The organism is Colwellia sp. NW0002-52-1 (genome assembly GCF_057550865.1).
On the sequence record NZ_BAAJLU010000009.1, the window covers coordinates 57,672 to 115,342 of the forward strand.

Consider the following 57,671-nt stretch of genomic DNA (forward strand, 5'->3'; position numbering starts at 1 on the left):
TGCTTCATCAGTAAAGAGTAATGATGTTTTAATTTCGTCTATGTAGTCGTCTGCAAGCGTTTCTTTTGTCATTCTTAGCTGTAATTCACTGATCAGTTTTGCCTCGTAAACGTAACACGCAATAGGGAGCTTTTGATGTAATGCGGGTAATAATGCTGCGCGCTTTACTTTGGTTTGTAACGCTAGAACTTCCAGTATAGAAGGTGGGAAATTCCAATGCTTGGCGATAAAATAGGTGAGTTTTTTTGAGTTTTTTGCCATAACACTTTTAAATAATGTTGAATTTGGTTGGCAATCAGGATGAACAACCGCAAACGCATCAATCATTAATTGGTAAATTATAACGTCGCCTAAATTAGAAATAAGCCCTATAAAGTAGGCTTGAGCAGCATCGTTTTTAATATTCGACTTTGCTACTAGCGTTTTAGCATTAACTCCCGTAGACAAGCTATGCTGCCATATTTTTTGGCCATACTGGCGAAAGTAAATGCTTGATTGTGGTACCAGTTTATTCACAAAACCGTTGATAACACCTTCTGAAAGCCCCTTTGTCCCAAGTACCATAAACGCTGATTTTAGATCGATAACCTCTTTACCGTTACGGTTATAGTAAGCTGAATTGGCGAGCTCTAGTACTTTTGCGGCAATGGCTGGCTCTTGCTGAATTAACGAAATAAGTATGTCTGCGTCAAAATCGACATTATTTAATTGTTCAATTATTTTCGATAACGACATTGGTAGTATTGGCAACGCATCGAGGATTAGTTTTGGATTTTTTAATAAGCTTTCAACCTTCTCAGAAATAAATTCAGATAATTCGTCGTTATGTGACGATGTGAAGCTGTTAGGCATGCCAAACAAATAATCATAAAATGCTTGGTGGTATTCTTCTTCAAACGATAAGTAGCTAAACGGTTTGCATTCTGTGTTGTTGCTGTTGCTGTAAAGAGTTTTGGGGGCTATTTCTTCTTTTGGTGCTTCGCTTTTTCTAAGGTCTTCAAAATAATATAAATTAGCGTTGTTAGAGGCTTTCTTTTTAAATATTTTACTAATAAGTTTTTTAAACATAAATGTGTAAGATCACTGTATGCAATAAATAAGAGGTAAAATTAATTGAGCAACACTTACTAAGCTAGCAGTAAAATGGCAATTAATTTATTGACTTGAATACTTATTATAATATTTGTTTTCTATCTTGTATTGAGTTTTTTGTTGATTAACGATGAATTATTAAAAATATTTTGAGGTAAGGGGTACCACAATTTATTCGTTGTAGAATAAATTGTAGTTTATTTTTGCTTAGCCGCTTTTATGGTTAAACTCGTAAGTTAATGAAACGAAAACTGAACGTGGCTCGCCAACAAAATAACGATAACTGCCAAAGCCGAAGTCGGCGCGTTCTGCGTAATCTTCATTAGCTATATTTAAAACACGTGCGCTTATCGTTAAACGATTATTAATTTTAGTGCTAGCACGTAAATTTAACAGGTTATGCCCCTTATATTGAGCTGTGTTTTCGGGGTTAAGGTAGTAGTTTCCTAAGTGCGCCCATTCAAGTTCAACTTTGCGTTCTTGTGCACCTTGCCAACCCAATTGTAAACTCCCCATATGTTGTGGCGCGGTATCAATTTCATTGCCTTTGATGTTTTCGCGACTCAGCGTTAATGAGTTTTCGTAGCTATGATTAGCTAAGGTACCGTTCGCTTTAAGATAAAAGCCTTTTGGTAATTGATAACCTAAGGCGAATTCAATACCGTTATGGCTAGTTTTACCATTGCTGATGTTTTGTCGGTTGGTGTCTTGAAAGATAAAGTGTTTTTTATTCATTACAAAGGCACTAATATCGTAGAAAAAACGCTGTGTTTGGCCGCGAACGCCTAGTTCTATAGAGTCAACTTGTTCTGGTTTTAAGTTTGTAACATTTTGCCCGGCTTGCAGCCGAAATAGCTCGGTTGCTTGTGGAGCACGGTAGCCGGTTGAGTACTGGGCATAAGTTGTATGTTGTTCACTTAGAAAATAGTGGCCGCCAAATTGATATGACACTTCGTCAAAATTTGTATTTTGATCACCAGGGCGGGTAAATCGACAATTACTTATACCAGCCTCGCATGCACTACCGTTACTGAGTTTATTATCGTAATCGTATTTAGTGTGCTCGTAGCGTAAACCGGCACTTAAAAATAGTTGGTCTGAAACCGTCCAATTTACTTTAGCAAATGGTGAATAAACTTGTGCATTAACATCGTAATTATAATGCTCGCCTTGTGGTATTGTGGGTGAAAAGTCTTCGGCTTGTGATTCAATTAATTCGCCTTGCGTTAGGTCAACGTCAAGCCCAATTAACCAAGTTAAGCTTTGGTATTCTTTTTCATATTGCGATTTAATGCCTAGCCCTTTTTGGCTGTTCTCTTCTAGTGATTGCCACGGTAAAAAGTGTTGAAGAAACGCCATATCGGTATAGCGCAGGTAAGGGGTAATACTGACGTTACTTGTATCGTCGATGTTATAAGAAATTTCACTGTAGGCTTTAACACTTTTATTATCTCTAAATGCTTCAGGATTCGGGTTGTTGCGTTTAACACTTTTGTTTTGATAAGCGTTTTCACCATTAATAAACCCCGCGGTTTCTTGGTTTAAATTAGTAACGCTGAACACATTTTTAATATTGAGTTGAGCATCTTGAAATTGGTGGATAACATTTAATTTTTGTTGTTTAAAACCGCTGTCGTCTTTATAACCGCCATCGTGACTTAAATTGCCATAAACCATAAAAGCATGCTGTTGGCCTGTTTTTCCTGCTGAAAATTGACCACTAAGGTAGTCGTTTGGCCCTAAGGTTGCGCCGACATAAGCGTTTGATTGTTCAAATGGGTTTGGAGTAATAACATTGATAACTCCATGGACGGCATTTGAGCCATAAAGCGTGCTTGAAGGGCCTCGTAATACTTCAATACGAGCCGCTTGTTCAGTGTTAGCGTCAAATAGTTGGTTCGCATTACAAAAACCTGGCGCTCGTAACGAAATACCATCTTGTGCGATGTAAAACGCGCCACAACCACCTGCACCGGTTAATACAGGTGAGCGAATAGCCGTTAAATGTTCTTGCCCGTTGCCTCTGCTTATCCAACCGCCAGGTACGCGTACAATAACTTGGTTTATATGTTGCTGGTTGATAAAAGCTATATCGTCAGCTGTTACCACCGACAGGTTGCTATCAAGTGTATTCAGGGTGTTTTTACTGCGAGTTGCGGTTACAGTAATTTGTTCTATTGGCTGTAGCGCTTTATTATTTTCAACCCTTGGCGTGTTTCCATCGACCGATGTTACTGGGGGTTGCGCAAGTGTTGGCACACTGATAAGTAGTAGAGAGAAGGTAATGGCATTTATTTTCAAAGTAACATCCTAACGCCTAAGGCGTATATCTTTTTATTATTGGTCCGATAAGAGAGAAGGTTCGGACCTAGTATTTGGTTTTAGTACTATTTATTTTGCTCATTTATTTTCAAGTAAAAATTCACGTATATATTTCAAGTGTTGTTATACAAGATCAAAATATAATGTATGGCTGCGCCTACCTTATAAGTTCACTTTCTCTGCTGAATACAACAATTATTACATGTTGTAACTGGTTAAACTAACTGAAATTAATCTTTAATGTGAGTTAGTTTACCCTTATGTTTTTTAGCACGCTGTTTTTATATTTTAATATTTTCAAGAAATTTGCAGGTATAAGATGATGGGCAATAGGCAGAGCTATAATTACCCATAACATTTAGTCTGCTTGGCAGAGGGATAAATGTTTATTTGAAAAAGGATATAGCTTAGTGACTGTGAAGGGGGAGGATATTCTGCAACTTTTATCACTAACATCTATGTTTTATGATAAATGAATTTACTAATCAAAAGCTTAATAAAATCTCAGGAGCATAAAAATAAACAGCAGGACAATTATTGAAATAACGCGATCTGTAGTAAATTAAACCCGTTTGTAAGCAGTAATAAACAGGTTTGATTTTATGCATTTTTTTATTTTACTTTGTTATCACTTACACCCCAAAGTGCTTGGAATTGTTCTGGCTGTTAATTAGTTATGACTATTCTCTAACTGGTAGAAGGTAGCTTGAACATAGTCGGTTGGTTCACCGGTATTATTTTGATTATAAACTCCAGCTTTAAAGTACATATATTGGTCGCTTTTATCATAACCGCTATTACTCATATCTACTTCTTGTACTATGTTGGCTTTTCCTTGGCGAATAATGGTAACGGTTAATTTGTCACCCTCAACATTAATGCGATAGCTAAACACTTCGTTTAGGGCAATGCCATCTTCAGGATTTCCTGCATTGCTAGCGCGAGAACCAATAAGGTTGTACCACTGCTCTTTGCCTTGGCCCTTTAATGGTTCGTGTGCCATGTAAATTACGCCTTTGTCGTTATGAGGTAATTTGCGATAATATAAACGAACGGGTTCGTCTTTTGTGGCATGAATTTGGCCTATTATTACTCTACCCACTTGTTTGTCGTCGCCGGTCGTGGTGACATGATTAACCGCTAAAGTGGCGTCTAAAGTGCCATCTACTCCGCCTGATTTTTTTCTTACATTGCGCTTTGCGGTGCTAAATACCCAATTATTTTCGGTGATGCCTTTGGTTTTTATTCTCATATCACCTTTGCGCAGCATTTCTCTTAATTCGCTACGAGTATATTTGGTGTTTTTAGAGGTTTTAGGCCCTTGAATTGGCGCGGTGAACACCATGCCACCGTCTTCTGCGGTATAAAATAAGGGTTTTATTGATAAGCCTTTAACTAGGTAAGTTTCGGGCACGTTGTCAGCTATACCATCTTTATTGGTATCAACAGGTAAGCTGATACTCCAGTCAGATAAGTCGAAGTTATCAGCGGGTCTTGCTGTTGAATCAAGTGTAATAACTTCGTTTCGGCTATTTTTTAGCTCTGCGGCTTGCAGGTAACTTTGTCCGCTTAACGCTAGAAATAAAGTAATGCTTAATAAACTTTTAATAGGGGATAGCATTGTGTATACCTTTTATATTGAGTGATAATACCCGATTAACAATATCAAAACCGATAAATTGTTCATTTTATTGACTAAAACTTTTACAAAAAAATAGCGCTAACATGAGCGCCATTTTATTAGTTTTGAATATTGCTATTTCAACTTGTTAATTGCTTATAATCTATCAGCTACAATAGCTTCATTTGTTGAGCTGTTGTAAGGCGAAGCAGGGTTGTCGGTATCAAGAGAGCCACCTACCGCATAACTTGTACTTTCAAAATCATCTGAAAATATTTCTGTTGTGCCTTCTAAATCAGAATATAGTTTAATATCGTCTATGTAGAATGCAGTTGCTACGGTGGCATCATTGTCGCCAATTCTGAATACTAAGTACTGAACACCGTCCATAATTGTTTCAAAATGAGTACCTAAAGTTCCATCTGATTTACCGCTATCATAAGTCGGGAAAGCCTCAGTTGAAACAGGCGTACCATTTATGGATAAAGTTATTAGTGGCGCTTGGGTGGCACTTGCACTACTTGCATCCCAGGTAATATCAATATCAACCCATTCTGTACCGGTAAATGTTGCATCAGTATCTACTGTGCCTTCTTGGCCACGAATAACATAGTTACCTTCTTTCACTCTTAATTCAACAAGCTCATAGCCGGTACTGACTTTGCTACCAAATACGCCAATATAGGCATCTTTAAAGTCAGTATCGGTGTCGTTAGGGTTATTATTTACAGCGTTGGCTTCTTTTCTAAATGATACGCTTAGTTTACCAACGTCTAAAGATGCAATACTTTCATCGCTAAGTTTAAATCTTAGCTCACCCGTATCGGTAGAACCATCGCCAATACCTACGCCCATGGTATCGGTAATTTTAGCGACTTGTAAGTTACCTTCAGATGGATCCGCTGGTGGATTGGCAGGAGGATCACTCGGGTCGCTGCCAATTTCACCTTCTCTGGTGACTTCAGCAACAACAGCTTCGTTGGTTGAGCTGTTATAAGGCGATGCACTGTTGTCAGTATCAAGAGAGTCATCAACTGCAAAGTCTTCAAAGTTATCGGCAAACACTTCAACTGTACCGGCTACATCAGAAAACAGCTTAATGTCGTCTAGGTAAAATGCGGTAGCAACCGTGGCGTCGTTATCACCAATTCTGAAGGTCATGTGTTGCACACCATTCATAATAGTTTCAAAGTGCGTACCTAAACTGCCATCTGTTTTGCCACTATCGTAAGTTGGAAAGGCTTCGGCTGAAACAGGTGTGCCGTTAATTGCTAAAGTAATTAATGGCGCTTGTGAAGCACTGGCATTTGTTGCATCCCAGGTGATATCTATATCAACCCATTCTTCGCCAGTAAAAGTAGCGTCTGTATCAACCGTGCCTTCTTGGCCACGTATTACATAGTTGCCTTCTTTTACTCTTAACTCTACAAGTTCATAGCCAGTACTTACTTTACTGCCGAATATACCAATATAGGCATCTTTAAAGTCGGTATCAGTATCGTTTGGATTGTTGTTTACCGCATTCGCTTCTTTTCTAAATGCTAGACTTAATTTACCGGTTAATAGCGGGTCAATACTTTCATCGCTCAGTTTAAATCTAAGTTCACCCGTATCGGTAGAGCCATCGCCAATGCCAACACCCATAGTGTCAGTAATTTTAGCTACTTGGCTGGTTACAACATCTGCGGGTTTTACAATAACTGGGTCAGTTGGATCAGAAAGTGTATCTTCTGGGAAATCATCATTATCAATATAGGTAGCTGAAACCGTTATCGTTTTAGTTAGCTCAGCTTCAGTTAATATGTATGTTGCACTGGTAGCATCAGCAATTGCTACGCCATCTGCCATCCATACATAGGTAATTGGTGTGTCACCAGAGCCATTTTCGTCGGTAATAACGGCTGTTAGTTCAAAGTCTACATAAGCATCACCTGTAATAGCAACGCTACCGGCACTTGGTACTGCTGGAACTTCAATAACGTCAGTTTCGGCTGATATGGCTTTTTCAACATTACCATCGTTGTCTGTGAAGTTAACTACGAGTGAAATCATAGAGCCTACATCGGCATCGGTAAGAAGGTATGTACTAGAGGTAGAGCCAGAGAGCACTTTGTTATCAGCAACCCAAGTGTAAGTTACATTGGCTGGGTCAAAACCATTACCATCGCTTATTGTCGATGTTAATGTTTCTCCTGTTGTAGGATCTCCTGATATTTCGACATAGCTGATAGCATTTCCTTCTGAGCCTGTTACGCTGCCATCATCACAAGCCATTAACGCTAATGCGCTTGTTATTGCTATTACCAATTTCGTTTTCATTTAGTCTCTCCCCGACAAATTTTATTATATTTTTAATCGCTGCTTTGAGAAATAACATTGTTTCGGTCATTTTATCTACAAGAACTGCTGATACCGATACTTACAATAACTTACCAATCTGTCAACCAATTATTGTATTTAAAGTGATAAAACTTCCTGTTGTTGGTGGCTATATTCAAGTGTTTTTAGGCGAGTAATATGTTTTTTAAACAGTTAAGTAATTGTATTTATGTTAATAAATTTAATGTTATTACCAATTTGTATTGTTACGATTACTGAGATTTTAAATTCATGATTACAGTAACTAAAACAGCCAAATAAATAAGGCTGTTCGTCATTAAGTTATAATTTCTGTAGTGCGTTTAGTAACGCTAATAACGTTATTGTTCTTGATATCCGGTATGGCTATTGGAGATTTTGTAAAAGGTTGTTTGCACATAATCTTTGGCATTTCCGGTATTATTTTGATTATAAGCGCCGGCTTTAAAGTACATGTATTGCCCACCTTGATCGTAGCCACTTTCAGTCATATCAACGATTTGAGTAACATCGGCTTTGCCGGCTCTTGTGATTGTTAAGGTTAACAAGTTAGCCACTACTTTTATTTGATAGCCAAAACGTTCATTGAGGGCTATGCCGTTTTCAGGGGTAGTCGCACTTTGTGAGCGATTGCCAATTAACTCGTAATAAATATCATCTCCGCCTTCAACTTCATGGGCTAAGTAAATTGAGCCTTTATTGTTGCCAGGCAGTTTTCGGTAATACACACGAATAGGTTCGTCATTATTTGCATGTATTTGACCGATAATGACACGGCCAACCTGCGATTTGTCGCCTGTTTCAGTAACATGGTTCACGGCCAGTTCCGCGATTAATTCACCATCTACTCCACCTGCGGCACCTAGGTCGTTTTCAGGTGCACTTGAAAATACCCAATTGTTTTTATTTACCCCTTTAACGTTAATATTGGTATCGCCACGTCTTAACATTTCTCGAAGCTCTGTACGGGTATACTTGGTGTTGGTCGAGGTTTTAGCTCCTTCAATCGGGCTTCTAAAAACTAAGCCGCCTTCGTTATTCATAAAGAAAAACTCAGCGTTAAAATAGTCATTATTTAAGCGAGACTCATAAATGCTTTCTGCTTTACTGCTAAAAGCTTCATCAACAGGAATACTTAAGTACCAGTCGGTTAATTCAATGTTAGAGCTTACATCTGCTAAGCAGCCAAAAGCTTCAACTTCAATAATATTATTGGTGCTATCAATATTGCTGCCTTTAGGGATTATTTTGATATATTGTGCAGAATGCTCTGCTATTTCAATAAACTGGCTACGGGTAGTTAATGCATCGGTTATTTGATCAGCCACCACACTGGTCCATGTTTGCTTATCTTTTGATACTTCAACATCGTAGCTATAGCTTCGCTGATCGGTGTTAAGCCACGTTATTGACAAGCCTTTGACTAATGACAAATTTTCTAAGGTTAAAGTTAGCTGGGCAGAGTTTTCAATTGATGACCAACGAGATTCAGGCAAAAACTTAGCATCGATAACTTGGTTAGCAGTATAGCTATTTAAGCTATTAGTGGCGTTAGCTTCAACAATATTGAGCTTTGCTAAACCTGTGCAGGTAATATCTGAATTTATCGGGGCAACTGGTGGTTCTGTAGGCGCTTCAACAGGTGGGACTGAAGGTGGTACAGCAATAACTTCTTCGGGTGCTTTATCAGCGGAACCAGAAGAAGACTTGCAACCAATAAATAGTATAAAAATGCATAGGTAGAGTGGAGTTTTGTAGATAGACAATTTTTTCACCTCAATAATAAAACCGAAACTCGTCGTTAATTTGACTTACCAATTTAACTTACCAAAGTTTGTTTTGATAAGTGAGGTAGCTATAAAATGTAATACCAAAGCGGGGCTCTGTAAAGTGTTGGTTTTTCGAACGGCGTAATAATTTGACTTTATAAATGATGCTGAAAGTATCTAGCTTTATTTTTAAATTATATAAATAGATTTAATATCAGCTACTTAATGGCTTAAGTCGCCTTTAAGCTATTTGAATAGAATGTTGAAAGTGTTTTATGCATTAGCTTTGACGTTTATTTAGAATCTAAAGGCTAGTAATGCGCATACAAGAGCAGGCTAACAAGATAAATGTTAGCCCTTTATTTCTTGGTAATTCAATGCAAGTTGTTGTTAAGTAATAATATTAACTTTGTGGTAACCTAGTTCTTATGAGATTTTTTATGTCTAAACCAGTTGTAGGCTTTATAAACCACAATCGCGAAGATGGTCCAAAATACGCTATGGTAAAAAGCATGAAAAGAGCCTTCGCCTAATGCGTGATCTGTATGGGCAAAAGCTTGGCTAGTAAAGAGTATTAGGTAGCTAATAAGTAATGTTAAAAACTTCATATTTGATCCTTTTTCTTGTTAATTTGTTTATTGTTCTTTTAAAAATATGTTCAATTTTTTAGTGAGGTAGCGGTTAAAATATTAAATTTTCAACATACCTTCTGTTTCGATAAATGAGATTATTTCTGCCAAGCCTTGCTGTGTTTTCATGTTAGAAAAAATGAATTTTTTATCGCCTCGCATTTTTCTGGTGTCTCTGTCCATAACATCAAGTGAGGCACCGACTAAATCAGCAATATCTATTTTATTAATGATTAATAAGTCTGATTTGGTAATACCTGGGCCACCTTTGCGTGGGATTTTATCGCCGGCTGAAACGTCAATCACGTAAATAGTGAGATCAGACAGTTCGGGGCTAAAGGTGGCGCTTAAGTTGTCTCCGCCACTTTCTACTAATACAAAATCTAAATCAGGGTGTAGTGCTTGTAATTCGTCAATGGCGGCTAAGTTCATTGAGGCATCTTCACGGATAGCAGTATGCGGACAGCCACCTGTTTCCACGCCCATAATTCTGTCGGCAGCGAGCGCGTCATTTTTTGTTAAAAATTCGGCGTCTTCTCGGGTGTATATATCGTTAGTGACCACCGCCATATTATATTTGTCACGTAGTGCTAAACATAACTCGCGTAGTAAGGCTGTTTTTCCTGAGCCAACTGGGCCGCCAACACCTATGCGTAATACTTGTTTCTTCATTTTATTTATCTCTTAAATGTTTAAATTTGTTTTATTACGAACGAAAAAGTCGTGAATACTGCGTTTCATGCCAAGCGCTTGCCATGGCTAAATGCGGTAAACTGGTACCGATATCTTCATCGTTAATCTGGTTAGATTTCTCGATAATTAACTGTGTATTCTCAGTTAATTCAAAGAGTAAATTTTGTGCTTGTGTTTGCCCAAGCGGTACTAATTTTGTTGCCGCGGCTACTTGGTTGTCGATATAAGTCCAGCAATAACCGCTTTGGGCAGACTCTAGATCTAATTGAAATAAATAAGCCGTTAATGCAAAGGCGCTAACAAAGCTGATTTCAGTTAGCGCTATAATGCTTTGATATGCGCTAACATCTATATTATTAAGTTGCTTTAATAGTCTAATTAAGGCTTTACCCATCGCTAAATCAGCGAGTAATAACTCATGGCTTTCACGACATGCAATTAAGTGTGTATTCCAGTAGTTGAACTGGTCTAAGTCATTATTATGTAAAGCAATGAATAGCCTTTTTAGAATGGCTAAGTCGGTTTTTGCTATAGACTCTTCTAGATTAATTTCGATCCAACTTGCGGTTGTTTCAGGTGATATTAACCAACCCATTTCAACTGCATATTCCAACCCCTGTGAAAATGAAAAGCCGCCAACAGGTAAATTAGCACTGCACAGTTGAAGTAACCGGTTTAATTGAATCGGTTGGCTTTGATGAGTTGACTTGCTAATCACTTGTTTAATATTTACCGTATTAGTGGGCATGTTCATGACTATGTTTATCATGACTATGCTTTTCATGATTAATGCTGTCTGTATTTGCATGCGAATGCGAATGACCACTTTTACTACCGTAGGCACCGCTTTCTGGTTCAAAGACCGCTGGTGTTTTATCTATGGTTAAGCCATATTTTTCAGCTAAGGCTTCTAAAACATGGTCGGGTTTAAAGCGCAGCCAAAGCTCACCTATTTGCAATGACGTATGTCGATTACCTAAGTGATAGCAAACTTTAGAAAAAGTTAACCAGTCGGTCGCAATAGCAGTAGAAACAGGCTCTGCTGCACCTTTAATTTCTATTAATAAGCCACATTCTGTTTTTAATATTTCGCCAACCAATAACGGGTGGCCGCGTTCCATAAAAATACCAATGTCGGCGCCATTATCGGTTACTCCTTTAATACGGGCTTTTTTTCGGGTGTCTTGATCTAAAGTGATCGAGTCAACAATTTCACCGTGGGTATGATCTAAACGTTGATAAGCTTGTAACATGTAATTTCCTAAAATAAACAATAAAGTTGAGCTAACGGCAGGGTAGATGCTGGCTCACAGGTTAGTAGTTCGCCATTTGCTCGCACTTCATAGGTTTGGGCATCAACTTCAATTTTTGGCTGCCAGTTATTATGGATCATATCGTTTTTACTAATGTTTCTAGTGTTTTTACAAACGCCGACCATACGTGTCATGCCTATGCTTTGCGGTACATTGGCATCAATTGAGGCTTGCGACATAAAGGTCATTGATGTTTTTGCAGCAGCGCTACCAAAAGCGCCAAACATTGGTCGGTAATAAACCGGTTGTGGCGTTGGAATAGAGGCATTGGCATCGCCCATTGGCGCGGCGGCAATAAAGCCAGACTTTAAAATTAAGGCGGGTTTAATACCAAAAAATGCCGGTTTCCATAGTACTAAGTCAGCAAGTTTACCCACTTCAATAGAGCCTACTTCATGGCTAATACCATGACTTATTGCAGGGTTTATGGTGTATTTCGCGATATAGCGCTTTATGCGAAAGTTATCGTTTTGTTCGGTATCAGGTGCTAATGGCCCACGTTGTTGCTTCATTTTATGGGCGGTTTGCCAAGTGCGGGTGATCATTTCGCCTACTCGCCCCATGGCTTGAGAGTCTGATGCGATCATACTAATCGCGCCTAAATCGTGCATAATATCTTCAGCGGCGATACTTTCTTTACGAATACGTGAATCAGCAAAAGCAATATCTTCTGGGATAGAAGGGTCTAAGTGGTGACAAACCATCAGCATATCTAGATGTTCGTCAATCGTGTTAACCGTGTATGGTCGAGTAGGGTTCGTTGAAGAAGGTAGAACATTGGCTTCGCCACAAGCTTTAATAATATCAGGCGAATGTCCACCGCCAGCACCTTCAGTATGATAAGTGTGAATAGTTCGGCCTTTAAAAGCACCTAAAGTATCTTCAACAAAGCCCGACTCGTTTAAGGTGTCAGTATGAATAGCAATTTGTACGTCGTAACGCTCAGCAACCGATAAGCAGTTATCAATGGCTGCTGGGGTTGTTCCCCAATCTTCGTGAAGTTTTAAACCACAAACACCTGCTTCAATTTGCTCTTCTAATGCAATAGGTAAGCTGGCATTGCCTTTACCTAAAAAGCCAAAATTCATTGGAAAGTCATTAGTTGCTTGCAGCATTTTGTAGATATTCCATGGGCCCGGCGTGCAAGTGGTTGCTTTACTGCCTGTAGCTGGGCCCGTGCCGCCACCGATCATGGTGGTTACACCTGACATCAACGCTTCTTCTATTTGTTGCGGACAAATAAAATGAATGTGCGCGTCAATACCACCAGCCGTTAGAATTTGTCCTTCACCTGCAATAACTTCTGTGCCGGGTCCTACTTCAATATCAATATTGTCTTGAATATCAGGGTTACCGGCTTTACCAATAATGGCAATACGCCCGTTTTTAATACCAACATCGGCTTTAATAATGCCCCAGTGATCAACAATTAGCGCATTTGTGATCACTAAGTCTACGGTTTCAAAGCATGAGGCTTGGCTTTGACCCATACCATCTCGAATAACTTTACCGCCACCAAATTTAACTTCTTCACCGTATTCGGTAAAATCTTTCTCAACTTCTAACCATAAGTCGGTATCGGCTAAACGAACACGATCGCCCACCGTTGGGCCAAACATATGAGCGTAAGCGTTTTTGTCAATGCTAGCCATGGTTATAGGTCTCCTTGAATTTCAGCACGAAAGCCAAATACGCGACGTTTACCACGAAAGGCAACTAAAGTTACTTCGCGCTCTTGTCCGGGTTCAAAACGTACGGCAGTGCCAGATGTAATATCTAAACGAAAACCTTTTGCCAAAGCTCTATCGAAGTGCAGAGCAGGGTTTACTTCATAAAAATGATAGTGCGAGCCAACTTGTATGGGGCGATCGCCTGAATTTGCCACCGTAATTTTTACTTGCTTGCAACCTAGGTTTAGCTCACGGTTACCATGGTCAGTTTTTATTTCACCTGGGATCATATTTGCTTCTCTTATGTGCAAGTTATAATTAAATAATAGGGTTGTGAACGGTGACAAGTTTGGTGCCGTCTGGAAATGTCGCCTCAACTTGTACGTCTGGAATTAATTCTGAAACACCGTCCATAACCTGCTCACGAGTGAGAAGTGTTCGACCATAGTCCATCATTTGTGCAACGGTTTTACCGTCACGCGCACCTTCAATTATTTCCATGGAAATATAGGCTACCGCTTCAGGATAATTTAATTTTAAACCACGGTTTAATCGTCTCTCGGCAAGTAATGCAGCGGTGAATATCAGTAATTTGTCTTTTTCTCTTGGTAATAAATCCATAACGTTCTCTATTTAGTATTTATACTGTTTTATAGGCTTTAATATTTATCTATATCTTGGGTAATTACCGCTTAACTAGGTATGCCAAACTCGGGGCATATTGGCTGGTTTATTAAGATATATAGGCCTAATTATTTGCCATAATTTAATGAAAAGTGCTTTGCATTCTTCTGCGTGCTGGCCTAAATAACGGATCACTAATAATTGTCGAATTTGGCTAATACTGACTTTTTCATCGGCTTGCGAGTCACTCATACAATTGCGCAATTTAGCGATAAGTGCTTTATTTTCGGTATCGCTAAGTAGGCCTTTTTCTGCGTAAGCCATAAAAGTTGCAAAGACACTTTTATTATTTAATCCCGCGACATGCTGCTGTATTTGGTTGTCAGGTTTAATCGCAATTCTGTCGTGATAAAGTAGGGTATTGTCACAATAAACACGGTTTAATTGGCTGTAACGACCTTGTTCAAAAAGTTGCCCTGATCTTGGTAACCCTAAACAGGTGATATCCCAACCTAAATAAACACTGTTGCTTGTTAGGTGCACATCAACAGTATTAACGCCATCAGCGCCTTCATAAACAATGGTTTCTAATGGAAAGTTTTCACACTTTGCATGTTCGGCCAAAAATAGCTCGCAGTGCTGAACTTGTTTAGAGTCGCCAATAGAAAGATCTTCACGGGCACGATAAAAACGATTAGCACCCGGTGTGGTAACTAAACTGTGTGCCTGCTGATTTACCTTAATATTTATCCGTAGTTCATCACCCGAGACAATGCCTGCTGGCGGATGTAACAAATAAATATGCGCACAATCACGTCCTTCAGGATAAAACGCTTTTTGCACACTTAGCGGTCCATTTCGCTCGGTACGACTGAGCTGAGTACCTATTGAGGTAACACTAAACTCTAGCAATAAACTAGCTAGCCAAGCACTTTTACGCGTAGGTATAGTGGTTAAGTTTGTGGTTAGCGTTTCAGCTGTCATTATTTTCTATCATAAGTTTATAAAACTATAAGCTATATCAAGGTTATTAACGTAAGTTGCACAAATTGCGCCAACGAATATCAGTGGATATTTTATTCAGTAGTTTCAAGCTTAAATGAGCTGAAATTTATAGTGTTATATATTGCTGAAACTAACTTATTACGGCAGTTTCAGGCATTTTATTTACCAACTAGAACTCTTTATTTATTAGTCAGATAAGGGGGAGTTTTATGACTAAAAATGACATTTAATTGCACCAAAATGGTGCGGTCGCATCAATATTAAGCGTGAGGATGATTTTTAACCGCTATGTTTTTTATAAAATGATTTTAATTTATTGAATATAAAGTAATTTTTATGTTTTTTATTTGTTTAGCTTTACTGTTTTAGTGGTCTGTAATGTGCATGTAAATAAACAAGGTTATTTTTAATTACTGATGTCAATATCAGGCTGTTTTTAAGGAATAAAATGGACTCTATACTTGTTATTATTGCACTGTCATTAGCGCTTGCTAGCGTGATTAATATTGTATTAACTAAATTTTCAATTTCACACATTATCGGTTATATCATTACCGGCACAATTGTCAGTAATTTCTTCGACTTTAATGGCAGTACTACACCTCATTCACTCGAGTTAATTGGCGAGTTTGGTATAGTTTTTCTTATGTTTACTATAGGGTTAGAAATGTCGTTTTCTAAACTAGGTAAAATGAAAGAGCTGATTTTTTTTAATGGTTTTGTGCAAGTAGCTTTTAGCTCAGTAGTTATTTTTGCCATGGCCTTTTATCTGTTTAATGTCGAGCTTATTCCTTCAGTCGTTATTGCCCTTGCTTTTAGCTTATCTTCAACCGCAATTGTTTTACCTTACTTAAAAAAATCAAAAGATATCGTTACGCCTTACGGCAAAAAGGCGGTTGCTATATTAGTTTTTCAAGACTTAGCTGTGATCCCTATTTTATTGCTAATGGGTTTTTTATCTAATAATGAATTATCGATGTCAGATATATTATTGAAAACATTTTTATATGCCGGCGTTATTATTATTTTCATGTTTACTATTGGTAAAAAGCTGATTGCTTGGCTCTTACATTTTTCGGCCAATGCCCGCATGGAAGAGCTGTTTTTAAGTTCAGTATTTACCATTGTTTTAGGGGCGTCATTGCTCGCACATGAAATGGGCTTTACCTATTCTTTAGGGGCATTTATCGCGGGTATGATCATCGCAGAAACTAAGTTTCATATAAAAGTAGAGTCTGACATAGCCTCATATAAAGACTTGTTATTAGGCGCCTTTTTCTTTGCTATAGGCACCAAGATTGATGTTCTATATTTTCTGAGTAACTTACATTGGGTACTAGGTGTATTAGCCTTAGTTATGCTGATAAAAGCTGTGATTATATATTTACTGATCAGAATGAAATCTGATAAAAGTGAATCGATAAAATCAGCGGTAGCGCTATGCCAAGTCGGGGAGTTTTCTTTCGCTATTTTTGCAATGGCCATGAACCATAATTTACTAACAGAGAGCTTAGGAAGTTTTCTCATATTGATCACTGTGCTATCCATGATTTTAACGCCTTTTATGATCAGTAATATTTATAAAATAGCCGCTTTATTTGTAGTCGAGTTTTTTGAGTCAGACAAAATTACCCCACTGGAAGCTAAAAATCATACCATTGTTTGTGGTTTTGCGATTTTAGGACGAATTGTTGCTAAAGAGCTAAGCAAAGAAGGCGAGAGCTTTTTGATTATCTCTGATAATTTACAGCATGTATTGTTGGCGAGAAAACGTGGTTATGATGCGTATTTTGGGCACTTAGATAAAACCCCTGTACTAGAAGCATTAAGAGTTGAACAAACTAAAAGTATTATAATTACGGTAAACACTTTAATAACGAAACAAATTATTTGTGAAGCGGTACTTGAGCACTACCCAAATGCCAATTTAATTGTCAAAGTCAGTACATTGGAAGAAAAAGCTGCACTTGCTGATATTAAAATTAACTCGTTTGTGCATGCACAACAAGAAACTGCAATGTTACTAGTTAAACAAAGTATGACGTAAGGCACTCGCATTCAATGTATTGAACTTAAACGCCCATAAACGGGGTTATTACAATTTAAACCATAAACGTAACACTTTTATGCTGTGCTTTAGCTAATAATAAGTTGAAGCGACAATCTATAGAGTGTGCGGTGTAATGATCAAATGTTGCTGGGCTAATTAAGCTATTTTTTAGCGCAACGTTTAAGTAATAAAATGCTTATCTTATTAATTTTTCAAATTAATTGATCTAAAACATCCATTCTTTCGTTAGAAATAGTTGACGATATTAAGGCTACTATTAAACCTGTAGCCTGTTATTTTTAAGTGATTCAATGTTAGGGTAACTATAAAGATACTATTTCTAAAAAATTCTGTATTACTAATTAAGAGCTAATTAATAGCCAATCAATAGCTAGTAAAGGACAAATTATGAATGAGAATAACAAGATAAAAGCGTCTGATTTATTTGTACAAGCATTAGAAGCAGAAGGCGTAGATCACATTTTCGCCGTACCTGGTGAAGAAAACCTCGATATGGTTGAGTCTTTGCGAAATTCCTCAATAAAGTTAGTACTAACCCGCCATGAACAAGGTGCTGGCTTCATGGCAGCAACGTATGGACGACTTACGGGTAAAGCCGGTGTATGTATGGCAACCCTTGGGCCCGGAGCAACTAACTTAGCAACACCTGCTGCTTATTCGCACTTGGGCGGTATGCCTTTAATTATGATCACAGGCCAAAAACCGATTAAAAAATCAAAGCAAGGTCAGTTTCAAATTATTGATGTAGTCGGCTTATTTGATCCTATTTGTAAAATGTCTAAACAAATTGTTCACGGTAATACTATACCTTCCTTAGTGCGTGAAGCTTTTCGACTTAGCGAAGAAGAGCGTCCTGGAGCCGTGCTTTTAGAATTACCTGAAGACATTGCAGAAGAAGACTGTAATGCAGCTATTATAATGCCTCATAAACGCTATTATGCTAGTCCTAATAATGTCGCTATTGATGAAGCGGTAGCACTGATAAAAACCGCTAAAATGCCGTTAATTTTAATTGGTGCAGGCGCAAATAGAAAAAATGTAAGAACGGCATTATCTAACTTAATAGATACCACTCGTATACCATTTTTTGTTACGCAAATGGGCAAAGGCGTTGTTGATGAACGCTCAGACTTATTTTTAGGTACTGCGGCATTATCATCGGGCGACTACTTACATTGTGCTATTGAACGTGCCGATGTCATTATTAATATTGGACATGATGTAATTGAAAAACCGCCATTTTTTATGGAAGCAGGGGGTAAGAAGGTTATTCATGTAAATTATAAGTCTGCCAAAGTTGATCAAGTATATTTTCCGCAATCAGAAGTTGTAGGCGACCTTGTAAGCTCGGTAAATGCATTAAATGAAAAATTAGCAGGTGAAGTTAAGTTCGATAGAAGCTACTTCGATAAAATAAAACTCGCGATTGATGAGCATATTGAAGAAGGTGCTGATGACACGCGTTTTCCTATCATTCCGCAACGTTTTGTAGCAGATATTCGCAAAGTTATGGGCGAGAAAGATATTATCGCGCTTGATAACGGCATGTATAAACTTTGGTTTGCCCGAAACTATAAAGCTTATCAACCTAATACCGTATTACTTGATAATGCGCTTGCCACCATGGGAGCAGGTTTGCCTTCGGCTATGATGGTTGCCATGCTAAACCCTGACCAACGTGTAATGGCACTATGTGGCGATGGTGGTTTTATGATGAACTCTCAAGAAATAGAAACGGCAATACGTTTAGGTTTGAACCTAGTGATAACGGTGCTAAACGATAATTCTTATGGGATGATTCGTTGGAAACAAGCCAGTACCGGGTTTGCTGATTGGGGCTTAGAGTTTAACAATCCTGATTTTGTTAAATACGCAGAAAGTTATGGCGCAATAGGGCATAGAGTTACCTCTGCTGAAAATATTATACCTACTTATGAAAAAGCATTCGCCGCAGGTGGTGTTCACCTTGTTGAATTACCCGTTGATTACTCTGAAAATCAAAAAGTTTTAATTGATGAGCTAGCTGAGAAGGTGTGCTTAATTTAAAAGAGTAATGTCAACATTCGTTATTTGCGAACGATTTTAACTTATTAAAGAGTAAATTATGACAAATTTAGATAGCAGTAAAACAGTTGAAAAACACGATGTTTTTAATCCGTATGATCAAACTTATTTAGGCTCTGTTCCGTTGATTGAGTGGGCCGAAATCGACAGTTACTTAACCAACGCTGAGCAATTATTTAAAGATCGTCAACAATGGTTACCTGCATATGAGCGAATGAATATCCTCAAAAAACTTGCTACTTTAATTTCCCAAAGAGCAGATGAATTAGCGCTTTTAATTGCAAGTGAAGGCGGTAAGCCATTGGTTGATGCTAAAGTAGAGGTTGCAAGAGCGATTGATGGTGTTGAGTTGTGCGCTAAAGAAATAGCCAACTTAAAGGGTAGCCAAATTCCAATGGACTTAACCCAAGCGGGGGCGGGAAGAGTTGCCTATACCACTAAAGAGCCTATTGGTGTGGTGGTTGCTGTTTCAGCATTTAATCATCCATTAAATTTAATTGTACATCAAGTGGCTCCAGCTATTGCTACAGGTTGTCCGGTACTTGTTAAACCGGCCTCAGATACGCCACTATCTTGCAAGGCATTTGTTGATATGGTGCATGAAGCAGGATTACCTGAACAGTGGTGCCGTTTTGCTATGTGTGAAACGTCAACCGCACAGCAAATGATCACTGATCCTCGTGTTGCATTTTTGAGTTTTATTGGTTCAGCTAAAATAGGTTGGATGCTAAGGTCTAAGCTTGCTCCTGGAACTCGTTGCGCATTAGAGCACGGCGGAGTTGCCCCTGTTATTATTGAAGAAAGTGCAGATATAGAAGCCATGATCCCAAGTTTGCTCAAAGGTGGTTTTTATCATTCAGGCCAAGTTTGTGTATCTGTACAGCGAATTTTTGCACCTAAGAGTAAAGCCAAAGCTATCGCTCAAAAGTTAGCAGATGGTGCCGCAAAACTTGTTGTAGGCAATGCTATTGATGAGTCGACAGAATGCGGACCGCTAATTCGACCAGCAGAAGTTGATCGTGTTGAAGAATGGGTTGATGAAGCTGTGTCTGCAGGCGCAACACTGTTAACCGGAGGCAAACGACTCGGCAAAACTACCTATGCACCAACGGTGCTGCTTGATCCGCCACTAGGCACTAAAGTTTCTAGCATGGAAATTTTTGGCCCTGTTGTTTGCGTTTATGCTTACGAAGATATTGATCAAGCCATTGCTCAAGCTAACGCATTAGATTTTGCTTTTCAAGCCTCGGTATTTACTAAGAATATAGATGTAGCAATGAAGGCAATTAATACGCTAGATGCTACTGCCGTTATGGTTAATGACCATACCGCCTTCCGTGTTGATTGGATGCCTTTTGCTGGACGTAAACATTCGGGTTATAACACTGGAGGTATTGCTTATACTATGCATGATATGTCGCAGGATAAAATGGCGGTGATTAAGCTTTAAGCTTTATTTAAGATAAGCTAAGTTGAGCTATTTATTATATAAACAGTCGTAAAAGTAAGAAAAGTCTCTATTAACTAGAGATTTTTATTTTTACACCCCATCTGCTTATTATACCAATTGATTTAATGAATCGATCAATTTTAACCGAGGATAAATTTTCAGTAGCAAGGCGCTTGATTAAGCAATAGCAGGCTATTGGGATTGAAAGCAACGTAGATACTGGATATTTAAACCGCTTTATAATGATCGATTATTTATATCAATTGGTATTAGCTAAGCTTTTGTATCTGGGAGCTATTGTTTTTTATGCCAGCCCATACCTACCGCATAACGGTGATCAAAACCTTTCCAAGGCTTAGGTGTTTTGCCATCAATGGCTATTTGGTTAGAATCAGGCGATAAATCTAGGTAAGCGCATTGAGTTAATTTTTGCTTTAAATAACAATCCATCATTGCAAGCGTGAAGTGTTTATTGTTGTTATTTAATACCGTGCTGTCCCAAGCGGGTTCATAATAATGACCTATATCTAACTCACTTGTTTTAGCAACGCTAGGTGCCGGGTGCGGTGCAACATTATGTCGCGCGTTTTGATAGGTAAGCAGGTATTTATTGTCGCTACCGGTTTGTTCATAAAGTGATTTGATAGCGTTGTAATCAGAAACATCATCTAAATCGCCTGCGATATAAAGTATTGGCGTATTAATTTTTGACAGTGCTTCTTGCTGAAATAACTGGTGTTGTGCACCCCAAGGTGCCATAGCAATAACGGCTTGCCATCTTGGGTCTACTTTAGGGTTTTCATACTGGCCTGCGGCGCAGCTATTGAGTAATGCTTTTACTTTTTCGACTTGCTCAGGATCTTTAATGCCTGTAAAAGTTGAAGCTGTTGTATTGGTAAAATTATAGCAACCGCCAATGGTATTTACCGCGCCATAACCCCCCATTGAATAACCTATTAAACCAGCCTTTTGGCTATCGATAACTTTTGAGAGAAAGTTGGGTGTTGTGGTTAAATAGTTAAGGGTAAATTGTTGGTCACGAGAGCGATTAAGCAATGTACTCACAAAACCAGCGAAAGGGCTATTTATCATGTCAACTTCGGCGTTGGTTGAGTCAGTATGATCAATAGCAGCAACAATATACCCATGAGAGGCTAAATGTTCTGCTAAATAATACATCAGTGTTCTATAGCCGGTATAACCATGAGAAAGCACCACTAATGGAAATTTTTCAGCCTCATTGTTTACTAATACAGCTGAGTCGCGAAAAGCATCGGCTTGAATGGAGAAGTTTTTACCGGTGCGTGTAACGTTTTCATAACTCGTTTTTTTAGTGTGTTGGTTATCTACAGTAGTGGGATACCAAACTTCTACGGTTAATTCTCTGTCTTTTGTTGCTTGTGTTGCGGGATCAAATTGCGCAGGGTTAATAATGTTTAATGTTTTTACACCAATCTTAAATTGGCCTTTTTCTGCGAGTTCAGCAACCACATCGTTGGGAAGCTGTTTTTGTAATTGCTCAGGCACCAAAGTTGTTTTACTGTTTGATAACTGCGCTGTTGAAGAAATCTCGACGGCATTTACGGTTGCGACAATTTGTACATAACAGCACATTAAACTGCTTAGTATAGTGAGGATGTTTTTTTTAACTTTTATCATAGGTGTTTTCACTTTTATTATTATTTTTTATTCGTTATAAGTAATTGAAACCTTAGTTATAGCACAAGCAGTGAACATTGAAGTATCTCAAGCGCAACAAACTTATTCTCCTGGATATTTTAGCCCCCACTGGTTTCTAATTGAATCCATAATGGCCATCATGGCGGTGGTAGTATCAAGTGGTAAAATATCACTTTGTTGTTTACTTTCTCGAATACACTGCATGGCATGTGCAACTTCAAAAGTGAAATTTTCATCGGCATCAAACGGGAAGCTACTGACTTTAATAGCTTGACCTTTAAGTTTGATATGCAGCTCTTGAGCACCAAGAAAATCAGGGATCCTGATATAGCCTTTAGTGCCACTAATAATGCCTTCGGTAGGGGCTTCTTCAATAAAAGATGCCGACAAAATAGCGCGCTGATGTTGTTGATATTCAAGTAAGTAACAAGAGCTTTCGTCTACACCGTCTTCACCCATAACCGCTGAGCTTTGAATGCGACTTGGTTGTTCGCCAAAGACAATTGAAGCTAAGGTTAAAGGATAAATACCTAAGTCGAGTAAAGCGCCGCCAGCAAGACTTTTGTTGCGTAATCTATGCGTCAAAGGAAAGTCTTCACAAATACTAAAGTTTGCTTTAACGGTATGTACTTCACCAATTATGTTTTCTGATAATAGCTGCTTTAAGTGTTCAATGGCGGGTAAAAATCGTGTCCAAACACACTCCATCATGAAGCAATTATTTTTTTTTGCTAATGCGATAAGTATTTTTGTTTGCTGGGCGTTTACGGTAAACGGTTTCTCGCAAATAACATGTTTACCATGCTGGAGACAAAGCTTGATATTTTCAAAATGAAAGTTATGCGTAGTTGCAATATAAATGACATCAATGTCTGGATCAGTTACCAAAGATTGGTAATTATCATATGTTCTCGGTATTTGATATTGTTCAGTAAAGTGTTTGGCGCGATCTTTAGTGTTAGAAGCACCGGCGAGTATCGTGCATTTTTCTAACTTTTTTATGGCAAGGGCAAATTGATGTGCAATACCACCACAGCCCATTACACCCCAATTGATACTTTGCATATTTATCCTTAAAGCCGATACCCCTTGTTTTAATGAGATATCAGCATTCAATATTTAATAAACTCTCGAAAGTGACATTTGTGATCCAATAGGAATAGTGGCGCGAAATTTTCTATTTTAAACTCACTATTTTTAAACCGACTATTGTTAAATTCTCTATTTTACATACACCACTTTATATTCTTTATTTAAAACTCAGTAACTTGTAAACCATTACCTGCTTTACCAACATAAATTGAGGCGTTGATATTAAAGCGAGCAAAGTATTGTGCCGTAACTGCGTCTTTAATTTTATCGATATCAGCCTGACGGCATAAGCAAACTATTGCACCGCCAAAACCACCACCTGTCATTCGTACAGCACCTTTAGTTCCTAAAGCCGTTTGACATATCTCTACCAAACCATCGGTTTCAGGAATGGTAACCTCAAAGTCATCTCTTAATGAGATATGAGAAGCGGTCATTAACGCTCTCAGTGCTTGCATATCATTATTTTTAAGGGCTTGGGTTGCGTCAAGTACACGCGTGTTTTCGGTAATAACATGATGTGCGCGTTTATATTCATTTTCGGTCATGGCTGAGCGAGCATTATTTAACATCGCAAGATCGGCATCACGCAAAGTCGCCACAGACATTTTCTCGGCTGCTTTTTCACAATCAATTCTGCGTTGGTTGTATTCGCTATCGACTAATTTTCTAGGGTAATTTGAGTTAACAATAACGATAGAAAGATCGTCAGGAATACTCACCGCTTCAGTAGCTAAACTCTGACAATCAATAAGTAATGCATGGGCTTTTTCACCATTGGCAGAAACAAGCTGATCCATAATACCGCATTGGCAATCCATAAAGTCGTTTTCAGCTTCTTGGCCTAACACAGCAATAGTTTCATTAGATAAGTTTAACTGGCAAGCTTGATTGAACACACCACCAACAGCAACTTCTAAGGCGGCAGAAGAAGATAAACCACTGCCTTGCGGGACATTACTGTCAATTAATAAATCAACACCGCTAAGTTGATGACCTTGGCGCTTTAAAACAAAAGCAACTGCACGAATGTAGTTACCCCATTGAGATTCGCCACGGGCTATTTCTTGGTCTAGAAAGAATTCGTCTGACTCGCCAGGGTAGTGCAAAGAGTGCACCAAAATCTTGTTATCATTACGTTTTCTATAAAGTATGCGAGTACAAAACTCTAACGCACAAGGTAAAACAAAACCATTGTTGTAGTCGGTAAATTCGCCAATTAAATTTACACGTCCTGGTGCAGAAGACATTGCTTGAGCAGGTTGTTTATATATTTCTTCAAAAATGGCATTAAAGTTATCAGTTACCACGTGCCTGCTCCTTTTTATAATGTGTTGTACTTGCTTTACGTAATATATTCGCCGCTGTTTCAGCGGTTAAATCACGTTGGCTTTCAGCTAACATTTCGTAGCCAACCATATGTTTTTTCACCGTAGCAGAGCGCAATAGTGGCGGATAAAAATGTGCATGTAGACGCCAATGACTGTTGTTTTGATCATTTGCAGGGGCATTGTGCCAACCCATTGAATAAGGAAAGCTGCAATTAAACACGTTATCATAACGTATGGTTAGCTCTTGTATTGCTTGCGCTAAACTCTGTTTTTGTTGTGCATTTAATTGGCCAAAGTGCTGAATATCGTCTTTGGCAATGAGTATTGTTTCAAACGGCCATGCTGCCCAAAAAGGTACAACAGCTAACCAATGTTCATTCTCTACCACAATACGCTCTTTTTTAGCTGATTCATGTTCAACGTAATCAGCCAATAATGATTTACCGTGTTTATCTAGATATGCCTGCTGTTGGATATCTTCTTTTTCTATTTCAGTTGAAAGGTGTTCATGCGCCCAAATTTGCCCATGAGGATGAGGCTGAGAGCAGCCCATAACCGCGCCTTTATTTTCAAAAATATTTACGCAAGCATAAGTCTTTGCCAATTCAACATAGTTTGATTGCCAAGTATTAACCACTGCTTCAATTTCAGGAATCGTTAGTTCAGGCAATGACTTGTTGTGATCAGGAGAAAAACACACAACTCTACATTCACCATTGGCTATATTGGCTTCAAATAAAGGGTGTGGCTCATCATCAATTTGTTGCGCCTCAACCGGCTCTTCGGTTAACGCGCCGAAGTCATTCACAAAAACATGGGTGTTTTTATAATCAGGATTGCCAGCATTTTTTGCTCGTTCGTTTCCTGGACATAATGGACAGTTTTCATCATATACAGGCAGCTCTGTTTCAGAGGCTGCTTCTGTAGCACCTAACCAAGGTCGGTTGTTTCTGTGTGGAGACACCAAAACCCAACTACCTGTGAGCGGGTTTTTTCTACGATGGGTAAATTCTAAGTTGTTCATTGTATTATTCCAAACCATTAGGGTATTTCGATTGCCAATGCCAAGTGTCGTCAGTCATTGCTTCAATATTAAGTTGTGCTGTCCAGCCAAGGTTCTTTTTAGCAAGTGATGCGTCTGCAAAATTACTGGCAATATCACCGGCACGTCGCGGGGCAAACTTGTATTTTATCTCTACGTTTGCAGATTCAGAGAAAGCATTAATTATTTCTAATACAGAATAACCTTTACCCGTTCCTAAGTTATAAACGAGGGAGCCCGAATCATTTTGGTGTGTTGAAAAGGCAGCAACATGGCCAGCGGCTAAATCTGTAATATGAATATAATCTCGTACGCCAGTACCATCTTTTGTGTTGTAGTCGTTCCCAAAAATACTGACAAATTCACGCTTACCTACAGCTGTTTGGGCGATAAAGGGCATCAGGTTATTCGGAATACCGTTAGGGCTTTCACCTAACAAGCCGCTTGGATGGGCACCAACAGGATTAAAATATCTCAAAGCAATTGCAAGATATTGATCATGGGTTTGGCACCAATCAACTAAAATCTGCTCCACCATTACCTTGGTCCAACCATAAGGATTGGTTGCCGTAATAGGGTGTTGCTCATCAATAGGTAAATACTGAGGATCGCCATATACCGTTGCAGAGGAACTAAAAATTATTTTATTGATACCACAGCTTTGCATAGTTTCAAGTAAAGTAACTGTACCAGCGACATTATTGCGGTAATAAGATAAAGGTTGTTCTGTAGATTCACCAACGGCTTTTAATGATGCAAAGTGGAATACTGCTTCGATATTGTATTGTTCAAAGGTCGCTTTGAGCTTTTTACTATCGGCTATATCGCCTTCAATAAAATCAAATGTATGATTACTGATTTTGCTTAACTGATCCAAAACTTTGATACTAGAATTAGACAAATTATCATATATAACTGGGGTATAACCAGCGTCAAGCAGTGCCAAACATGTATGACTGCCTATATAGCCTGTACCACCTGTAACTAATACGTTCATAGATAACCCTTTACTTAAGTCTTATTTATAAGATAAATAAAATTGGCGATAAATGCAACTTTTATTTATAGAGATTTAAGTGAGGGTTCAGTGGAAAAAATGATGATATTTAGGGCTTGTAGCGTAATGAATTTAAAGATATTGAACTTAAAAATATTAAAATTAACCATATTCATTAACATGCTATTACTACTAGTTCAGCAAAGGCTTGTTATAAGCAGTTGATAGCGGTATTAAAGCTAGTTGATTAATTTGCTGAATATGTATTATGGCTAAATAATAGTATTGATTAGTTGCGTTTACTTAACGTTAACTTGGTTGGGCTTAGCTTATAGGGAAATTACATTAGTTTTTTGTTGAGATTTACAACAGCAGTTAGCGAATTGCTTTCATAAACTTTTTTGAAATCATGAACATATCGGGGATGAATTTTAACTGCAAATCACTATATGTTTCATTGGGTTATGTAAAGCTATAGTAGGAGTTAAAATAATTGTGGAAAGCCTGATAATTAATTAAGTGTATCTGAGGTGTACCTGACCCCACTTAATATTTTAGCTTTCAATTACTTGGTCTTTATAGCGCCAAACGAATGCTTCGTGTAATTCTTCTTGCTCCCAATGATATTTTTCAATGATACCAGCAGAACTAAACTTACCCCAACCCCAGCCTTCTTCGACAAAGTTAAAGTAAAGGCAACTATTATTCAGTGTTGCAACAACCCACAACCTTTCATCTAATTCATACTGCTTATGGTTCCACTGAACAGGTTCGACTTTGGACTTTAACCAAGCCTTAAGAATTTCAAAGTCAGAATCACTTATCACTGAATCAGCTTCAGAAATTTCTTGGATTACTTCATCAAGAGTTAAATTTAATTGCATACTATCCTTGAAAGCTAACGAGGCTGTAGAATTTCTATTTTTAGAAAAAACACCCTTAAAATTTATTAAAAATTAAGTCTAAAATTGCGTTGCTACGTGAATTATGGGGCAATATTACACTAAAAATTGAACTTTAAAGGCTGTATGAACACAAAACCATCCTTCATTTTATACTTTGATGTAATTCTACAAAGTTATTATGGGTGGCTTAATAATAGCTTTTACTACTCTTTAGGGGGCTTTCTTGACCAATACCAGCAATATAACCAACTAGCAGGAAAGAAAAAAAGACACATGAGAAAAATATAAAAGCCTATCAAAGGTAAGTTATCTGTTTTGCCTTTCGCAAACCTGAAAGTTAGAGAGAGCATTATGATTAAATTGACGAGAATAAATTGGCCAACAGAAGTCATATTAATGTTTATTGGTGTATCCATACATACCAGCCTGTGATGAGTTATAATGAGCCTGTAGAATTTCTATCTTAGAAAAAACACCCTCAAAATTTATTAAAAATTAAACCTCAAATTGCGTTGCTACGTGAATTCTGAGGCAATATATTCCACTAGAAAGTGCATTTTAAGGCTGTATGAACACAAAAATCATCCTTCATTTTTCCTTTGGAGTAACTCTATAGCTTCAACGCCATGTAATTTGTCTTGTTTTAACAGTTTGTTATAAGTTTAACTCTTATATGAACAAGCTATTTTGCCATCTTTTATCCATTGTCGGTAACTTGAGCCGCCAATTGATTTATAACGATTACATGTAGCTTCGTTTCCATAAGACGTCTGCCTTCCTGATATTACAGAAGATACAACGCCGTCTAAAATTTCTTCTGACGACCAAGGTTGAATATCTAACGTTGTGCAACCAGAGAGTGCGAATAGAATAGATACTAATGAAATACGTTTCATATTAACTTTAAAGTCCATGTTTAATGCTCCAATGTGAAGAGGGAACTTACCACTCTTACAGAAAAAAGTTTCCACCTTATTTATTTTATATATTAATAACAAATCTTTGCAGCCAACACCACTATTTACCTAAAGATAAAAACAAGAAACTCGTTTATAAACGCAATGAGGCAGATTGCCTGATTTCTTGACTTGGGGGAAAACAAAGTACAACTGCATTTTAGTACTCAGTTATCAAACTAAATTAGGAACAGGAAGATTGGGCATCTACGTCAGCTTTAGGTTCATAATTACCCTAACGTAAATGAATGATTTGGTCTTTTTTTATAAATACATAACGTTTTTAGGGGAACAAACTTAAATGTGATTGGCTGGCAATGCTAGTTGCAATTGGGGGGTACTAATGGTCGTTATTTTTCAGCTTATTTTTAATTTACTCTTAACTTACATTTGGCTTAGCTGAATCATATTTTGTTTTAGATAAGCAACAGTTAAGTTTGACTTTGCTATTGAGTTTATACCAATAGCAATGTCAGAGTAGGTTCGATGTAACTGAGGTCTAATTAATCAATTTTTTATACTTTCATTTTCATTGAAAATATTGATAAAACTGCTTATGCAACCTTAGTTGAATGTAAAGAGCGGCGAGCCGTAAGCACAGGGTGTTCATCTAGATATTTTTGTAGATTAGCTATTTGCTCAGTTGATAAATATAGACCTCGTTTGGTTCTTCTCCATATAATATCTTCAATATTAACAGCCCACTCTTGCTCGATTAAAAAGTCAATTTCTACTTGATATAAATCAGTGCCGAAACACGTGCCCATTGCTTCAATGCTTTTAATGTTTTCGAGTAAGTTAAACGTTCTGGTACCGTAGCTGCGGATAAATCGGGTTCTTAAGCTTGATGGTAACCATGGGTAATCTACTTTTAACCCTTCGGTTAATAGCGCTATATTAGCGAAATTGCCACCTGGTAGCGCTTTATCTGCTGTCCATTGAGCGCCCATATTTGAGAAGTACGGGCTTAACTTATTAACAGCTGCTTCAGCTAATTTTCTATAAGTTGTTATTTTACCGCCAAAAATTGAGAGAATAGGTGCTTTTTTATCAATATCTTCTAATTCTAAAGTGTAATCGCGAGTAACGGCTTGAGCATTAACAGACTCGTCATCTAATAATGGTCTTACACCAGAGTAAGTGGTAACAATATCTGCACGTGATATTTTCTTCTTAAAATATTCATTGGTAATATTTAATAGGTAGTCAATTTCATCTTCCGATATTTTTACGTCAGATGGCTCACCATTATATTCAACATCAGTTGTGCCAATTAACGAAAAATTATCTTCAAAAGGAATAACAAACACGATTCGCTGATCAGCATTTTGCAACATATACGCTTCAGGCTGATCATGAATGCGCGGCACTACGATATGGCTGCCTTTAACTAATCTAATATTTTGAGGAGATTTAAGGGTTAAAGCATCTGAAAACAATTGAGCAACCCAAGGTCCTGAGGCATTAACAACACTGCGAGCTCGTATTACATTAACATCACCATTTAAGCGATCTTGTAGGGTAATAACCCAAACATTGTTTTCACGAACGGCCTTTATGCATTTAGTTTGTGTTTTTATTGTGGCACCATTTTCTTGTGCCGAAAGTGCATTTAAAACCACTAAACGCGCGTCGTCTACCCAACCGTCTGAATACTCAAAACCTTTGGTGATGCTACTCACTAATGGACTGTCATCGCCAAACTTAATCCCTCTTGACGCTTTTAATGTTACTCGTTTTGCTAAGTTGTCATAGAGGAATAAACCAATTCTGATCAGCCAAGAAGGTCTTAAATGACGTTGATGAGGTAATCTAAAAACTAGAGGCTTAATGATATGAGGCGCATTTTTCAACAAAATTTCACGTTCAGCTAACGCCTTTTTAACAAGACTAAATTCATAATGCTCTAAGTATCGTAAACCACCATGAATAAGCTTGCTGCTGTTAGATGAAGTAGCTGAAGCCAGATCGTTTTGTTCACACAATACAACATTTAGCCCTCGGCCTGCGGCGTCCGCGGCTATACCTGCGCCATTTATGCCACCACCAATAACAGCAACGTCAAATATTTTATTTTCTTCTTTCATAAATACGCCTTACCATTTTGTATGATAAATAGGATGTTCGATAATGAATTATAATGTTCGTTTTGTTTCGTTTCAAGTTGCTTTTGTTCATTTTAGTATAAGTTATGTATATTTTGGACGCAAAAAAAGCGCTAGTTAGTTGTTAACTAGCCATATTTTTGGATGAAATTTATTTTATAAAAAAATGTAAATTAGATGATATGCGTTGTAATAGCGTTGTTGCTGAGTATTTCTTGAATTGCTTCAGGTGGTGTTTGGTCAGTAAATAGATGATTAATTTGTGCAATGTTACCTTGTTTGATCATAGCGCTGCGGCCAAATTTAGAGTGGTCTGCAGCAAGTAATACATTGGTTGAATTATTAATAATGGCTTGTGCTACTTTTACTTCTCTAAGATCAAAGTCAAGTAAAGAGCCGTCGTTACTGATACCGCTAATGCCAATAATACCAAAGTCCATTTGAAACTGACTCATAAAGTCACAAGTGGCTTCACCTATAATACCGCCATCTCTGTGGCGTACTTCACCCGCAGCAATTATAACGGTAAAATCTTCTTTAGCAGATAAAATGGTGGCTACGTGTATGTTGTTGGTGACTATATTTAACGCACTATGATTAAGCAAAGCACGAGCAATTGTTTCTGTTGTCGTGCCGATATTGATAAACAAAGAAGAGCCGTTTGGTATCATTTTTACAAGCTCTTTTGCGATACTTTCTTTTGCTTCTAAGTTTAAAATTTTCCGTGATTGGTATGAGGTGTTCTCAGTTGTCGAGATACTTTCGGCGCCGCCATGATGGCGAATTATTACCCCTAACTGAGCAAGTGAATTGAGATCTCTTCGTATCGTTTGCGGGGTAACTTTAAAAATTTGTACTAATTCATCGATAGTAATAAAACCTTTCTCGTGAACGAGATCGATAAGTTCAGTTTGACGTTGGTTTAGCGCCATAAAGGCTTCCTCTATTCGACAGCTTACAAGAAATGAAAATTATCCCACAGATTATATATTTTCCAAAACTAATTGTTTAGCATTATTTAAGGCAAATGTTCGAATATGAAAATAATTGTTGCCAATTTCGAAAGGGATTGGCATTATCGAATATAATTTAATTATTAAGTAAGATAAATAGGAGCTATGTTGAAATACTTATTAGCCATTGATCAAGGCACTACAAGCTCAAGAGCCATTCTTTTTACGCCATTAGGCAAAGTATACGCTTCGGCCCAAGAAGAATTTGAACAGCATTTCCCACAAGATGGCTGGGTTGAACATCATCCTAGTGACATTTGGCAAACTGTTCTACGCACTTGTCGTAAAGTTCTTGCAGACAATAATGTTAAAGCAACTGACATAACGGCCATCGGTATTACAAACCAAAGAGAAACGACTTTAGTTTGGGACAGAAACACCGGCGAACCTATTTATAATGCGATTGTTTGGCAAGACAGACGTACATCAGATTATTGTGAGTCAATATCTAGCCCTCATATAGAAACGATAATAAATAATAAAACAGGATTATTATTAGATCCTTATTTCTCCGCAACTAAAATTCGATGGATTCTCGAAAATGTTGACGGTGCACAAGAGAAGGCCGAAAACGGTGAACTTGCTTTTGGTACTGTTGATAGCTTTTTGTTATGGCATCTAACGTGTGGAAAAGTTCATAAAACAGATGCCACCAATGCTTCTCGTACGATGATTTTCAATATTCACGAACAAGAATGGGATGAAGAGTTGCTTGAACTATTCAAAATTCCAAAGCTTATGCTACCTGAAGTTATGGATTCATCAGATGACTTTGGACATGTTGATAGCGAATTACTTGGTAGTGAGATTCCAATTTTAGGTGTGGCGGGTGATCAACAAGCGGCTTTATTCGGCCAAGCCTGTTTCGATGAAGGTATGGCAAAAAGTACTTATGGCACCGGTTGCTTTTTAATGTTGAATACCGGCAATAGGGCGCTTAAATCAAAAAATAAATTATTAACAACGGTGGCCTATCGATTAAATGGTAAACCAACTTACGCTATTGAAGGCAGTATTTTCATGGCCGGGGCTACTATTCAATGGATCAGGGACGGTTTGAAGTTAATTGGCTCTGCATGTGAAACCGAGTCAATTGCTGAAAAAATGCCGTTAGATCATGGTGTGTTTCTTGTGCCGGCATTTACTGGCTTAGGTGCACCTTATTGGGACCCTAATGCCCGAGGCGCTATTTTAGGGTTAACACGTGACTCTGGTATAAATGAAATTGTAACCGCAGGCCTGCAATCGGTTTGCTATCAAACAAAAGACTTACAAAAAGCAATGGAAAATGATGGTCTTAGGCCTACTTTAATTCGTGTAGATGGTGGTATGGTGGCTAATAATTGGCTGCTAAGCTTCTTGTCTAATATTTTAGGGGCAACAGTTGATAGACCAGAAATTATTGAAACAACAGCCCTAGGTGTTGCTTATTTAGCAGGTCTTAAAGCCGGTGTTTTTAATTCAACAGATGAATTAGCTAAAATGTGGCATTGTGGAAAGCGTTTTACGCCAAATATTGATGATACTCAACGTAATGAATTATATAACAAGTGGTTGGCTGCGGTTAAGCGCGTGAAAAGCTAATGTTTGAATAAGAAGTTATTAAGTCTTTTAACATGCCAGTTGTACTGGCATTTTTATTTCTGCCGTACTATTTTTACAACGTAATAGCCGATTGATCAATCAGTTGTATTGTTAATGGTTAAAGTGAAAAATGTCAAAACCCACTTAACAGCCATTAAATATTCAATTTTAGTGATGAAAACATACAACGGCTTATTGATTTAATTGGGATAACTGCTTTGGCAGGTAATTCTGAAATTCTATTATAAAATATAAAATAATTACTCACATAATGAGCTGATAAAGCAAAATACCACTGCTTCAGTTCTCGGTAATTTGAATGATTTGTATGTTAAAAGTTAACGTGAAAAATTATTTTTACTCATGGTATTTTTTATCGTTTTCTAACGAGAATACAATTCATATTAAGGGTAACTTTAATAGTACTATCTTTATTGGTTGATATTTAATGGGGGATTACAGTATTAAACTTAAAAACAATGGTTTACTGTGGTATTTGATTGTTTTTCATCGCTTGTCATAGCAACAAAATTAAGCCAGTAACATTGCTTACTTTTATAAGCAGGCTAATATTTAATATATTTTTGGTTGTTTTGTGATCGCATTGCAGTGAAAAATATAACCTTAAAAAGTGGAAAAAGGTTGAATTTTTTTTGTATTCGAGTTATTTATAAGATAAATAGGTTAAATAATAAAGTTAACGTTAAAATGTAAACGCAAAAACAGGGGAAGAAAAATGTCTACAAAAGTTATATCTACACTCGGTAAAAGAACTGCAATTGCTTTAGCTGTTGCTAGTACTTTTACTAATGCAAGTGCTTTTGCACAAGATGCACCAAAACCAACTGAAGTAATTACAGTTACTGGTATGCTAAGCAGTTTAAAATCTTCAATGCTTGATAAAAAAGAATCGAATGTTGTGTCAGATGGTATATCTGCAGAAGATTTAGGTAAATTTCCAGATTTAAACGTTGCTGAGTCATTACAACGCATTACCGGTGTATCAATAGATCGCAGCGGTGGTGAAGGCCAAGCCGTAACTGTACGTGGTTTCGGGCCTCAATTTAATACGGTATTAGTTAATGGTCGCCAATTAGCTACCGACAGCGCGGGTCGTGAATTTAACTTTGACGTTTTAGCGGCAGACCAAATTACCGGTGCTGATGTTTTTAAAACAACTTCGGCAAACTTACAAGAAGGCGGTATTGGCGGTACCATTAATGTTAGTACTGCACGTCCATTCGACTATGAAGGTTTCCAAGTTGTTGGCTCTTTAAAAGGCATGTATGAAAGCCTTTCTGAAGAAACGTCTCCAGCAGCATCTCTACTTGTCAGTAATACTTTTAACGAAGACCGTTTAGGTGTTTTACTTGCAGTAAGTCACTCAGAGCGTGATGTACAAATTAACCGTATTGAAACGGCCGGCTGGCGCCCAGGCCAAACTATCTCTAACGATGCTGATGGCGATGGTGAAGCTAATGTGCTTTTTACCAATGCATACATTCCACGTAACTGGGATCAAATTGTTGATCAGCAAGAACGTACACGTACCAACGCAAGTTTAGTACTTCAATACGCTCCAACTGACGAAATAGAAATTACTGTTGATGGTTACATGTCAAAATTTGAAGTTAAATCTGAAGTTACAGATTTGGCGTCTTGGTTCGAACCTGATCGCGTAGACTCTGCAACGATAGACGCAGCAACGGGTACTTTAACTTCGTTCAACCAAGGTATTGGCTTAAGTGGACCTAACGGTAGTGGTAACCCTGCAACTGACTTTGTTTCTCATACGCGTAACTCTCGTGATGTAACAAATGATGGTTTTGGTATTAACGTTCAGTGGGACATTACGGATCAACTTGTTTCTACATTCGATCTTTCAACATCTACAGCAGAAAACGATCGTGCTGGTCGTGACCGTTTTAATGTTGTTGGTATCATAAATAATTATGAATTTGATGGTACAGGTAGCTTACCAACCGTTATTCATGATGGTTTTGGCGGTGGTAACTTGCCTGATGCCAACTTATCTCGTTTACATTACAACGAAAAAGGTAACCAATTTACTGATAAAGACGACATTACTGAATTCAAAGCTGATTTTGTATACAGCGCTGATGGTGATGTGTTTGAACAAGCGCGTTTCGGTTTATACCGTCAAGAGCGTGAAAAAGAAAGTTTTCAAATTTTTGGTAATCAATGTCAATTTTGTGGCTACGGTGAAGCTGCGCCAAATGATATCTTAGATTTCAAACCATTTACGGCTAGTAACTATTTCTCTGGTCTAATTGATACTTTTTATGCATATGACGGCGACGCTTACGTTGACTTCTTAGCATCTCAAGGCTTTCCAATTGAGCCAACACTACAAAACAACCGTTATAAAGTAAGTGAAGATATTACTTCACTATATGCTGATTTTACTTTCGGTTACGACGTAGGTGACATGCCATTAACGGTTAACATTGGTGCTCGTTATTCAACAACTGATGTTAATGCCGCGGCAGTGCAAAGTGATATTGCTAACGTAGTACCAACAACCGATCAAACATTATTTAGTAATGTTTTTGGCCCAGCGAATGATATTAACGAATCAGGCTCTTACTCTAACCTTTTACCAAGTGTAAATGTTAAGTTAGGACTTCAAGATGACATGGTATTACGCTTTGCTGTATACGATTCATTAACACGTCCTACTTTGTCACAGCTTTCACCAGCGACAACATATAATGAACCACGTCGTCAAAACTTAACGGCGCAAGGTGGTAACCCTAACCTGAAACCATTTACTTCAGAAAACTGGGATATCTCTTACGAGTGGTATTACTCAGATGCAAGTTTATTTAGCTTTGCATTCTTCCACAAAGAAGTAGATGACTTTATTGTAACTTCTACTAGCGCTGAAACATTTACCCTAGCCGACAGAACAGGGCCAGACTTTGCTTGTGAAGGTGCAAACTGTAGTGATGCAGATGAACTAAATGGTGAGCAAGAAGTATATACCGTTACTCGTCCACAAAACACTGAAAGTATTACCGTAACGGGTTATGAAATTGCCCTTACGCATATTTTTGAAAATGGTTTCGGTTTTACAGCCAATGCGACTATTGTTGATAGTGACCAAGAGCTTGGTGATGACCCTACAAAAGCATTCGCACTTGAAGGTTTAGGTGATTCTCAAAACCTTATCATGTTTTACGAAGCTGACACATGGCAAGCGCGTGTAGCTTACAACAACCGTGAAGGTTTCCTTCGCTTAGTTGATAACGGCTTTAACGGTGAACCTGTAAATACCGAAACATTCGGTCAATGGGATGTGAGTGCAAGCTACGATGTTAATGAAAATATCTCAGTATTTTTTGAAGGTATTAACGTAACAGAAGAAGAGCTAGTACAAACGGGTCGTTTTGCTAACCAAGCCTATAACATTGAAGATAACGGTTCTCGTTACGCAATCGGTGTTCGTGGTAAATTCTAAAACAACGTTTTTAGTTTACGCTTAAGTCTCCTTAACTTAAGTAGTGCTAACTTGGCCTGACTTGTTAACAAGCAGGCCATTTTTTTAGTAAAAATAGTTGGTATATTTTTACTAAAAAAATGTAGAGTATTGTAAAGCGTTATATTACAGCATCAGATCCTTGTATTACCCTCATCGTGTACGATGTTAAGTTAGGAAAATTTGAATATGTCCAACACTGTAAAAAATATCATTATTATTGGCGGTGGCACGGCGGGCTGGTTATCAGCCGCTATTATTGCTGCCCATCATAAAGATGCTAAAAACACTGAACTTAATATTAAGTTGGTTGAATCTTCTGACATTCCAACTATTGGCGTTGGCGAAGGTACATGGCCGACCATGAAAAACACCTTACACAAAATCGGCCTAAAAGAGAGCGATGTTTTTCGAAAATGTTTTGCCACCTTTAAACAAGGTGGAAAATTTGTTGAATGGGTGCATGGCAATGGTGACTTTTATTATCATCCATTTACCTTACCTTTAGGGTATGGTCATATCGATTTAGCGCCTTATGTGTCAAATGTTGAAAACTTCGCCCAAGAATCAAACTTTCAATACGATATTTGTGAAGCCGGCTTAGCACCACGAACGTTAGCTGATTCAGAATACCAAGGGCAATGCAATTATGGTTATCACCTTGATGCAGGCGCACTAGCGGAATTATTGAAAAGACATTGTATTGATACTTTAAATGTAGAGCATGTTGTTGATACGGTTGATGAATGCATTAGTGAAACGGGTGAGCGTATTGACGCGGTAGTATTAAATAAACTCGGTAAACTAACCGCAGACTTATTTATTGATTGCTCTGGTGCTCGTTCATTATTACTAGGGAAAACCTTAAATGTTCCTTTTAAAAAGGTTGATGACGTATTGTTTAACGATAGGGCATTGGCGATGCAAGTTCCTTACGAAACTGAAGACGCTCCCGTTGCATGTCATACCATTGCAAGTGCGCAAAATGCCGGCTGGATATGGGATATTGGCTTAACCAGTCGCCGCGGTGTTGGGCATGTTTATTCTAGTAAGTTTCTTTCTGATGAAGAGGCTGAGCAAAACCTGCGAAATTACTTAGGCGATGCAGCGAATGGTCTTGAAGCTCGAAAAATTAGTTTTGAACCAGGTCACAGAGAACAGTGGTGGAAAGGTAATTGTGTTGCTGTTGGCATGGCGGCAGGATTTGTAGAGCCGCTTGAAGCTACCGCAATTATGTTAGTTGAGCTTTCAGCGCGCTATATAGCCGAAAATTTGCCCGCTGATGAAAGTTTAATGCCTGTGGTAGCCAAGCGCTTTAATACTCAAATGTCGTATCGTTGGCAACGTATTGTTGATTTTCTTAAATTTCACTACATGTTAACTAAGCGACCTGAGCCCTATTGGCAGGCGCATTGTGATCCAAAAACATTTCCTGAAAGTTTGAAAGAAGATATAGCCTTGTGGCAGTATCGTGGCCCAACAACTAATGACTTCACCAGTGCCATGGAACTTTTTCCTGCGGCAAGTTATCAATACGTGCTTTATGGTATGGAGTTTAAGCCTGACTTTACTCGCCAAGGATATTTACATAACCAACAGCAAAAAGCTCAACAAGTGATCAACCGTAACGAACAACTAACACAACAAATGTTACAAAGCTTGCCACCTCATCGCGACTACATTGAAAAGTGGCTTGCGACTTCAACTTAGAGAATAATAATGACCGAATTAGTAGAATTAAGTAATAGCGAACACAGCACTTTAAAAGTGCTTGATAACGCCGCGCTTGGCTTTGTTAAACAACAACATATCTTAAACATACGGGTAAAAGAAATAACACAAGCTATTAGTAATTTTCCGGTTTTTTTAGTTAAAAACCCTCATACAGGCATGTGGAATATTTCGGCGCTTACAAGTTTCGAAATAGGGCAAAACTTGTTTGTTGCTGATAACAAGTGGAATGCTATTTTTACTCCTACTAGCATGCAAACGTTTCCATTTTTTTTAATGAAACTCACGGGAGAAAATAAAGGATATACCATAGGCATTGCGCCCAAAGATCAGGCTTTTTCAAGCACGCAAGGGCAACGTATATTTGAATCTTCAGGTAAGCCAAGTATATTGTTAAGCCGAGTGAAAACCCTGTTAGAAGCTGATATAAAAAATGATATACAAAGTTATCAATTTGCTCAAAAGCTAGAGAGTATGCAATTGATAAAACGCATTAACCTGGTAGTGCAATATGGTGATTCAACAGTACAAACCTTGCAAGGCATGCATACCATTGATGAGACTAAGTTACAGCAGTTATCAAACGACGATTTGGGTGCGTTAAATAAGCAAGGCTACCTTATGCCTATCCATGCCATGCTAATGTCTATTACTCAACTTAATAGCCTTATTCAAAAGCATAATAATATTGAAAGTAACAAAGCTATATCGCAAGTTAAGCTAGCGCTGGAGTAATAGGGGTAAAAAGCAGTTAACAAAAAGCCATTCTAATGAATGGCTTTTTAATATCTGTATTTTGTTAGATTTTCAGTAAGGCTTAACGTGCTGTTTAAGCCATTTCTGCAGAATCAGTTTTCTTCTTAAATACTAATGAAGCACGATTTTTAAATACAAATCGGTTGATAAATAGCGCCATGAAAATACAGATAAACAAGGTAATAGTCATCATGTGAATATAATGAAATGGTGCCCAAACGAATACGAAGAACGCATAAGTTAGCGTGCCAGTAATAACTGCAGCAATGGCGGCTTTTGAGGCAACATTATTAAATAATAATCCAACAATAAATACCGATAAAATAGGCATACTTAACATACCGTAAAGCTCTTGTACTATATTAATAATACTTTCGGCTGAAGAGTAAAAAGGCACTAATAATAGCGCAAGTACACAAAAAATAATTGAAGCGACATTACTGACTACATGCACTTTAATTTGTTTTTCTTTTTGGAAATAAAGCTCATGAATATCACAAACATATAAAGCTGCAGATGAGTTCAATATACTATTAAACGTTGTTAAAACCGCCGCTGCCATCATGGCTGCAAACGCACCTGATAACCAAGTAGGTAAAACTTCAGCAACAATTTTACCGTACGCTAAATCACCGACATCACCAAATAACTTGTAAGCAACAACACCAGGAATAACGATCATCGGTGGAATAACTAAAATACGTATTAATGCAGCAGCAAAAACACCTTTTTGAGCTTCTTTAATATTGGGGGCTGCCATCGCACGTTGTGTGATCGTTTGGTTAGTGCTCCAATAGAAGGTTTGAATAAAAATCATACCTGTTAGCAACGTATGCCAAGGTAGTGGTGAGTCATTACCACCAATTAGCGTTAAGCGTTCTGTTGGAATGTCACTAAAGTCAAAATTAATCGCTGCCATTGAAAGTACAACAACCAACATACCCAAAGATAATAAACCAATGCCGCTGTAGGTGTCTGATACTGCTACTGCTCTTAAACCACCAAAAATTGCATAACTAGCGCCTGCTATGGTGAATATAATCGATAGGGTCATTATTGAAAGTTCAACATTAAACATTGCTTTCATAAATAATGATCCGCCATATAAAATAGCCGGAAGGAAAATAAATAAATTACCTAACAAGAATAAAGCGGCTATAACAGCACGAATATGCGGGTCATTATAGCGACGCTCAAGCAACTCTGTTGTGGTTGTACATTTATTTTTGTAGTAAATAGGTAAGAACACTTTAGCTAAGATCATTAAGCCGAAGAAAGCGGCTATTTCCCACCATGCCAGCAGGATCATTTGGTTACCATTCATACCAATAAGTTGGTCGGTACTTAGGTTGGTTAAAGTAATCGAACCAGCAATAAAAACCCAAGACAGGCCTCCACCGGCAAGAAAATATTCTTTATTTGAATCTGACTCTGATCTGGCTGACCCTCTACATTTTAAGTAAGTTAAAAATGCAATGAGCGCAGTGATCAAACAAAACACCATTATTTGGATTGATTGGTTTTCCACGAATACTTCCCCGATATTGACTAGTTTTACATAAAGCTACGTAATTAAACGTAGCTCAACGATTTTTCTTTATATATTACTTAAGCTTAACTTTGCTTATTTTTATTGTGCTTAGTTATACTTGAGTTAAGTCTTATTTATTTTAATAACAGCAACATCAAAAGCGTTTAATTGCGCTTGCCCTAATATAAAAGTGCCCATGTTTTGATCAGGAAACTCTTGTGGGTAGCTTGCATAATTAAATACATAAGCAATATCGCCACGATGAACAATACGCATATCTTTTGGCAGGCGAATATTGGGTATCGCACATTCGTTTGCTAAGCTTTCAAATAAGCTGATTAAAAAAGTGTCACAAGTTAATGATGCCACATAAGTTGTTTTACCTTTTCGTACAACCGCCGGTGTATCATCATGATAACTTGCCACTATGGTAGCTCCACTTGGTACAGATAACTCTTCGCGCCAACATCTACTCTCAAATGTATTACCTTGATAAAACATTTGTTCATTGCAATCAGGTCGAATAGTTTCGGTAGACAACACTTTAATTGGCAATAATGTTTGTAGTTTACCTGGTGGTAAATTAGGTGCTAGCGAGAGTTCATCAGTTTTACTACCTGAACGAGGACCAAAGACAAAATGTGCACTAGCTTGTTGACATTTTTTTATAAAAGTATCATCAACAATCGGTAAGCATGGCGCAATAATTAAGTCGTATGGTTCAAAATCACTGTCAGTAGAAATAAAGTCTACCGCTAGTCCTAATTGACGTAATGCCGAGTAATAAGAAAATTCGGTTTTTTGATGATTATAGCTATCACCTTGGCGTTCAATTTCGCTTACCCATTGATTAACCGTACCTGAAATTATCGCTACACGTGCTTGTACTGGTGCCTCAATAGAGAAATTTACAGTCGTTAATTCATCACGCATTTGTTCAATTTCAGCCCAGGCAGCGGCTTTTGAGTTGTCGTTACGTTTAACGCCAGCGTGCATTTGCTCTTGTGCAAACGGTGCTTGGCGCCATCGGAAATAACACACACAATCTGCACCATGTGCAAAGGCCTGCCAAGACCATAAACGTACCATGCCTTTTTCTGGACGAGGATTATGATGAGCCCAGTTAACAGGGCCAGGTTGTTGCTCCATAATCCAAAAATTCTTTTTACTGATGCCGCGGCTTTGGTCAAAATCGTAACTGGCAAAGTCAGGGTGACCGGTTCGCATATAAGGTTTAAATTCTTCAGCAGGTTTATCCGCGAAGAATAGATCTGAGCGACCTAGCGGGTAATTGTCGTAGCTAACAAAATCTAAATTTTCAGCAAGCGCGTAATTATCGGTTTGCGTATCCACCATGGGAATAAAGTTGTGCGTAACAAATCTATTAGGAGCATATTGGCGAATTATTTCTATCATGCGGTTATGAAAACTGATGACTTGATCAGAGCTAAATCGACGATAGGCAAGTTGATGGGCAGGGTGAGTTTCAGTTACGGCTAAAATGGGTAACTCTATTTGCTCAAAATTTTGATATTCCATTGACCAAAATACCGTGCCCCATTCGCTATTCAGTTTGTCAATTGATTGGTAACGCGCTTTACACCATGCTTGAAATGCTGCTTTAGCGGCAACAGAGCCACTATGAGTAGTGTCATGACAAGCTATTTCATTATCTGTTTGCCAACCACAAATTGCTGGATGTTCTCCGTACCTTTTCGCTAATACTTCTGATATACGCATGGCTTCTCGAAAGTAATTTTTACTAGAAAAGTCGTAATGTCGGCGAGAGCCAAAGCCACGTGTAGTACCGGTGTTAATATCGACAGGTAGTATGTCAGGGTATTTATCAATTAACCATTTAGGAGGCGTCGCTGTGGGAGTACACATGATAACTTCTAAGCCAGCATTGGCTAAAGTTTCAATGGCGCGGTCTAGCCATTCAAATGTATAAGCTCCTTCATTTGCTTCAATTCTTGACCATGCAAATTCGCCAATGCGCACATAGCGTAATCCTAATTCACGCATTTCTTTAGCATCTTGGGCCCACATTGATTCTGGCCAATGCTCTGGATAATAACAAACACCTAACATTTTTTATTCCGCTATTTTATTTATTAATCTTTTATACATACTAACCTTATTTATATGATATATTCCAGAGGTATTTACATTGAACTAATTATTTTAGCTAATTTATAATGAAATAAAGCTTTGTAATTTTATCGTGCCGTTTTAAATTTTTAAATTTAACCCAGCTAATTGCAACTATCAAAATATCAGTAAAATATTTCAAGATGAAGGACGTTTACCATGAAACCATCCCAGCACTATGTTCAACTCAATAGTACTCATTCTAGCTTAATTGTTGACTGTCAGAATAAAACACCAGCAATTCTTTATTGGGGAAAGGTTTTATCTAAACAAACCTCCGCACAAATGTTAACCATGTTGTCGACAAGACAAGAAGCAAAATGCTCATTGGTTATCGAAGCACCTATTTCTCTATCTCCCTTAGTAGGTGAAGGTTTCACTGGTGCGCCGGGTCTTGAATTAAATAATCATGACTATGCTTGGTCGTTTGGCGGTGAGTTGGCTAATGTTGTGCAATCTGACGAGCAAAATGTAATTTTTGAAACCGTTGATACCATTCGAAATATTAAATTAGTTCATACTTTATCATTACATAAAGATACTGATGTTTTATCCGCTTCAACTAAAGTGGTTAATCTGGGTGAGCAAGCATTATCAGTTAACTGGTGTGCTGCGCCAACAATAGTTTTACCTGATCAAATGAATAAAATTATGTCGTTTGAAGGGCGTTGGTCAAATGAGTTTCAGTGTAATTCTCTTGATTTATTTTTAGGTAGCTTCGTGCGTGAAAACCGCAAAGGTAAAACCTCGCACGATAACTTTCCAGGTATGGTTATGCATAATAACTTTACCCACGAACAAGCTGGTGAGTGTTATGGCTTTCATCTTGGTTGGAGTGGCAATCACAAAATGCGTGCAGAGCTTTTAGCAGAAGGCCGAAGCTATGTTCAATTAGGTGAGCTTCTTATGCCAGGTGAATTAAACCTTGCGCCTAATGAGTCTTACGAAAGCCCAATGCTTTATGCTGCCTACTCAGCTAAAGGCTTTAGCGGTTTGTCTCGTTGTTTCCATCAATTTGTTCGTAGTGAGTTGCTTTCACCTAAGCTAAGCCAAAAACCTCGTCCAGTTCATTACAATACATGGGAAGGAATATATTTTGATCATGATGTAGAAACCCTAAAAGGCTTGGCTGATAAAGTTGCAGGTTTAGGGGCAGAGCGCTTTGTTCTTGACGATGGCTGGTTTAAAGGTCGCCGTGGTGACTTTGCAGGTTTAGGCGATTGGGTAGTTGATAAAGAGATTTATCCCAATGGTTTATCACCGGTTATTGACCATGTTAATGAAAAGGGGATGGAGTTTGGTTTATGGTTTGAGCCTGAAATGGTTAACCCAGATAGTGACTTATACCGTGCCCACCCTGACTGGGTTTTATCTACAGAAGGCAATGCACAGTTAAATTTTAGAAATCAATTAGTGTTAGATTTAACCCGCGCTGAAGTGGTTGAGTATCTATTTAATGCCATTGATGACATTTTGGTTGAATACCCGAAAATAGTTTACATAAAGTGGGATATGAACCGAGATATTAACCATGCCGGTAATGCCTTAGGTAAACCAGCAATTCATCTGCAAACAAAGGCAGTGTACCAACTGATTGACCGAATTAAAGAGAAGCATCAACATGTTGAAATTGAAAGCTGTTCATCAGGTGGGGCGAGAGTTGACTACGGTGTGCTAGCACATACTGACCGTGTTTGGACTTCTGATTCAAATGACGCTTTAGATAGATTATCTATTCAACGAGGCTGTTCATTCTTCTTTCCGAGTGAAATTATGGGCGCACATGTTGGTCCAAGAGAATGTCATATTACCGGTCGTATAGTCAGCATGGAAATGCGAGCAGCCGTGGCATTCTTTGGTCATATGGGGCTTGAAATGGACCCAAGAGAACTCACCGAACTTGAATGTGAGCAATTAAAAACCATTATTGCGTTACATAAAAAACACCGTAAATTAATTCACACTGGCGAGTTAGTGCGCTTTAATCGTGATGGTGACTCGATTAATTTTGGTCTTATTAATGCAGATAAGTCACAAGCACTATTTGCTTATAACAGTGTTAATGAAACCAAGAGAACCACACCACCGAAGTACCGTTTTGTTGGCTTAGATACCGAAAAAACTTATCAGTTATCGCTTGTTTGGCCTACTAAGCTTAAAGAGTATTCTCCTTCAGTACTCAGTGTTATTGAAAAACAGGTGTTTTCAGGTGCGTCACTTATGCAAATGGGTATGCAACTGCCTGTGCTATTTCCACAATCTTCGTTAATTTTTGAGTTGAATGAAGTAAAAAACTAGTGATAAAACGATTATATAACTGATTTATAATCGTTGTTATAGAAATGCAAGTTAGCTAAATTGAAAAATTTAGTTAACTCGCATTTTTTTTCTCTGAATAGAAATTTTGCTTTTAGTGAAGTAAAGCATATAGGCGCTTTACGCTTACTGATAATTTCTCGCGTGGTAAGTGTTATATAACGAATGCTTCAGGAGAAATTTTCATTGATATAGACATTGCTTCGTTAGGTTTTAAAGCTGTAATACCGGTATTTTCAATGCCTTTTTTAGCCATATTTATTGCGTCTGTACTATGAGTAACTGGCTCGAAGCAAAAAAAGTTTTCATTTTTGGGGCTATAGATAACTAAAAATTTACAGTTTGAACTTGTGCTAATGTTGGCTTTTGCACTGAGTTCGGGCCATGTTACTGTTGCATGACCGTTAAAGCCGGTAAAAACATTATCTAAATTACTGCCATGAACGGGAAATCCGGCCGATCTATTCATTGCTGCAGTTTTGACTACTAACTCTGTTGGCATACATTCATCATCTACTGCCCACATTTGGTCTACTTCACACTGAATTAAGGTTTCCTTGGTTAAATTAAAATAAGGGTGTAGCCCTAAGCCGGCGGGTATGGAGCAATTATCAGTGTTTTCCATCATCAAGGTAATGCTTAACGCTTTTTCTTCAAGTATAAAAACTTGTTTAGCACTATAAGAATATGGCCATTCATCAACACTATAATGATATTCTAAGGTTAAGCTCTGCGCTGATTGTTCGGTTATGGTCCAAGGTAACTGCCAGCCATGGCCATGAATGCTATGCTTTTCGGGTAAGTGGTTAAGTGGTAAGGATATATTTGTTTCTTGCCAGGTAAATTTTCCTTCTCTTATACGGTTAGAGTAGGGTATTAAGGGAAAACAGTTACTTGCTAAAACAGACTTTACGTTATCTGTTTTTCTTAAAATGGCGACAAATTTATCATTCAATTTTGCCTCATAAGCTAAAATAGCACCACCTAAGCTTGGTGAAATTTCTACTTTAGCGACATTATTCGTTAGAAATATAGAAGTCATAAAGTTAATTAAATATTATTTATAATATAAAATAATTAAAGCATTTAACCATGTTTTTGTCTAGTAATCAGTAAAATGAAAGATTTTTCACTACTGTTTATCTAGCATATTTGCACCTTAGCTTATGATAATATTTAGCTAAATTGCCGTTAAATTGCCGTTAAATTACCGCTAAATAGTACAAATTGGCTCAACTAAACCCGTTGCACCTTGCAACTTATAAATAAATACATTGCCAGACAATGGCGCTTTAGCCAGTTCGCTTGCAGTTAAGTCTTTTTTTGCACTCGTGATAATTAACCAGTCGAGATTTGGCCCGCCAATAGAGACACATGAAGGCTGCGATACTGGTAAGGTAATTTCAAAGTCGATGTCACCATCTTTATTATACCTAACGACTTTACTATTGCCCCATTGAGCATTCCATAAATTGTCTTGTGCATCTATGGTTGAGCCATCAGGAAATGCCGAAGTAATGGTGCGGGCAAATAAGCGCTTATTGGTAATCGCGGCGGTATCTTTACAAAAGTCATATTGAAATATTTTATGGGTTAATGAATCAGTGTGGTAAAGAGTATCGCCAGCTTTATTCCAACATAAGCCATTAGATATTTGTAAATTTGTTATTTTCTGATGACAATCTAATTGATGATCTAAACAATACAGAGCCCCGTTTTGTGCAGATAAACTTGAATTTTCTACCATTGTGCCGGCCCAAAACCGCCCTTGGCGATCGGTTTTACCATCGTTAAAACGATTGCCTGTAACGTGAAGTTCGGGCTGATTTATCCACTCTAATTGCCCTGTATCAAGGTTATATCGAGCAATGCCTTGTTCAAAGGCAGCAATGATTTGATTGGCGTTGTTGGTAAATGCAAAACTTCCGATACGTTGGGGTAACGAGAACTTTTCTAACACTTGGTTAATGGGAAAAAATCGGTATAAATCAGCGTTTTCAATGTCTACCCAATATATAGCCTGTTGCTTTGCATGCCAGAGTACACTTTCACCTAATTGGCATTGGCAGGGAATAATGTCAATAAGTTCGGCTGATAAGGTTTTCTTAATCATAAAATAGTTAAACTGTAGTTAAATTTTCGTTTAGTAATGTCACGTTGTTTTTCACTTGTGCTAGGTTGTCACCCGATTTATATAGGCTATTGCCTATACCTACTGCACTTGCATCAGCTGCAAGCCATTGTAACATATTGCTTTTTGAAACACCGCCAACCGGGATTATATGAACATCGTTTGGTAAAACTGATTTAAGTGCTTTTAGGTGTGAAAACCCATAAGTTTGGGCAGGAAAAAGCTTTAGCCATTTTGCGCCAGCATGATAAGCAGAAAATGCTTCTGTAGCTGTTGCTATGCCAGGAATAACATAGAGATTTTTTAAAATACAATATTCAATAATACCCGTGTCACAATGAGGAGAAATTATCAGTTTAGCGCCCGTGTTTTCAACTTGTTTTGCTTGCGCTAAAGTTAACACCGTACCCGCACCAATTAAGCAATCTTTTGGCATACTTAAAACTAAGTTGCTAATAGAGTTTAATGCGTTAGGTGAATTTAGCGGAACTTCAATAACACGAATGCCATTTTGGTAAAGACAAAGCGCAATATTGACAACTTCATTGGGGTTTACGCCTCGCAAAATAGCTATAACGGGGTGGTTTTTAATAAAGGCGTCCACGTTATTTCCTTATCAAATATAAATACAGTTTTATGGGTTTTTAGAAGAAAGCGCAATTATCTGCTGATATACAGCATTAAAGCCCAATAAAGTCATATCTGTTACTTTACATATATTGGTTTTTATACCATGCATATTAAGTACTTGCGAAAATTGCTGACTTAAATGTGGTGCACCTATAATGGTAACTTCACCTAATGCAGCTAATTGCCATTCTTCGGCGTTCATTGCGGCTCTAACATCACTGCCTATCAGTAAGCCTGAGAGGTACGAATAGGCTTGAGAATCAGTTAACTCTCCGAAAAGTTGCTTACTTCTGACGCTAAATAAACCATGCGTAAAGCTGCCTAATTCGCTTTTTAAAGTAAAATCGGCACCTTTTTGAAAAGATGCTTCATCGAAGGTTGCATGATTTTTTTTAATGAGAATGCTGTGGTTAGTTAACAGATCAAATAACTCACCGGTCATAGCCGTTTTGAATAATTCAATACTACCATTGTTAATTAAAACCCATTTCGTGTGTGTACCGGGCAGGCAGATTAAATGAGTATTAGAAAAATTTTCAGGGGTTAGCTGTAGCCAACCAAGAACTTGTAACTCTTCGCCACGCATAACATCGTAATTATCATTTTTTAAGCGACAACTTAAGCCAGGAACGATACTAATTTGGTGCCCTGAACAAACGAAGTTAGTACATTTTGCGGGTATATTGCCCAGCTTTGTTGGACATGGAAGGTATTCGGTTTCTCGCCAACCTATGCTAGAGCCAATTTGACCCATCATATAAATAGGGAGCTTTCCATGCTGTTTAACCCAGGGTTCGATGCAGTCGAATAATGTTTTTTCAAAACTATCAACGACTTTATTAACACCTAAGCCATAAGCTTCTTTTGTTAAGCTTAAGGTTTTGTCGGCATTTATTTGGCAAAGAAATGCCCGTAAATGGCTGGTGCCCCAATCAACTGCAATAATATAGTTATAAGCTGTCAATTAAGTTCTCCCACCATCAATTATTATACCTTGGCCGGTGATAAGAGCACTGTCGTTAGACGCTAAAAAAAGTGCCAAATTAGCAACATCTTCAGGCAATATTCTCTTTTTTAAAGCCATAGATTCCATCCATTTTTTCTCTTCTTCGTCTGTTAACCAGCTTGATAATTGCCGCTCAGTAGCCACCCATCCAGGAACAATAGCGTTGACTCGAATATTATGTTCGCCAAACTCTTTTGATAATGCTTTTGTCATGCCCATTAAACCCGCTTTAGCCGTAACATAGCCAGTCATGTGTTGCAGGCCAATCAAAGCATTGATTGAGCTAAAGTTAATAATGCTGCCAAAATTTTGATTTTTCATGGTTTTATACGCAGCTTGTGCGGCAAAGAAAGCAGGATCTAAATTAACCTGCATACATTTATGCCAATCGTAAGCTGAAATGTTTTCAATATCTTGTCGATGATCATTACCGACGTTATTAACCAGTACATCTATGCCGCCAAAATGTTCTACTGCTTCATGAACAGAGGCCTGAAGGGCATCAGAATCGGTAACATCAACCGTTTTATACCAAAGCTCGTTGCCTGGTGATTGTGGCAATGAATCAATTAATGCTTCAGCCATTGCTTTGTTTGAGTCGATAAAGGCGACTTTTGCTTGTTGTGCCCTAAATGCTTTTACCATTGATGCACCAATGCCACCAGCGCCACCGGTAATAAAAACAACTTTATCCTTTAAACTTTTATATTGAGTAGATAAACTCATTACCTTGCTCCAAACACTTTATATATCTAAAATTATGTGCCTAAAATACCGGCATATTAACGCTAAATTTTTTACTTTTTTTTAACAAGATAAAGTTATATCATAATTATATGTAATTAAATATGATATAACTTATTAATAACACCTTGTTGGAAGATAAATAAATGAAACCCTCACCTAGACAAAATTTAACACATCAACTTACCTATGATTTAGGCATTGCGGTTGTTAAAGGTACATACCCTGTTGGGGGAGGCCTGCCTTCTGAAGCTGACCTTTGTGTGCAATATAATGTTAGCCGCAGTTCTACCCGTGAAGCGGTAAAAATGTTATCAGCCAAAGGGCTTATTTCTTCTCGACCTAAACAAGGTATTAGAGTGCTACCTGAAAGTAGCTGGAATATGTTTGATACCGATGTGCTAACTTGGATATTAAGTAGTAAGCCTTCTTTAGCCTTACTCAAAGAATTTACCCAAGTAAGGCTCGCGATTGAACCACAAGCTGCTGCACTTGCCGCAATTAATGCGACTTATGAACAATTAGAAGATATTGATAAAGCTTTATCGCGAATGGTTGATGCTGATCAAGGCTTAGATGATCCTTTAGATGCTGATATTGCTTTTCATACCAGTATATTAGTGGCCAGTGGAAATCGTTTTTTTGTCCAATTAACCGAGTTTATTGGTACCGCATTACGCGTTAGTATTCGATATACCAATAAAATTAAAGGCGTGCCAGGGGCTGATGTTAAGCAACATGCTGATATTCTAAATACAATTAAATCACGTAACCCAGACAAAGCACGTGACGCTGTTACGGCAATTTTAGAAGAAGCATTGGAATTAATAGATTCGCAGCTTTAGCTCATCGACCTGGCTTAACGTAGACTTAGCTCAATCTAGACCTAATATAAGTTAAGCCTAGCTCAGTTAAAAAACTTACCATTATTATGCTACAAGCCTAAGTTAAAGTAGCTTTAACTGGCTCACTTATTAAGTGTAAACATTATAAGTGAGCTATCTCGTTTATGTTCAACCAGCCATTATTGTCATTATAATTTTGGCCTCGCCATATTCATCGCAATTACTATCTCTTTCACCGACTCTGTTTTTGCAAAGTTTTCTACCGATACGGGTAACTTTTGTAACCAATTAGGATGTTGATCAATCGTACCCGGTATATTAACTTGTTCTAAACACTCTACAGCATCTTCCAAAGGAATTAACTGAATATGGCTAGGTGAAGCAGCAAGATATTTTTGTACAGCAATACTCAATTCTGTATTCATTTGGGCGGGATCAAGTTGTGGCGCTTTATCCATATTAATCACTTGAAGATCATTTAACGCGGCAATAAGGCTTTCACGTTCGCTGGCACGTCCGTTTCTGTCTGTATGCCCAGCTTCTTCATTAGGATAAAGGTTAAGTTGTTGGCGCCACTCTAAATCTCGCCCTTGCCACCAACCTGATAAAGTAGAAGTGTCATGGGTGGCAACGGTAACTACTGACTGTGTTGGGAAGTTATCGGGGCGTTTAAATAAACCTGACTCCCAACGTTCAAAAAATAAGACTTTAAACGATAACAGTCCTGCATTTTGAATGGTTTCACTAAAACCTTCAGGCACATTACCTAAATCTTCTCCTATTACTACACAATTGTTTCGGCGAGATTCTAAGGCAATAATACGTAAAATATCATGCCAAGGAAAACTGATGTAAACCCCTTCATCGGCTTCCATACCAGGTGCTACCCAATACTGGCGCATTAACCCTAAAATATGATCAATGCGTAATGCTCCGGCATATTGCATGCTACTACGTAACGCTTTCACTAAAGGTTGATAGCCCTGTTGTTGCAGAGCTACAGGATTTATTGGTGTTAAGCCCCAGTTTTGTCCTAACGGATTCATACCATCGGGTGGGGCACCAATTGAGGCACCTGCAACATAAACTTCTTTGTCTGACCAAACATCAAAACCTGAACCGTCACAACCTACCGCTAAATCAAGATATAAACCAATCGCCATATTCTGATCAATGGTTTGTTGAGATACGGTACTTAATTGTTGGTGGGCTAACCACTGAAGGAAGCAAAAGTACTCAATGCGTAAAGCATGAGAAAGCTTAAACTTGTGTACGGCTTCGCTATCGGGGTCTTGAAAGCTTAAGGGCCAATCTGGCCAACCATAAGAGTTTTCATCAGCGAGATGAAAATGTTCATACAAAGCATCAAAAGTAGCGAAACGCTGTAAATCATTACCATTAGTTTGTTTAAAATGTTCAAACTCATCAGCCATTTTTGTATAGCATTCGTTGCGACTACTCGCTTTTAGGTTAACGCAAAAATCATCAAACAATAACTCGGCTATTTCAAATTTTAGTTTTGCCACTTCAGGGTAATCAATCAAACTACTGGCTTTAGTATTAGCAATACGCTGCTGAAATAACTCGCTGCTTACCTTTGCTTGAGCAAGTGGGCAAAGTTCAAAATTTGGAATCTTGCTTATATCAATATAAAGCGGATTTAAAAAACATCGACTAGAAGGAGAATAAGGGCTTCGATGCGCGGGGTTGTGTTGATAAAGTGGGTGCAATGGATTTAATCCAATAGCTGCCGCTTGTTGTTTAGCTGACTTTTCGACAAGTTGAGCCAAGTCGGTGAAATCGCCCATTCCCCAATTATTTTTACTGACAAGAGAATATAATTGCGCTGTATAACCCCATGTTTTATTAGCCGAAGCTTCTTGCGCTCCGAAGCAAGTTTTAGGTGCGTAAATAAGTGGGCAGCTACTTTGGGCCTCACCAAAGCTGAGAGTAAATTGATAGTAACCTTGCGCTAAAGCTGGCAAGGTTAATAAGTATTGACAATAGGGCGTGTTATCAATGGTTATTTCTGCAATGGCTTGCATTTCTTCAACATTAAAAGCTCCCACAATCTCATTGCCAACAGTGCTTCCAATTTCAGGGGTGACTTTCCAATTTAACAATAAATTGCCCATTTTAGGTAGGCTTACTTTAATGCTGTGCTGTAGATCTTCTAATTTAGCAATATGAACAGGGGGTAAAATATTAAGCCACTGACTCTGACTTAAAGCATTAATCGCTAGCTTAAGAGCGCTTTCATCTAAATCGAAGCCCATTGCTTTTAATAGTGCACTTTTGGCTTGGTCTTTGGCATAAACCTTATTGCCAAATGTACCTGTATAACTTGCATGAAAACCTACTAAATCTGCTAGTTGTTCAATGAGATTCATATCGACACTCTTTTTATTGTGAAATAAAATTACATATTTTTGTAACTTTAACAATTAATAGACTATAATTACAGCAAATAAAGCTTTGATTGTTACTTATTTTCATTGTATATTTAACTTATGTAATTTATTTACAAAATTTTACAACGTAAAGTAAGTTAGCAATAGACTTAGTTAATAGACCGTTGACATTACAGCTACATTATTAAGGTTAGGTTATTAATATACCTATGACATATTAAATTTATATTCGGCTCGATTTATGCTTTTTCATATTGCCGACATATAAATCGGCTATTTTAAATTGCAAAACGCACATTATTGGGGCTTCGTCGTAATATTTAGCACCTAAATAAAGCAAAATCAGTAATGTTAAATTAATTAGTACATTATTAATGGAGAATAACAATGCTAACTAAGAAATTTTTTAAAACTAAAGATGAAACTGAAGTGACTTTTGAATTCAATAGAAGTGATGTAACTACAGCTTCATTAGTTGGTGACTTTAATGGCTGGCAAGCTATTGAAATGAAGTTTAATAAAAAATCCAAAAGCTTTAAAACGAAAGTAAGATTACCAAAAGATGGGAGCTTCCATTTTCGATACTTGTTAAACAACACTGAGTGGGAAAACGATTATCAGGCTGATCAGTATTTAGCTAATGAGTTTGGTAGCGAAAATAGTGTTGTGCTAACTACAGCTTAAAAGCATCCAGGTATATCTGTAATATGCAAAGCCTTAAAAGATGGCTTTGCATATACTTATTAAAAAATAATGTTTTAAATGAACTAAAGTTAAAGTTCTGTGTTTAATTAATAATAAATTTAAATTTTAAAAAGTAGTTTTACTTAATTGTACTGCTATATATTGTAAGCAACATGAACTGTTGTAATAAACTTTACAGTAGTCATTAATTTTTCTTCACTGGAGAAGCATGGAACAATTAAGAATGGAGCCCGGAAGAGTTTATCCAATAGGCACAACTGTTGATGAGACCGGGGTTAATTTTGCTATTTTTTCAGCACACGCTGAAAAAATTGAATTGTGTATTTTTGATGAACAAGGCGATAAAGAGCTACAACGTTTCGCTTTACCTGCTTGTGAACATAATATTTGGCATGGTTTTCTAAAAGGCGCTAAAGCTGGTTTAGTCTATGGCTACAGGGTATATGGACCTTATAGACCAGAGTTTGGCCATCGCTTTAATCATAATAAATTATTATTAGACCCTTATGCGAAAGCCCTAAAAGGTAACTTTTCATGGTCTGAGCGTCACTTTGCTTACAATATACATGACCCAAAATCTGACTTGTCTTTTGACGATAGAGACAATGCTGATGTTATGCTCAAAGCTGTTGTTATGGATGCCTCAGCACCACTTATACCAAGAAAGCCTATTGCTTGGAAAAACACTGTTATTTATGAAGGTCATGTAAAAGGCCTAACCGCACTTAACCCAAAAGTACCTGAAGATTTACGTGGTTCTTTTCTCGGCATAAGTCATCCGGCGATGATCGCCCATTATCGTGCCATTGGGATAACCACTATTGAGTTATTACCGGTACAGCAATTTATTTCTGAGCAATTTCTCACTGATAAAGAACTATCCAATTATTGGGGCTATAACTCGTTAGCATTTTTTGTCCCGCATAAAAATTATTTAAATCAACACCAAATTCGCGATTTTCAACGCATGGTTGATGAACTTCATCAAGCCGGTTTTGAGGTGCTTATTGATGTGGTTTACAACCATACTTGTGAAGGTAATCGATTAGGTCCAACACTCAGCTTTAGAGGCATAGATAACCATTCTTATTATCGCTTAAACTCAGCAGAGCCACGTTATTATATTAATGATACCGGCTGTGGAAACACCATAAATATTAGTCATCCCCGTGTATTGCAAATGGTCATGGATAGCCTACGTTATTGGGTTCAAGTAATGGGGGTTGACGGATTTAGGTTCGATTTAGCTACGATTTTAGGCCGTGAATTATCTGGTTTTGATAAAAGTAACGGTTTTTTAGATGCAGTATTACAAGACCCTATTTTAAGTAGTGTAAAAGTTATCGCAGAGCCTTGGGATATTGGACCTGGCGGATACCAATTAGGTGGTTTTCCATCACCATGGTCCGAATGGAACGATCGCTATCGTGACACCATGAGACGGTATTGGCGAGGCGATAAAGGTTTGTTACCCGAGTTTGCTCGAAGAATTCATGGCTCTAGTGATATTTTTGAACACAGTGGTCGACAACCGTTTGCGAGCATTAACTTTCTTTGTAGCCATGACGGTAATACTTTACGCGACTTAGTAAGTTTTCAAGATCGTCATAATGAAGCCAATGGCGAGAACAATCGCGATGGGCATTCAGATAACTTTGCACGTAATTACGGTATTGAAGGTGAAACTACTGATCCGGAAATATTGTCAGTTCGATTACGCCAAATTAAAAACATGATGGCAACACTGATGTTGTCTCAAGGCGTGCCAATGATATTGGCAGGTGATGAAATAGGGCGTACGCAAAAAGGCAATAATAACGCTTACTGCCAAGACAACGAAATAAACTGGCTAGATTGGGATGACAATGCCTTATATGCGCAAGAACTGAAAAGTTTTACAGCTAAATTAAGTGCACTTAGAAAACGCTTTTCTATGTTGACCCATAATCATTTTATCCATAAAGATGATAAAAAATCGACGGTTGATATTATTTGGTATCACCCTTCAGGCTTTGAAATGCAAAAAGATCATTGGCATTCGCATCATGCAGCGACACTGGGGTATTTAATTCATGAAAAAGCGCCAAATAGCCCATCGCTGTTATGTCTTTTCCATGCAGGTGCTGAACCAGTAGAATTTCAATTACCTGAGATAGAAGACATTCAGCATTGGCAAGTTGTGATAGATACAACGGCTAAAGCAGAGCAAGAAGAAACTATAAATATACCAGCAGAACGCATAATTACCATGGCACCATTTTCAACAATTGTTTTGTTAAATGATTGTTTATAAATAACCTATAGGAAATACTCATTGTGAATAACGAAAAAAACATCTGTGTTATTACTTCATCTGATGACAGTGTTTTAATGAATGAACACACTTTTGCTGAAGATTTAGCGCGACATTTCCATTTTTCACTTGGTCGTGACAAAGTACAAGACTCTCATTTATACCTTTATAACGCTCTTGCTATTACCATTCGTGACCGTTTAGTTGCTCAATGGCGAGAAACTCGTGAGTCAAGAGGCCACCAGCGTCGTGTGGGTTATATATCATTAGAGTTTTTAATGGGCCGAACACTCAATAATGCCATTTTAAATTTAGACTTAGACGACACGGTACGTGATGCGTTAAAAGGCTATTGTTGTGACTTAGAAGATGTTGAGCAAGCTGAGCATGATGCAGGATTAGGTAACGGTGGCTTAGGCAGATTAGCTGCTTGTTTTCTAGACAGTTGTGCTAGTTTAGCTTTGCCGGTTATCGGTTACGGTATCCGTTATGAGTACGGCATGTTTAATCAGCAAATTAAAAATGGTGCGCAAATAGAGCATCCTGATAATTGGTTACGCAACGGTAACCCTTGGGAAATTGCAGCACCAGAAAAAGCCATCAGAGTTAAATTTTTTGGTCATGTTGATGTTGTTAAAAAACGTAGCGGTCAACAATATCGTCAATGGAACAATACACAAGATGTACTTGCTGTACCTTATGATATGCCGATCCCTGGGTATCAAAATGGTATTGTAAATACCTTAAGACTTTGGAAGTCTGAAGCAACTGATGAGTTTGACCTTGGTGAGTTTAACGCAGGTAGTTATACCGAATCTGTGGCTAAAAAGAATTTAGCTGAACAAATTACTATGGTGTTGTACCCAAATGACACCAGTGAAAACGGTAAAGAACTGCGTTTACGCCAACAGTACTTTTTATCTTCAGCGTCTTTGCAAGATACCATAAATAGCTATGTTGAAAATTGTGGTAATAATTTTGATGAATTTATTGAGCTTAATAGCTTTCAATTAAATGATACTCATCCAAGTATTGCCGTACCTGAGTTAATGCGTATTTTGATGGACGACTATGCAATCTCGTGGGATGACGCATGGAATATCACCACTAAAACCATGGCGTACACAAACCATACATTATTACCTGAAGCTTTAGAAAAGTGGCCTGTAAGCTTATTCGCTAACTTATTGCCTCGCATTTTAGAGATTATTTACGAAATTAATGCCCGCTTTCTACAAAAAGTTGCGGTTGCGTGGCCTGGCGACTCAGCTAAACAGCAAGCCTTATCATTAATTGAAGAAGGTCACGACCCCCAAGTTCGCATGGCGCATTTAGCTATTGTTGGGAGTTACTCAGTAAATGGTGTTGCAGCGCTGCATACCAAGCTTTTAAAAGCCGGGTTATTTAATGACTTTTATCAACTGTGGCCTGACAAGTTTAATAACAAAACTAATGGCGTTACACCACGTCGTTGGTTATCGCATTGTAACACCAGTTTAGCTGAGCTTATTTCAAGTAAAGTTGATAAAAATTGGG

Annotated in this window: 42 protein-coding genes (2 of these 42 cut by a window edge); 12 read left to right on the forward strand and 30 right to left on the reverse strand. The window is 37.9% G+C overall.

Annotation, left to right across the window (positions count from 1 at the left end; genetic code table 11):
- The 13 genes from AC27H3_RS10765 to AC27H3_RS10825 all read right to left on the reverse strand — a co-directional run.
- Positions 1–1,068, reverse strand: the 5' portion of a protein-coding gene (locus AC27H3_RS10765; RefSeq protein WP_487106086.1) for an HDOD domain-containing protein. 48 nt of this gene lie to the left of the window's left edge; the window shows 1,068 of its 1,116 coding nt (coding positions 1–1,068); the start codon lies at positions 1,066–1,068; its stop codon lies off the left edge, out of view.
- Positions 1,069–1,299: 231 nt separating this feature from the next.
- Positions 1,300–3,393, reverse strand: a complete 2,094-nt coding sequence (locus tag AC27H3_RS10770) for a TonB-dependent receptor (protein WP_487106088.1) — start codon at positions 3,391–3,393, stop codon at positions 1,300–1,302.
- A 691-nt stretch (positions 3,394–4,084) separates the two neighbouring features.
- Entirely contained in the window at positions 4,085–5,035 is a 951-nt protein-coding gene (locus AC27H3_RS10775) for a polysaccharide lyase family 7 protein (protein ID WP_487106090.1), read from the reverse strand.
- A 156-nt stretch (positions 5,036–5,191) separates the two neighbouring features.
- Entirely contained in the window at positions 5,192–7,354 is a 2,163-nt protein-coding gene (locus tag AC27H3_RS10780) for a hypothetical protein (protein ID WP_487106092.1), read from the reverse strand.
- Between the two features lie 380 nt (positions 7,355–7,734).
- Entirely contained in the window at positions 7,735–9,159 is a 1,425-nt protein-coding gene (locus AC27H3_RS10785) for a polysaccharide lyase family 7 protein (protein ID WP_487106094.1), read from the reverse strand.
- 422 nt (positions 9,160–9,581) lie between these two features.
- Complete coding sequence (locus AC27H3_RS10790; protein WP_487106096.1) at positions 9,582–9,770, reverse strand: hypothetical protein; 189 nt, start codon at positions 9,768–9,770, stop codon at positions 9,582–9,584.
- Positions 9,771–9,851: 81 nt separating this feature from the next.
- Positions 9,852–10,463: an urease accessory protein UreG gene (gene ureG / locus AC27H3_RS10795; protein WP_487106098.1), complete on the reverse strand. Its 612-nt coding sequence runs from the start codon at positions 10,461–10,463 to the stop codon at positions 9,852–9,854.
- Positions 10,464–10,497: 34 nt separating this feature from the next.
- The gene (locus tag AC27H3_RS10800; RefSeq protein WP_487106100.1) at positions 10,498–11,253 is read right to left on the reverse strand and encodes an urease accessory protein UreF; all 756 of its coding nucleotides are present in this window, start codon (positions 11,251–11,253) and stop codon (positions 10,498–10,500) included.
- Positions 11,222–11,737 carry an urease accessory protein UreE gene (ureE, locus tag AC27H3_RS10805; protein ID WP_273311996.1) on the reverse strand — a complete coding sequence of 172 codons (516 nt, stop codon included), beginning with the start codon at positions 11,735–11,737 and terminating at the stop codon, positions 11,222–11,224. Before ureE ends, AC27H3_RS10800 begins: the two co-directional genes overlap by 32 nt.
- Before the next feature lie 8 nt (positions 11,738–11,745).
- Positions 11,746–13,449, reverse strand: coding sequence for an urease subunit alpha (gene ureC / locus AC27H3_RS10810; RefSeq protein WP_487106102.1), 1,704 nt, complete (start codon positions 13,447–13,449; stop codon positions 11,746–11,748).
- A 2-nt stretch (positions 13,450–13,451) separates the two neighbouring features.
- A complete protein-coding gene (locus tag AC27H3_RS10815; RefSeq protein WP_085305650.1) occupies positions 13,452–13,757 on the reverse strand; it encodes an urease subunit beta in 306 nt (101 codons plus the stop codon).
- A gap of 28 nt (positions 13,758–13,785) precedes the next feature.
- Positions 13,786–14,088: an urease subunit gamma gene (locus AC27H3_RS10820; protein WP_273311993.1), complete on the reverse strand. Its 303-nt coding sequence runs from the start codon at positions 14,086–14,088 to the stop codon at positions 13,786–13,788.
- Positions 14,089–14,163: 75 nt separating this feature from the next.
- Positions 14,164–15,075, reverse strand: coding sequence for an urease accessory protein UreD (locus tag AC27H3_RS10825; RefSeq protein ID WP_487106105.1), 912 nt, complete (start codon positions 15,073–15,075; stop codon positions 14,164–14,166).
- Between the two features lie 469 nt (positions 15,076–15,544).
- On the opposite strand from AC27H3_RS10825, the gene AC27H3_RS10830 reads away from it, so the two are divergent.
- The 3 genes from AC27H3_RS10830 (at position 15,545) to AC27H3_RS10840 (ending at position 20,681) form a co-directional block, all read left to right on the forward strand.
- Positions 15,545–17,143 (forward strand): cation:proton antiporter domain-containing protein, encoded by a 1,599-nt coding sequence (locus tag AC27H3_RS10830; protein ID WP_487106106.1) that lies wholly within the window; start codon positions 15,545–15,547, stop codon positions 17,141–17,143.
- A gap of 429 nt (positions 17,144–17,572) precedes the next feature.
- Positions 17,573–19,213 (forward strand): acetolactate synthase large subunit, encoded by a 1,641-nt coding sequence (locus AC27H3_RS10835; protein WP_487106204.1) that lies wholly within the window; start codon positions 17,573–17,575, stop codon positions 19,211–19,213.
- 58 nt (positions 19,214–19,271) lie between these two features.
- Positions 19,272–20,681, forward strand: a complete 1,410-nt coding sequence (locus tag AC27H3_RS10840) for an aldehyde dehydrogenase family protein (protein ID WP_487106108.1) — start codon at positions 19,272–19,274, stop codon at positions 20,679–20,681.
- 294 nt (positions 20,682–20,975) lie between these two features.
- Here the strand turns inward: AC27H3_RS10840 and AC27H3_RS10845 are convergent, their stop codons facing one another.
- From AC27H3_RS10845 to AC27H3_RS10885, 9 genes are all read right to left on the reverse strand, one after another.
- The gene (locus AC27H3_RS10845) at positions 20,976–22,340 is read right to left on the reverse strand and encodes an alpha/beta hydrolase family protein (RefSeq protein ID WP_487106110.1); all 1,365 of its coding nucleotides are present in this window, start codon (positions 22,338–22,340) and stop codon (positions 20,976–20,978) included.
- 102 nt (positions 22,341–22,442) lie between these two features.
- Positions 22,443–23,426: a Gfo/Idh/MocA family protein gene (locus AC27H3_RS10850; RefSeq protein WP_487106111.1), complete on the reverse strand. Its 984-nt coding sequence runs from the start codon at positions 23,424–23,426 to the stop codon at positions 22,443–22,445.
- Between the two features lie 188 nt (positions 23,427–23,614).
- Positions 23,615–24,763 carry a galactokinase gene (gene galK / locus AC27H3_RS10855; protein WP_487106113.1) on the reverse strand — a complete coding sequence of 383 codons (1,149 nt, stop codon included), beginning with the start codon at positions 24,761–24,763 and terminating at the stop codon, positions 23,615–23,617.
- A complete protein-coding gene (locus AC27H3_RS10860) occupies positions 24,753–25,808 on the reverse strand; it encodes a UDP-glucose--hexose-1-phosphate uridylyltransferase (protein ID WP_487106115.1) in 1,056 nt (351 codons plus the stop codon). The genes galK and AC27H3_RS10860 overlap by 11 nt, the downstream gene beginning before the upstream one ends.
- Before the next feature lie 4 nt (positions 25,809–25,812).
- Positions 25,813–26,823, reverse strand: coding sequence for a UDP-glucose 4-epimerase GalE (galE, locus tag AC27H3_RS10865; RefSeq protein WP_487106117.1), 1,011 nt, complete (start codon positions 26,821–26,823; stop codon positions 25,813–25,815).
- Positions 26,824–27,377: 554 nt separating this feature from the next.
- The gene (locus AC27H3_RS10870) at positions 27,378–27,707 is read right to left on the reverse strand and encodes a hypothetical protein (RefSeq protein ID WP_487106119.1); all 330 of its coding nucleotides are present in this window, start codon (positions 27,705–27,707) and stop codon (positions 27,378–27,380) included.
- A gap of 683 nt (positions 27,708–28,390) precedes the next feature.
- Positions 28,391–28,642 (reverse strand): hypothetical protein, encoded by a 252-nt coding sequence (locus AC27H3_RS10875; protein ID WP_487106121.1) that lies wholly within the window; start codon positions 28,640–28,642, stop codon positions 28,391–28,393.
- A gap of 596 nt (positions 28,643–29,238) precedes the next feature.
- Positions 29,239–30,771 carry a glycerol-3-phosphate dehydrogenase gene (glpD, locus tag AC27H3_RS10880; RefSeq protein ID WP_487106123.1) on the reverse strand — a complete coding sequence of 511 codons (1,533 nt, stop codon included), beginning with the start codon at positions 30,769–30,771 and terminating at the stop codon, positions 29,239–29,241.
- Positions 30,772–30,962: 191 nt separating this feature from the next.
- A complete protein-coding gene (locus tag AC27H3_RS10885; RefSeq protein WP_487106125.1) occupies positions 30,963–31,721 on the reverse strand; it encodes a DeoR/GlpR family transcriptional regulator in 759 nt (252 codons plus the stop codon).
- 186 nt (positions 31,722–31,907) lie between these two features.
- On the opposite strand from AC27H3_RS10885, the gene glpK reads away from it, so the two are divergent.
- From glpK to AC27H3_RS10905, 4 genes are all read left to right on the forward strand, one after another.
- On the forward strand, positions 31,908–33,386 hold the full coding sequence (glpK, locus tag AC27H3_RS10890; RefSeq protein WP_487106127.1) for a glycerol kinase GlpK: 1,479 nt from the start codon (positions 31,908–31,910) through the stop codon (positions 33,384–33,386).
- Between the two features lie 736 nt (positions 33,387–34,122).
- Positions 34,123–36,867, forward strand: a complete 2,745-nt coding sequence (locus tag AC27H3_RS10895) for a TonB-dependent receptor (RefSeq protein WP_487106129.1) — start codon at positions 34,123–34,125, stop codon at positions 36,865–36,867.
- Between the two features lie 207 nt (positions 36,868–37,074).
- Positions 37,075–38,595 carry a tryptophan halogenase family protein gene (locus tag AC27H3_RS10900; protein WP_085305635.1) on the forward strand — a complete coding sequence of 507 codons (1,521 nt, stop codon included), beginning with the start codon at positions 37,075–37,077 and terminating at the stop codon, positions 38,593–38,595.
- Positions 38,596–38,604: 9 nt separating this feature from the next.
- On the forward strand, positions 38,605–39,351 hold the full coding sequence (locus AC27H3_RS10905) for a SapC family protein (RefSeq protein WP_085305634.1): 747 nt from the start codon (positions 38,605–38,607) through the stop codon (positions 39,349–39,351).
- A 94-nt stretch (positions 39,352–39,445) separates the two neighbouring features.
- Here the strand turns inward: AC27H3_RS10905 and AC27H3_RS10910 are convergent, their stop codons facing one another.
- Together AC27H3_RS10910 and AC27H3_RS10915 are read right to left on the reverse strand one after the other, a co-directional pair.
- Positions 39,446–40,900: an SLC5 family protein gene (locus tag AC27H3_RS10910; protein WP_487106131.1), complete on the reverse strand. Its 1,455-nt coding sequence runs from the start codon at positions 40,898–40,900 to the stop codon at positions 39,446–39,448.
- Between the two features lie 126 nt (positions 40,901–41,026).
- Positions 41,027–42,994 carry a beta-galactosidase gene (locus AC27H3_RS10915; RefSeq protein WP_487106133.1) on the reverse strand — a complete coding sequence of 656 codons (1,968 nt, stop codon included), beginning with the start codon at positions 42,992–42,994 and terminating at the stop codon, positions 41,027–41,029.
- A 219-nt stretch (positions 42,995–43,213) separates the two neighbouring features.
- Between AC27H3_RS10915 and AC27H3_RS10920 the strand changes: the two genes are divergently transcribed.
- The gene (locus AC27H3_RS10920) at positions 43,214–45,352 is read left to right on the forward strand and encodes an alpha-galactosidase (RefSeq protein ID WP_487106135.1); all 2,139 of its coding nucleotides are present in this window, start codon (positions 43,214–43,216) and stop codon (positions 45,350–45,352) included.
- A 172-nt stretch (positions 45,353–45,524) separates the two neighbouring features.
- Here the strand turns inward: AC27H3_RS10920 and AC27H3_RS10925 are convergent, their stop codons facing one another.
- From AC27H3_RS10925 to AC27H3_RS10945, 5 genes are all read right to left on the reverse strand, one after another.
- Entirely contained in the window at positions 45,525–46,412 is an 888-nt protein-coding gene (locus tag AC27H3_RS10925; protein ID WP_487106136.1) for an aldose 1-epimerase, read from the reverse strand.
- 171 nt (positions 46,413–46,583) lie between these two features.
- On the reverse strand, positions 46,584–47,483 hold the full coding sequence (locus AC27H3_RS10930; protein ID WP_487106138.1) for an SMP-30/gluconolactonase/LRE family protein: 900 nt from the start codon (positions 47,481–47,483) through the stop codon (positions 46,584–46,586).
- Between the two features lie 7 nt (positions 47,484–47,490).
- Positions 47,491–48,105: a 2-dehydro-3-deoxy-6-phosphogalactonate aldolase gene (locus tag AC27H3_RS10935; RefSeq protein WP_487106140.1), complete on the reverse strand. Its 615-nt coding sequence runs from the start codon at positions 48,103–48,105 to the stop codon at positions 47,491–47,493.
- A 30-nt stretch (positions 48,106–48,135) separates the two neighbouring features.
- On the reverse strand, positions 48,136–49,095 hold the full coding sequence (locus tag AC27H3_RS10940) for a 2-dehydro-3-deoxygalactonokinase (protein WP_487106142.1): 960 nt from the start codon (positions 49,093–49,095) through the stop codon (positions 48,136–48,138).
- Positions 49,096–49,863: an SDR family NAD(P)-dependent oxidoreductase gene (locus tag AC27H3_RS10945; protein WP_487106144.1), complete on the reverse strand. Its 768-nt coding sequence runs from the start codon at positions 49,861–49,863 to the stop codon at positions 49,096–49,098.
- 164 nt (positions 49,864–50,027) lie between these two features.
- Between AC27H3_RS10945 and AC27H3_RS10950 the strand changes: the two genes are divergently transcribed.
- Complete coding sequence (locus AC27H3_RS10950; RefSeq protein WP_085305621.1) at positions 50,028–50,726, forward strand: FadR/GntR family transcriptional regulator; 699 nt, start codon at positions 50,028–50,030, stop codon at positions 50,724–50,726.
- A 188-nt stretch (positions 50,727–50,914) separates the two neighbouring features.
- Here AC27H3_RS10950 and malQ read toward each other — a convergent pair whose 3' ends face one another.
- Entirely contained in the window at positions 50,915–53,116 is a 2,202-nt protein-coding gene (malQ, locus tag AC27H3_RS10955) for a 4-alpha-glucanotransferase (RefSeq protein ID WP_487106146.1), read from the reverse strand.
- A gap of 408 nt (positions 53,117–53,524) precedes the next feature.
- Here malQ and AC27H3_RS10960 point away from each other — a divergent pair, with 408 nt between their 5' ends.
- The 3 genes from AC27H3_RS10960 to AC27H3_RS10970 form a co-directional block, all read left to right on the forward strand.
- Complete coding sequence (locus AC27H3_RS10960; RefSeq protein ID WP_487106148.1) at positions 53,525–53,821, forward strand: isoamylase early set domain-containing protein; 297 nt, start codon at positions 53,525–53,527, stop codon at positions 53,819–53,821.
- Between the two features lie 229 nt (positions 53,822–54,050).
- Positions 54,051–56,135 carry a glycogen debranching protein GlgX gene (gene glgX / locus AC27H3_RS10965; RefSeq protein ID WP_487106150.1) on the forward strand — a complete coding sequence of 695 codons (2,085 nt, stop codon included), beginning with the start codon at positions 54,051–54,053 and terminating at the stop codon, positions 56,133–56,135.
- 20 nt (positions 56,136–56,155) lie between these two features.
- Positions 56,156–57,671, forward strand: partial view of a glycogen/starch/alpha-glucan phosphorylase gene (locus tag AC27H3_RS10970; protein ID WP_487106206.1) — the 5' portion only. Its footprint extends 950 nt past the window's final position; the window shows 1,516 of its 2,466 coding nt (coding positions 1–1,516); its start codon is at positions 56,156–56,158; the stop codon falls past the right edge of the window.

What these genes read in the sequence shown, in the direction of transcription:
- AC27H3_RS10915 (WP_487106133.1), bottom strand. Translation starts at nt 42,994, where the DNA reads ATGTTAGGTGTTTGTTATTATCCAGAGCATTGGCCAGAATCAATGTGG.
- AC27H3_RS10905 (WP_085305634.1), top strand. Translation starts at nt 38,605, where the DNA reads ATGACCGAATTAGTAGAATTAAGTAATAGCGAACACAGCACTTTAAAA.
- ureE (WP_273311996.1), bottom strand. Translation starts at nt 11,737, where the DNA reads ATGTTACAAGCTTATCAACGTTTAGATCATACCCACGGTGAAATTGTT.
- AC27H3_RS10930 (WP_487106138.1), bottom strand. Translation starts at nt 47,483, where the DNA reads ATGATTAAGAAAACCTTATCAGCCGAACTTATTGACATTATTCCCTGC.
- AC27H3_RS10925 (WP_487106136.1), bottom strand. Translation starts at nt 46,412, where the DNA reads ATGACTTCTATATTTCTAACGAATAATGTCGCTAAAGTAGAAATTTCA.
- AC27H3_RS10830 (WP_487106106.1), top strand. Translation starts at nt 15,545, where the DNA reads ATGGACTCTATACTTGTTATTATTGCACTGTCATTAGCGCTTGCTAGC.
- AC27H3_RS10775 (WP_487106090.1), bottom strand. Translation starts at nt 5,035, where the DNA reads ATGCTATCCCCTATTAAAAGTTTATTAAGCATTACTTTATTTCTAGCG.
- AC27H3_RS10840 (WP_487106108.1), top strand. Translation starts at nt 19,272, where the DNA reads ATGACAAATTTAGATAGCAGTAAAACAGTTGAAAAACACGATGTTTTT.
- AC27H3_RS10900 (WP_085305635.1), top strand. Translation starts at nt 37,075, where the DNA reads ATGTCCAACACTGTAAAAAATATCATTATTATTGGCGGTGGCACGGCG.
- galE (WP_487106117.1), bottom strand. Translation starts at nt 26,823, where the DNA reads ATGAACGTATTAGTTACAGGTGGTACAGGCTATATAGGCAGTCATACA.
- AC27H3_RS10945 (WP_487106144.1), bottom strand. Translation starts at nt 49,863, where the DNA reads ATGAGTTTATCTACTCAATATAAAAGTTTAAAGGATAAAGTTGTTTTT.
- AC27H3_RS10845 (WP_487106110.1), bottom strand. Translation starts at nt 22,340, where the DNA reads ATGATAAAAGTTAAAAAAAACATCCTCACTATACTAAGCAGTTTAATG.
- AC27H3_RS10875 (WP_487106121.1), bottom strand. Translation starts at nt 28,642, where the DNA reads ATGGACTTTAAAGTTAATATGAAACGTATTTCATTAGTATCTATTCTA.
- AC27H3_RS10825 (WP_487106105.1), bottom strand. Translation starts at nt 15,075, where the DNA reads ATGACAGCTGAAACGCTAACCACAAACTTAACCACTATACCTACGCGT.
- ureC (WP_487106102.1), bottom strand. Translation starts at nt 13,449, where the DNA reads ATGGCTAGCATTGACAAAAACGCTTACGCTCATATGTTTGGCCCAACG.
- AC27H3_RS10895 (WP_487106129.1), top strand. Translation starts at nt 34,123, where the DNA reads ATGTCTACAAAAGTTATATCTACACTCGGTAAAAGAACTGCAATTGCT.
- AC27H3_RS10815 (WP_085305650.1), bottom strand. Translation starts at nt 13,757, where the DNA reads ATGATCCCAGGTGAAATAAAAACTGACCATGGTAACCGTGAGCTAAAC.
- AC27H3_RS10860 (WP_487106115.1), bottom strand. Translation starts at nt 25,808, where the DNA reads ATGAACAACTTAGAATTTACCCATCGTAGAAAAAACCCGCTCACAGGT.
- AC27H3_RS10800 (WP_487106100.1), bottom strand. Translation starts at nt 11,253, where the DNA reads ATGATAAACATAGTCATGAACATGCCCACTAATACGGTAAATATTAAA.
- AC27H3_RS10960 (WP_487106148.1), top strand. Translation starts at nt 53,525, where the DNA reads ATGCTAACTAAGAAATTTTTTAAAACTAAAGATGAAACTGAAGTGACT.
- ureG (WP_487106098.1), bottom strand. Translation starts at nt 10,463, where the DNA reads ATGAAGAAACAAGTATTACGCATAGGTGTTGGCGGCCCAGTTGGCTCA.
- glpK (WP_487106127.1), top strand. Translation starts at nt 31,908, where the DNA reads ATGTTGAAATACTTATTAGCCATTGATCAAGGCACTACAAGCTCAAGA.
- AC27H3_RS10950 (WP_085305621.1), top strand. Translation starts at nt 50,028, where the DNA reads ATGAAACCCTCACCTAGACAAAATTTAACACATCAACTTACCTATGAT.
- glgX (WP_487106150.1), top strand. Translation starts at nt 54,051, where the DNA reads ATGGAACAATTAAGAATGGAGCCCGGAAGAGTTTATCCAATAGGCACA.
- AC27H3_RS10920 (WP_487106135.1), top strand. Translation starts at nt 43,214, where the DNA reads ATGAAACCATCCCAGCACTATGTTCAACTCAATAGTACTCATTCTAGC.
- AC27H3_RS10820 (WP_273311993.1), bottom strand. Translation starts at nt 14,088, where the DNA reads ATGGATTTATTACCAAGAGAAAAAGACAAATTACTGATATTCACCGCT.
- AC27H3_RS10850 (WP_487106111.1), bottom strand. Translation starts at nt 23,426, where the DNA reads ATGCAAAGTATCAATTGGGGTGTAATGGGCTGTGGTGGTATTGCACAT.
- AC27H3_RS10870 (WP_487106119.1), bottom strand. Translation starts at nt 27,707, where the DNA reads ATGCAATTAAATTTAACTCTTGATGAAGTAATCCAAGAAATTTCTGAA.
- malQ (WP_487106146.1), bottom strand. Translation starts at nt 53,116, where the DNA reads ATGAATCTCATTGAACAACTAGCAGATTTAGTAGGTTTTCATGCAAGT.
- AC27H3_RS10790 (WP_487106096.1), bottom strand. Translation starts at nt 9,770, where the DNA reads ATGAAGTTTTTAACATTACTTATTAGCTACCTAATACTCTTTACTAGC.
- glpD (WP_487106123.1), bottom strand. Translation starts at nt 30,771, where the DNA reads ATGAAAGAAGAAAATAAAATATTTGACGTTGCTGTTATTGGTGGTGGC.
- AC27H3_RS10780 (WP_487106092.1), bottom strand. Translation starts at nt 7,354, where the DNA reads ATGAAAACGAAATTGGTAATAGCAATAACAAGCGCATTAGCGTTAATG.
- AC27H3_RS10885 (WP_487106125.1), bottom strand. Translation starts at nt 31,721, where the DNA reads ATGGCGCTAAACCAACGTCAAACTGAACTTATCGATCTCGTTCACGAG.